General features: G+C 59.0%; 46 protein-coding genes and 1 tRNA gene (1 of these 47 only partly in view). 20 read left to right on the forward strand and 27 right to left on the reverse strand.

From position 1 onward, the window contains the following. From HW554_RS09545 to HW554_RS09605, 13 genes are all read right to left on the reverse strand, one after another. A protein-coding gene (locus HW554_RS09545) for an OmpH family outer membrane protein (RefSeq protein WP_176908356.1) crosses the window boundary here: on the reverse strand, positions 1-238 show its 5' portion. 437 nt of this gene lie to the left of the window's left edge; only the first 238 of its 675 coding nucleotides appear in the window; the start codon lies at positions 236-238; its stop codon lies off the left edge, out of view. Positions 239-280: 42 nt separating this feature from the next. Continuing rightward, positions 281-2,818: an outer membrane protein assembly factor BamA gene (gene bamA / locus HW554_RS09550; protein ID WP_176908357.1), complete on the reverse strand. Its 2,538-nt coding sequence runs from the start codon at positions 2,816-2,818 to the stop codon at positions 281-283. A 6-nt stretch (positions 2,819-2,824) separates the two neighbouring features. Continuing rightward, positions 2,825-3,571 (reverse strand): isoprenyl transferase, encoded by a 747-nt coding sequence (locus tag HW554_RS09555; RefSeq protein ID WP_176908358.1) that lies wholly within the window; start codon positions 3,569-3,571, stop codon positions 2,825-2,827. Positions 3,572-3,728: 157 nt separating this feature from the next. Continuing rightward, a complete protein-coding gene (porG, locus tag HW554_RS09560; protein WP_176908359.1) occupies positions 3,729-4,490 on the reverse strand; it encodes a type IX secretion system protein PorG in 762 nt (253 codons plus the stop codon). 53 nt (positions 4,491-4,543) lie between these two features. Then, the gene (locus HW554_RS09565) at positions 4,544-5,434 is read right to left on the reverse strand and encodes a DUF6089 family protein (protein WP_176908360.1); all 891 of its coding nucleotides are present in this window, start codon (positions 5,432-5,434) and stop codon (positions 4,544-4,546) included. A gap of 124 nt (positions 5,435-5,558) precedes the next feature. Continuing rightward, positions 5,559-6,452, reverse strand: coding sequence for an NAD kinase (locus HW554_RS09570; RefSeq protein WP_176908361.1), 894 nt, complete (start codon positions 6,450-6,452; stop codon positions 5,559-5,561). Positions 6,453-6,489: 37 nt separating this feature from the next. Next, positions 6,490-7,971 carry a BamA/TamA family outer membrane protein gene (locus HW554_RS09575; protein WP_176908362.1) on the reverse strand — a complete coding sequence of 494 codons (1,482 nt, stop codon included), beginning with the start codon at positions 7,969-7,971 and terminating at the stop codon, positions 6,490-6,492. A 14-nt stretch (positions 7,972-7,985) separates the two neighbouring features. Then, complete coding sequence (locus HW554_RS09580; RefSeq protein ID WP_176908363.1) at positions 7,986-8,672, reverse strand: CBS domain-containing protein; 687 nt, start codon at positions 8,670-8,672, stop codon at positions 7,986-7,988. Between the two features lie 176 nt (positions 8,673-8,848). Then, positions 8,849-9,622, reverse strand: coding sequence for an alpha/beta fold hydrolase (locus tag HW554_RS09585; RefSeq protein ID WP_176908364.1), 774 nt, complete (start codon positions 9,620-9,622; stop codon positions 8,849-8,851). Between the two features lie 5 nt (positions 9,623-9,627). Further along, positions 9,628-10,242, reverse strand: a complete 615-nt coding sequence (locus HW554_RS09590; protein ID WP_176908365.1) for an anthranilate synthase component II — start codon at positions 10,240-10,242, stop codon at positions 9,628-9,630. Positions 10,243-10,352: 110 nt separating this feature from the next. Next, entirely contained in the window at positions 10,353-10,874 is a 522-nt protein-coding gene (locus HW554_RS09595; protein ID WP_176908366.1) for a CvpA family protein, read from the reverse strand. Positions 10,875-11,021: 147 nt separating this feature from the next. Continuing rightward, the gene (locus tag HW554_RS09600; protein ID WP_176908367.1) at positions 11,022-11,486 is read right to left on the reverse strand and encodes a GatB/YqeY domain-containing protein; all 465 of its coding nucleotides are present in this window, start codon (positions 11,484-11,486) and stop codon (positions 11,022-11,024) included. A gap of 56 nt (positions 11,487-11,542) precedes the next feature. Next, positions 11,543-12,574, reverse strand: coding sequence for a hypothetical protein (locus tag HW554_RS09605; protein WP_176908368.1), 1,032 nt, complete (start codon positions 12,572-12,574; stop codon positions 11,543-11,545). An 81-nt stretch (positions 12,575-12,655) separates the two neighbouring features. Here HW554_RS09605 and HW554_RS09610 point away from each other — a divergent pair, with 81 nt between their 5' ends. The 8 genes from HW554_RS09610 (at position 12,656) to HW554_RS09645 (ending at position 20,628) form a co-directional block, all read left to right on the forward strand. Beyond that, positions 12,656-13,393, forward strand: a complete 738-nt coding sequence (locus HW554_RS09610) for a pyridoxine 5'-phosphate synthase (protein ID WP_176908369.1) — start codon at positions 12,656-12,658, stop codon at positions 13,391-13,393. 55 nt (positions 13,394-13,448) lie between these two features. Continuing rightward, positions 13,449-14,486, forward strand: a complete 1,038-nt coding sequence (mnmH, locus tag HW554_RS09615) for a tRNA 2-selenouridine(34) synthase MnmH (protein WP_176908370.1) — start codon at positions 13,449-13,451, stop codon at positions 14,484-14,486. 97 nt (positions 14,487-14,583) lie between these two features. Further along, positions 14,584-15,630: a selenide, water dikinase SelD gene (selD, locus tag HW554_RS09620; RefSeq protein WP_176908371.1), complete on the forward strand. Its 1,047-nt coding sequence runs from the start codon at positions 14,584-14,586 to the stop codon at positions 15,628-15,630. A gap of 132 nt (positions 15,631-15,762) precedes the next feature. Then, positions 15,763-16,140, forward strand: a complete 378-nt coding sequence (locus tag HW554_RS09625; RefSeq protein WP_176908372.1) for a hypothetical protein — start codon at positions 15,763-15,765, stop codon at positions 16,138-16,140. A gap of 56 nt (positions 16,141-16,196) precedes the next feature. Continuing rightward, positions 16,197-16,790 (forward strand): hypothetical protein, encoded by a 594-nt coding sequence (locus HW554_RS09630; RefSeq protein ID WP_176908373.1) that lies wholly within the window; start codon positions 16,197-16,199, stop codon positions 16,788-16,790. A 234-nt stretch (positions 16,791-17,024) separates the two neighbouring features. Then, positions 17,025-18,929, forward strand: coding sequence for a sensor histidine kinase (locus HW554_RS09635; RefSeq protein ID WP_176908374.1), 1,905 nt, complete (start codon positions 17,025-17,027; stop codon positions 18,927-18,929). Between the two features lie 61 nt (positions 18,930-18,990). Next, positions 18,991-19,770 carry an alpha/beta fold hydrolase gene (locus HW554_RS09640; RefSeq protein WP_176908375.1) on the forward strand — a complete coding sequence of 260 codons (780 nt, stop codon included), beginning with the start codon at positions 18,991-18,993 and terminating at the stop codon, positions 19,768-19,770. A gap of 150 nt (positions 19,771-19,920) precedes the next feature. Beyond that, the gene (locus HW554_RS09645) at positions 19,921-20,628 is read left to right on the forward strand and encodes an SAM-dependent methyltransferase (RefSeq protein ID WP_176908376.1); all 708 of its coding nucleotides are present in this window, start codon (positions 19,921-19,923) and stop codon (positions 20,626-20,628) included. A gap of 86 nt (positions 20,629-20,714) precedes the next feature. Here HW554_RS09645 and feoB read toward each other — a convergent pair whose 3' ends face one another. Continuing rightward, on the reverse strand, positions 20,715-22,901 hold the full coding sequence (feoB, locus tag HW554_RS09650) for a ferrous iron transport protein B (protein ID WP_176908377.1): 2,187 nt from the start codon (positions 22,899-22,901) through the stop codon (positions 20,715-20,717). Between the two features lie 11 nt (positions 22,902-22,912). Next, entirely contained in the window at positions 22,913-23,179 is a 267-nt protein-coding gene (locus HW554_RS09655) for a FeoA family protein (RefSeq protein ID WP_394354319.1), read from the reverse strand. A gap of 216 nt (positions 23,180-23,395) precedes the next feature. Between HW554_RS09655 and HW554_RS09660 the strand changes: the two genes are divergently transcribed. After that, positions 23,396-24,295, forward strand: coding sequence for a carboxypeptidase-like regulatory domain-containing protein (locus HW554_RS09660; protein WP_176908378.1), 900 nt, complete (start codon positions 23,396-23,398; stop codon positions 24,293-24,295). Between the two features lie 200 nt (positions 24,296-24,495). Here HW554_RS09660 and HW554_RS09665 read toward each other — a convergent pair whose 3' ends face one another. Both HW554_RS09665 and HW554_RS09670 read right to left on the reverse strand, forming a co-directional pair. Next, complete coding sequence (locus tag HW554_RS09665; protein WP_176908379.1) at positions 24,496-25,119, reverse strand: OmpA family protein; 624 nt, start codon at positions 25,117-25,119, stop codon at positions 24,496-24,498. A 180-nt stretch (positions 25,120-25,299) separates the two neighbouring features. Then, entirely contained in the window at positions 25,300-27,801 is a 2,502-nt protein-coding gene (locus tag HW554_RS09670; RefSeq protein ID WP_176908380.1) for a bifunctional UDP-N-acetylmuramoyl-tripeptide:D-alanyl-D-alanine ligase/alanine racemase, read from the reverse strand. Positions 27,802-28,091: 290 nt separating this feature from the next. Between HW554_RS09670 and HW554_RS09675 the strand changes: the two genes are divergently transcribed. The 3 genes from HW554_RS09675 to HW554_RS09685 all read left to right on the forward strand — a co-directional run bounded on the left by HW554_RS09675 (position 28,092) and on the right by HW554_RS09685 (position 32,520). Further along, positions 28,092-30,707, forward strand: coding sequence for a YfhO family protein (locus HW554_RS09675; protein ID WP_176908381.1), 2,616 nt, complete (start codon positions 28,092-28,094; stop codon positions 30,705-30,707). 148 nt (positions 30,708-30,855) lie between these two features. Next, positions 30,856-31,761 carry a 1-aminocyclopropane-1-carboxylate deaminase/D-cysteine desulfhydrase gene (locus tag HW554_RS09680; RefSeq protein ID WP_176908382.1) on the forward strand — a complete coding sequence of 302 codons (906 nt, stop codon included), beginning with the start codon at positions 30,856-30,858 and terminating at the stop codon, positions 31,759-31,761. Positions 31,762-31,890: 129 nt separating this feature from the next. Next, positions 31,891-32,520, forward strand: coding sequence for a DUF4230 domain-containing protein (locus HW554_RS09685; RefSeq protein WP_176908383.1), 630 nt, complete (start codon positions 31,891-31,893; stop codon positions 32,518-32,520). Positions 32,521-32,779: 259 nt separating this feature from the next. On the opposite strand, the gene HW554_RS09690 is transcribed toward HW554_RS09685, so the two are convergent. After that, positions 32,780-33,283, reverse strand: a complete 504-nt coding sequence (locus tag HW554_RS09690) for a regulatory protein RecX (RefSeq protein ID WP_176908384.1) — start codon at positions 33,281-33,283, stop codon at positions 32,780-32,782. 177 nt (positions 33,284-33,460) lie between these two features. Here HW554_RS09690 and HW554_RS09695 point away from each other — a divergent pair, with 177 nt between their 5' ends. Beyond that, a complete protein-coding gene (locus HW554_RS09695; RefSeq protein WP_176908385.1) occupies positions 33,461-36,109 on the forward strand; it encodes a DUF5686 and carboxypeptidase regulatory-like domain-containing protein in 2,649 nt (882 codons plus the stop codon). Between the two features lie 107 nt (positions 36,110-36,216). On the opposite strand, the gene HW554_RS09700 is transcribed toward HW554_RS09695, so the two are convergent. Both HW554_RS09700 and HW554_RS09705 read right to left on the reverse strand, forming a co-directional pair. Then, on the reverse strand, positions 36,217-36,504 hold the full coding sequence (locus tag HW554_RS09700) for a DUF4834 family protein (RefSeq protein ID WP_176908386.1): 288 nt from the start codon (positions 36,502-36,504) through the stop codon (positions 36,217-36,219). A 24-nt stretch (positions 36,505-36,528) separates the two neighbouring features. After that, positions 36,529-37,281 carry an FkbM family methyltransferase gene (locus tag HW554_RS09705; protein ID WP_176908387.1) on the reverse strand — a complete coding sequence of 251 codons (753 nt, stop codon included), beginning with the start codon at positions 37,279-37,281 and terminating at the stop codon, positions 36,529-36,531. Between the two features lie 133 nt (positions 37,282-37,414). Here HW554_RS09705 and HW554_RS09710 point away from each other — a divergent pair. The 4 genes from HW554_RS09710 (at position 37,415) to HW554_RS09725 (ending at position 41,053) form a co-directional block, all read left to right on the forward strand. After that, a tRNA-Thr gene (locus tag HW554_RS09710) sits at positions 37,415-37,487 on the forward strand. Between the two features lie 179 nt (positions 37,488-37,666). Then, positions 37,667-38,518, forward strand: coding sequence for a DUF5694 domain-containing protein (locus HW554_RS09715; RefSeq protein ID WP_176908388.1), 852 nt, complete (start codon positions 37,667-37,669; stop codon positions 38,516-38,518). Between the two features lie 308 nt (positions 38,519-38,826). Then, positions 38,827-40,212, forward strand: coding sequence for an AAA family ATPase (locus HW554_RS09720; RefSeq protein ID WP_176908389.1), 1,386 nt, complete (start codon positions 38,827-38,829; stop codon positions 40,210-40,212). Next, entirely contained in the window at positions 40,199-41,053 is an 855-nt protein-coding gene (locus tag HW554_RS09725) for a DUF4435 domain-containing protein (protein ID WP_176908390.1), read from the forward strand. Before HW554_RS09720 ends, HW554_RS09725 begins: the two co-directional genes overlap by 14 nt. 80 nt (positions 41,054-41,133) lie before the next feature. Here HW554_RS09725 and lpdA read toward each other — a convergent pair whose 3' ends face one another. Then, positions 41,134-42,540, reverse strand: coding sequence for a dihydrolipoyl dehydrogenase (lpdA, locus tag HW554_RS09730; protein WP_176908391.1), 1,407 nt, complete (start codon positions 42,538-42,540; stop codon positions 41,134-41,136). Between the two features lie 239 nt (positions 42,541-42,779). Continuing rightward, on the reverse strand, positions 42,780-44,462 hold the full coding sequence (locus HW554_RS09735) for a M1 family metallopeptidase (protein ID WP_246285179.1): 1,683 nt from the start codon (positions 44,460-44,462) through the stop codon (positions 42,780-42,782). Positions 44,463-44,824: 362 nt separating this feature from the next. Here HW554_RS09735 and HW554_RS09740 point away from each other — a divergent pair, with 362 nt between their 5' ends. After that, positions 44,825-45,760, forward strand: a complete 936-nt coding sequence (locus HW554_RS09740; RefSeq protein WP_176908392.1) for an EamA family transporter — start codon at positions 44,825-44,827, stop codon at positions 45,758-45,760. Positions 45,761-45,986: 226 nt separating this feature from the next. Continuing rightward, positions 45,987-46,376, forward strand: a complete 390-nt coding sequence (locus tag HW554_RS09745; RefSeq protein ID WP_176908393.1) for a group III truncated hemoglobin — start codon at positions 45,987-45,989, stop codon at positions 46,374-46,376. A gap of 145 nt (positions 46,377-46,521) precedes the next feature. Here HW554_RS09745 and HW554_RS09750 read toward each other — a convergent pair whose 3' ends face one another. The 5 genes from HW554_RS09750 to HW554_RS09770 all read right to left on the reverse strand — a co-directional run bounded on the left by HW554_RS09750 (position 46,522) and on the right by HW554_RS09770 (position 54,717). Beyond that, positions 46,522-47,250, reverse strand: a complete 729-nt coding sequence (locus HW554_RS09750; RefSeq protein ID WP_176908394.1) for a bacteriorhodopsin — start codon at positions 47,248-47,250, stop codon at positions 46,522-46,524. A gap of 156 nt (positions 47,251-47,406) precedes the next feature. Then, the gene (gene odhB / locus HW554_RS09755; protein ID WP_176908395.1) at positions 47,407-49,056 is read right to left on the reverse strand and encodes a 2-oxoglutarate dehydrogenase complex dihydrolipoyllysine-residue succinyltransferase; all 1,650 of its coding nucleotides are present in this window, start codon (positions 49,054-49,056) and stop codon (positions 47,407-47,409) included. Positions 49,057-49,159: 103 nt separating this feature from the next. Further along, entirely contained in the window at positions 49,160-52,009 is a 2,850-nt protein-coding gene (locus tag HW554_RS09760) for a 2-oxoglutarate dehydrogenase E1 component (protein ID WP_176908396.1), read from the reverse strand. A gap of 286 nt (positions 52,010-52,295) precedes the next feature. Then, on the reverse strand, positions 52,296-53,531 hold the full coding sequence (chrA, locus tag HW554_RS09765; RefSeq protein WP_246285180.1) for a chromate efflux transporter: 1,236 nt from the start codon (positions 53,529-53,531) through the stop codon (positions 52,296-52,298). Positions 53,532-53,739: 208 nt separating this feature from the next. Then, a complete protein-coding gene (locus HW554_RS09770; protein ID WP_176908397.1) occupies positions 53,740-54,717 on the reverse strand; it encodes an isopenicillin N synthase family dioxygenase in 978 nt (325 codons plus the stop codon). 412 nt (positions 54,718-55,129) lie between these two features. Between HW554_RS09770 and HW554_RS09775 the strand changes: the two genes are divergently transcribed. Continuing rightward, on the forward strand, positions 55,130-57,175 hold the full coding sequence (locus HW554_RS09775) for an OmpA family protein (protein ID WP_176908398.1): 2,046 nt from the start codon (positions 55,130-55,132) through the stop codon (positions 57,173-57,175). The last annotated feature ends 58 nt before the right edge of the window (positions 57,176-57,233 follow it).

Raw genomic sequence — 57,233 nt, forward strand, 5'->3', positions numbered from 1 at the left:
CTTCGGCCTGATAATTCCGAAGCAGCTTATCTAGTTCCGCTTTCTGATTTTCCAGGTCCTTCTGCCAGTTGGCGGCCTGGGTGTTCAGCTCCTGCTGCGCCTGCGCATATGCCGGCAGCTTACCCAGAACAAACTCAGAATCGACATAGCCAAACTTCTGAGCCTGCGCCTTGGGAGCACCCAACAATACCAACAACAGGGCCAAAGCGGCCGAAACGCGGAAAATTAAGTGGTTCATGCTGTTGAAAAAATGGTGGCCCCGGCCCGCTCACCATTGGCGCTACCGAATTTGCTGGCCGATGATGAAGTGGAAGATACCGGTCTTCTGCGCCGAACCGCCAGCTACGCGCGGCACTTGGTCGAAGCCCCAGCCGTAGTCAAAGCCTAGCAAACCGAATGCCGACATGAAAACGCGGGCACCCACGCCTGCCGAGCGATACAGCTTGTAAGGATTATAGTTGGTGTAGTTATCGAACGAGTTACCCGCTTCGGCGAAGCTAAGCACGTACACCGTAGCCGCCGGGTTGAGGCTGACTGGATAACGCATTTCCATTACGAACTTATTGTACACAACCCCGCCCGCCGAGTTCGAGCGAGCTGTCGGAATAGCATTTGACTCGTTGGGGTCGGCGTAGCCTCGCAAACCGATAAACTCGGTACCAGCAATAAAATTGGCCTGTCCGCCGAAGCCCAGACCGGCACCGCCCATCTTAAATCGCTCGAAAGGCCCAATTTGCCGGCCCGGATTATACGTCCCGATAAAGCCAAAGTGCGCCCGGGTATTGAGCACCAGCTTACCCACAATGGGCGTAAACCACGAGGCATCAAACATCCACTTATGGAATTCCACCCACTCGATTACGTCTGGGTGAGCCCCCGGAAATACCGAATACGGCGGCGTCAGGCTCAGGCTCAACGACAGCGAGGAGCCACGCCGCGTAAAGGTCGGGTTGTCGATACTGTTGCGCGAGAGCGTAGTGTTGAGCGTAATATTGGTTGCGTTACCCGAACCAGTTGGGAAGAAGCCTCCACCAATATCACCGTAGCGGTCGAGTTTATATTGCGTTATCGAAAGGCCGTTGGTAAGCGTAAAGTAGTCGTCGGGCCAGCGCAGGCGGCGCCCCAAGGCCAAACTGGCACCGTTGGTTTTGAGAGACCCCGCATTGGCGTCGAAGCTGCTGCCGTTGCGCAGAATCGTTTTAGTCAGGCTTACCGACAGCGAGTTGGGCTTACGCCCGCCCAGCCAGGGCTCGGTAAACGAGAACGAGTAGGCCTGATACTGGGGGCCGTTGGCCTGCACGTTCAGCGCCAGGCGCTGGCCGTCGCCCGATGGCACGGGCGTCCAGTTCTTCAGGGTAGCGGCTTTGCGTAGCGAGAAGTTGTTGAACACCAAGCCCACCGTACCGATAAAGCCTGCGTAACCGCCCCAACCGCCCGAAAGCGTAATCTGGTCGGAGGGTTTCTCTTCTACCGTGTAATTGATATCCACGGTGCCGTCGGCTTGGTTGGGCACCGGGTTAAGACCGATTTTCTCGGGGTCGAAGTAGCCCAGGGTAGCCAACTCACGCTGGCTGCGAATCAGGTTTTCGCGGCTGAACTTGTCGCCAGGCAAGGTATAAAGCGTCCGGCGCACCACGTGGTCGGAGGTTTTGGTATTGCCTGCAATCCTTACCTCCTTCACCCGCGCCTGCACGCCCTCCGACACGCGCATCTCGATGTCGATGGAGTCACCATCCACGCGCGTCTCCACCGGCTCAATGTTAAAGAACAGGTAGCCGTCGTTCATGTAAAGCGACGTTACATCCTGGCCGGTAGGGTTGTAGTTAAGACGCTTATCAAGCGTCTCCTTGCTGTACACGCTGCCCTCCTTGATGCCCAGCACCGAGGCCAGCGTCTTGTCGTCGTAGAGGTAGTTGCCGTTCCAGCTGATGTTGCGGAAGTAATATTTCGGCCCCTCATCTACTCTTACGGTCAGCTTCAATCCGTCATCCACCCGTGTCAGCGAGTCCGACACGATAGTCGCGTCGCGGTAGCCCTGCGCGTTGTAGAAGTCAAGCAGCAGCTGTTTATCGTCCGCAAACTCCTTCGCTTGGTACTTGCCCGAGTTGAAGAACTTGGGAAATTTCTTCTCTTTGGTTTTCTTGAACTTACCTTTCAGCTTGCCATCAGTGAAGGCCGTGTTACCCACGAAATCAATCTCCTCAATTTTGACTTTGGAGCCCTTGTCCACGTTAATGGCCAGCACCACGCTGTTCGACAGCGACGAGTCGGGCCGTTGCACAATGTTCACCTTGGCGTCGAGAAACCCCTTGTTGGTGTAGAACTTGCGCACCTGGGCACGGGTGTTGCTCAGCAGCGCATCGGTTACCACCTTGCCGCGGATGAGCTTGATCTTGTTTCTCAGCTCTTCCCCCTGCCCTTTGCTAATGCCCTCAAAAACGAATTTCGACAGCCGGGGGCGCTCCTTGAGGTTGAAATCCAGGAACACACGGCCGCTTTCCACGCGGGCAATGCTCACGCTCACGTCGCCCAGAATCCCTTGGTCCCAGAGCTTGCGGATAGCCCGGCCGATTTCCTCACCCGGAATCGTGATGGGGTCCCCCACTTTCAGGCCCGAGAGGCCAATAAGGGTGTTAGGATCGAGGTAGCGGGCGCCGCTGATGGTGATGCCGCCCAGCGTATAGCGCTGGGGCTCATCGGCCGTGCTGCTTGCAGCGGCTGGAGCGGCTACCTGGCCTAGGGCGGTAGTAAGCGGTGCCGTGCCCAGCGTAAAAGCCAGGGCGGCTACCGGAAGGATTTTGTGGTAGGGAGAACTCATCTTCGATTACGAAACGGTTAGCTGCTCACTGGTTTTACCGAACCGACGCTCCCGCTGTTGGTAGGCCCGCAGGGCATCATAAAGGTGCTGGCGCCGAAAATCGGGCCAGAGCAAATCGGTAATGAACAGTTCCGTGTAGGCCAGTTGCCACAACAGGAAATTACTTATGCGCTGCTCGCCACTGGTGCGGATGAGCAGTTCGGGGTCGGGAATGCCGGCCGTGGAAAGATAGCCAGCCACGGTAGCCTCGGTTACCTGCTCGGGCTGGAGCCGGCCGGCCGCTACCTCCGTAGCAATACGGCGGCTGGCCTGTGCCAAGTCCCAGCGGCCGCTATAGCTCAGGGCCAGTACCAGCGTCATGCGGCTACCATCTTTGGTCAACTCCATCGCCTCAGCCAGTTCTTTTTGACACGAGGCCGGCAGATTGTCAATCTGACCGATGGCTTGCAACCGGATGCTGTTTTTGAGCAGCGTGGGCGTCTCCTTGCGGATGGTATGCACCAGCAATTGCATCAGGGCCGTCACTTCGATGGCCGGACGCGCCCAGTTTTCAGTCGAGAAGGCGTAAAGCGTCAGGTAGCGCACGCCGGCTTCGGCCGCACCTTCCACCGTCTCCCGAACTGCCGTAATGGCACTCTGGTGGCCGAAGATGCGTAAGCCACCCTTCTGCTTGGCCCAACGGCCATTGCCATCCATAATTATGGCAACGTGGGCTGGAATATTTTGGGAATCAATTTCGGACCGGACGGCCATTGGCGCTTTTTGCGTAAAGAGGTCGCAAGTTACGTAAATGGTTGCATTACTTGTCCCACAATGCCGACTACCACCGCTCCCTTTTAACAACCAGCGGCCCCCGCCACGATGCGTAACGGAGGCCGGGCAGACTTATTGGCTTTGTAGCCTTTAAAGTCTACTTCTTCTTCCCCTTGTCGTCGCTTTTATCGGGGCAGTGGATTTTATAGAAGGTATACGAAACGCTCAGCCCGTTGTAGAGATACCAGTCCTGATCATTCGGATTACCTATCCTATCGGTCTGCCCACGGCTCTTACCATCAATGTGGTCCAGATTGTCGGTAAAGGTCTTGCGGGCACCCACTTCCAACCCTAAGTTCCAGTGCCTCGAAAGCGCATATTTGAATCCGACTGCTACCGGCACGGCCAGACTCAGCGTGCTCCCCTTCTTATCCAACGCTGGAAAAGCATTACTCTCTACCTCCGTATTGGCATAAAAGCCCGCTACGCCTATAAATACATAGGGCGTAAAATGCACCTTATCAAGCCGGTCATGGAAATCGAAAAAATTGTATTCGATGCCACCCGAAAGTTCCAACAAATTGCCCTTCAGATGGGCGTCGCGGTAGGCCGATAGTGGCGGCAAATTGCCGTTGAGCCCACGCACATTGCGGTCATCGGCCCGCAGCATGCCGCCCATCAGAGCAGCCCGGGCCGTTACAGCGCCCGAAAGGTCGCGACGGTAAAAGGCCGTTATAGCGGGGCGGTTATTGCGAAACTGGTAGTATGGGGCAAGTTCGCCTTTGTACACAAGCCCACCTGCACCTAGCCCGATTTCACTGGTTGTCTGGGCTCCGGGAACCTGTGCCTGAACGGTAGCACTAAAAAAAACGCTCCCCACCGACCCGAAGCCGACAAGGAGCGTTTTAAGAGAATTCACTTTTATCATTAGACTGACTGGCAGTTGAGTAATACGACAGCCAGTAAGAATGGCTACCGGAATTTAGGGTTACGAACCCGCGGTGCAAGTATATAGTTTACCGAAACACCCAGCGTGGTGTACCAGTCATTCTCATTGCTCTTGCCGCGCTGGTAGCCACTCTGTACACTTTTATCCCAAGTACCGTCGGGTTTACCTGACAGGCTCGTAATGTCCCAGCCAAAGTACTTCGCGTTATCCGAACCCAAAGACTCACGGCTAGCCACATAGTTGGTGCTTACATCATCCAAATAGTCAGTAAACGTCTTGCGGAAACCCAATTCTAAGCCAATATCGAAACTCTTATTGAGCTTATAACGGGCACCAGCACCGAAAGGAATAACGAACTGCGTCAGGCTATAGCCGCTCGACTGTCCTTCCGTCCTCAACGGCTGCAGGGCTACTATATTGCCAGTTGCGTTTTCTCCTTTTGGATTATGGCGGATAACACCTACACCGCCAAACAGATAAGGAACAAAATCAGGCCGCTTGATATAGTTATTGCGGTTCTCAACTAAGTCGAAGATACCTACGCCGGCTAGCTCAAAGATGTCATTCCGAAAGTTCATGTTCCGGTTGTAACGAAATTTTGCATCCTGATCATTCTGATCAGCAGCTTTGGAATCGTCTCCCGTAATACGGCCATAGGAGAGCGAGGCGCGGGCCGATATCCGGGGCGCGAAACGATGGGTGAACGTCAGTCCGAGGTTGGGGCGGGTGGCGCCGGCACGGAAGCTGGGAATGCTGGGCTTCGGCGTAATGTCGCCGAAGTAGTTCATGGCATTCAGCGACACACCAACCGTGTTGTACTGCTTGCGCTTGCTGAATTGCTGCGCATCAGCCTCCGATGCTAGCATCGTGAGAGCCAACAGCGGGGCGGCGGTAAGGGCGAAAAACTGCTTCATACTCTGGCGTTATTTAAAAATAGCGGTTCCGGGGAGGGAGCCGAAAGTGTAAAAATCACAGTTTCAGCCGACGACAAAAGTAAGGCTTCGTGTGAACTAAAAAAAGAAATGTCCAAAAAAAGGATCAAACTGGTACGTCGGCAGGATTTCTCCGGTCTAATCCCCAGTTCAATTTGCTGCGTAAGGTACTCAGGAAGTTGACCTGATTCATTTTAACTAGCTGAGCATTGAAGTTTTCCCGACGAACGGCGACCTGAATGCCGGCTTCGACAGTGCGGGACCGGGAATCGAGCGACAACAAAAAGTTGTTGCTCCTTCCCTCAATTTCGAAGGAAATCACGCTCCGGTCGGGCACAATCAGCGGCCGTACGTTCAGATTGTGAGGGCATACGGGAGCAATAACAAAATTGTTCGTTTGGGGCAACATTACCGGCCCGCCACAGCTAAGCGAATAGCCTGTCGAGCCAGTAGGCGTGGCCACAATCAGGCCATCGGCCCAGTAGGAGTTCAAATATTCACCATCGATATAGGTATGCACGACAATCATCGATGAGGAGTCGCGCTTGAGGATACTGAATTCGTTGAGACCAAAATTGATGTCACCGAATGTGTCGGGGTCAGTATCAACCCGGATAAGACTGCGTTCTTCCAGCACGAAGTGGCCCTTGTACAAGGCATCAATGGCTGGCAGGATGGTTTCGGGCGAAATGGTGGCCAGGAAACCCAGTCGGCCGGTGTTGATGCCCAGAATCGGAATTTGCAATGCCCCTACGTAAGTAACGGTATCGAGTAGCGTGCCATCACCGCCGATACTGAGCACGAAGCGGCAGCCAGCGAGCGAATCGGCGCGGCCGAAACGGCTAATGCCTTCGGGAATAGTGAGGTACTGGCTGAGGTACTCGTAGAAGCTGTGCTCAATACGGATTTCGGCTTGGCGGCGCAGCAAATCGTCGAGCAGTGCCTGCAATACGGGGGCCTGCTGCTCGGCGAACGGCTTGCCCAGAATAGCTATTTTCATATCGACAAGATAGCGTGAGCGGCTTTAACCAGCGTCATCAGATAGGAAACTGGGTCCGGAAGAAAACTCCGCCCTGCTGCTCGCGGGTGCGGGCGTACTCTAGCGTAAACACCCAGTCGTAGTACGTGACCAGGTGCAGGCCGACGCCGGCCGACGCCAGCAGGTAGTTGGGCAGTTGGTTGGTAGCTGGCGAGGCCTTTTGCCCAACATAGCCCACATCGGCAAAGGTATTTAAATAAAATACCAGCGGAATGTTGTTGAAACGGCTGCTGGGCACGCCATTGAGCTGAATTTTCCCCAAATCCAACAGACGGAGCGAAAGGCCTTGTTGCAGCAAGCCGAGCCGGCGGCCTTCCACGGCGTAGGCATCATAGCCCCGCACAAGTAAGTCGTAGCCTAGGGCGCGGTTGTCGGGGTAGGCCAGGGCGCGGGCCACCCGCAGCTGGCCGGTAGCTCCCACGGAATAGTAGAACGGCCCTCCCAAGGCTATGTAACGGGCATAACGGCCCCGTAGCGTGAGGCTGCCGGGTGTGCGACTGTCCAAGAATGAGCGGTAGCCGACCTGCAGCTGGGCATATTGGCCGCTGAGCGGATAGGCGAAGGTATTGCGGCGGTTGAGCGTGGTGGTCAGGCTGAACTCGAAGTACTCGCGCCGGGGGCCATTGAGAAAGTAGCGAGGGTTGTAGTAGAGAACCGAATCGGAAACCTGCTCGCGATGGTAGGAGGCGTCGAGGGCGGCCAGTAACTGCACGGTGCGCCGCCAGCGCAGGCCAACGGTGGCGTATTGCCGCTCAATAGGAAAGTCGTCCTCCTGGCGCAGGTTGCGGAGTCGGTCGTCGAGGGTAGCGTAGTCGAGGGCACGGGCACGGTAGTAGGAATAGCCCGCCCCGAAGCCTATCCGACGATGGCGGCCGTAGCCGGGTGCCTCATAAAACAACTCATACTTGCGGTTGAACCCCAGCTGCAGATTGGCCAACAGCTGCTCGTTGCGCCCCCGAAAGTTGCGGCGAACCAAGTGCAGGCCGTAATCGACTCGCTTCCAACGGTCGGGCCGCTCGCGCCACGACGCGAAGTTGCGGTCGGCAAGCGAAAATATGGGCACAGGAAAAAGGTACCAGCGCTCCTGAAAGCTGTAGAGTATTGTCAACTCCCCCTCGCGGCACACGGCTTTTACCAGCACCTGATGAAACAGCTGCAGGTTGAAGAGGCGGCGGCGGTTGAGTTCGAGGCGACGGGCCAGAGTAGCGGCGTTCAGCGTATCGCCCTCGGTGAAGTCGAGCTCGGCCCGCAGCACCACTTCTTTGGTTACCTGATTGCCTGCGAATAGCACCCGGCCCACCCGTAGCCGAGTATAGCCAGAGCACTGGGCCTGCACGAGACTATCGGGGCCTGCGCGGCGGAGCGTATCGGGGAGCGGAGCGGCAAACAGTGGGGCGGCCGGAGCGGGGCCCACCGGAACATACGGGGCAGCCGAGCCAGACAGCCCGCTCAGCCATAGCAACAGCAGCGTAATCAGCACCCGTATCAGCTGGCTCAGACGTTGAGGTAGCGTAGCAGGGCATCGTAGCGCTGCTGCTCGTCCTCGTCGGGCTCGCCGGCCCCGCTAAACTGGGCCGTGATGGAGTAGCTGAACCGCTCTAGTGTGGCGATAATGCGGGCCAGATTAGGCGTATTAATCTTGAGCGTGAGGCGGATGCGGTAAGGATCGTGCTCGTCTTGAGCCACGTGGGCACTGAGGATCTTGGCGTCGTTTTCCTCTACGTAGCGGCTGATTTGCGTGAGCGAGTAGTCGCGCTCCTCCATCGAAAGCACCAGAATACCCAGCTGCCCGCTGGAAGCCGGCACCTTACCGAAAGCGGCCAGCGTATCGCTCACGGTTACCACGCCCAGGTATTCGCGCTGGTCGTCGAGCACAGGTACGAGCTGGATGTTGTTCTGCACCGCCAGCTCGATGATGTTGTAAAAGTGTTGATCGTGCTGCACGTGCACATCGGCGTACTGCAGCTGCAGGCTACCGAGCAGGCGCTCCTCACCACCCTCGCTTTCCTGGTCGAGCAGGTCCGATTCGGTGACGAGGCCCCGGTAGAGGCGTTCGTCGAGCACCGGCAACTGGCCCACATGGAATTCCTCCAGCCAGCGGGCGGCCTTCTCCGTGGTGTCCGTTACCTTGAGCGGCGGCACCAGCGGGTTCAGTAGTTCTTCGGCGAGGATGGAGTTCATGAGCAGAGCAGTATAGCAGGGCAGGCGCCGGCCGTATAAGCCCGGTGCCCGGCCGAAGGTTTGCGCGGCCTCGCCGGGGCCTACGCTATGTACGCTAGATAAGATACTTCTTATCAAAAACAAAGAGCCACCTAACCGACCAGTGGTTGCATAAAGCCTGGCGGCCAGTTAAGAAGCTACGAAGCTTGGCGGCCAGTGGTTTGCAAAAAGCCCATCAGTAGCCGATTGAAATCGGCGGGGCGCTCCATCATGGGGGCGTGGCCGCAATGGTCGAGGAAGCGCAGCTCGGAGTTGGGCAATAGCCGGTAGAACTCGTGGCCAACTACGGGAGGCGTAATAGTGTCGTTTAAGCCCCAGACGAGCAATGTAGGCGCCTTTATACGGCTTAGCTCCTTGGATAAATTATGCCGCTGAGCCGAGCGGGCAATGCTGATGATGCGCAGGCACTTGGCATTGGAGTTGGTCACGCCGAACACTTCATCGACCAACTCGCGGGTGGCTACGGTGGGGTCGTAGAAGGTGTAGGCCACTTTTTCCTCCACGTAGGCATAATTACCGCGCTTCGGGAACGAGCCGCCCATACCGTCCTCGAACAGGCCACTGCTGCCGGTGAGCACTAGTCGGGCCACGCGGGCCGGGTTCTGCAGCGCGTACACCAGCGCAATATGGCCGCCCAGCGAGTTGCCCAGCACGGTGCAGGGCTCCTGCAAACCGATTTCGGCCAGAAACTCCTCTACGAAGCTCACTAGTCCCGGCACACCGGCCTTCAGCAGGGGCATATCGTAGATGGGCAGTAGCGGAATAACGACGCGGTAGCGGGTGCTGAACTCGGTAATAACCTCTTCCCAGTTGCTGAGCGCCCCAAACAGGCCATGCAGCAGCAACAGCACCTCGCCGGTGCCTTCATCTACGTACCGAAACTCGTTTTTCTCCTGAATCCGCAACGTCATCTTCGCTATCCAAATAAACCGGCCGGCGGGGCCGGGGCGGTAGTTGCAATGATACAACTCTGCACCCAATTGCCGAGCATTTCCAACCCGTGGGTGGTGAGCAGGGCCTCAGGATGGAACTGTACGCCGTGCAAAGGTAAGCTACGATGGCGCAGGGCCATGATTTCGGCGCTGGCATCGGTGGTAACGGCCAGTGCCTCCAGCACCGGCGGCAGCCCGCGCACGGCCAGCGAATGGTAGCGCGTAACGGCCATAAGGGCCGGCAGCCCGTCCCAGAGCACGTCGGGCACGGTCCAGATGATGTCCGAAACCTTGCCGTGCATGGGCCGCGCACCGCGCACGACTTCGCCCCCAAAAAACTGGCCCAGCGCCTGATGGCCCAGGCAGACGCCCAGCATCGGGATCCGCTGATGAAACGCCTCAATAACGGCCAGCAGGTTGCCCGCACCCGCCGGTGTGCCCGGCCCCGGCGACAACACCACGGCCTCGGGGACCAAGGCCACCAACTCGGCCAGCGGCACATCGTTGCGGCGTACCAGCACCTCGCACCCCAGCTGCCGCAGGTAATCGAGCAGGTTGTAAGTGAAGGAATCGAAGTTATCGAGCAGCAGCAGGCGCATGTTTTTGATTTAGAGCTTAGTGCTTCGTTGATAGAGCTTTGGCCGTTCCGGAAAGACAGCGTTCTGCTTGAACGGCTTAAGCATTACCACCTAATCACCAAGCTCAAAACCTAAAATACTTCCCGCAGACGGGTGAGCAGGGTGCTGGCGAAGGGCATGGCGAAACCGACAACCTGCAGGGCCGCGGGCGTTGCCTGGCGTACATAGGGCAACACCTGCGAATCGGCAGCTAATTGGGGCGAAATAAGCGGTACACCTGCCGATTCGACACCGTAGAGCAATAAACTCAGGCCCAGTACCCATTTCAGCATGCCGCCCACGGCCCCGCCCAGGTTGTCGAGGAACCCCAGCGGCGTGAGGTGCACGGCCGTTTTAAGCAGGCCGCTGAGCAGGTGCACGCCCCAGCCGATGGCGGCAAACACCAGCACGAAAGACACCAGCGGCAGCAGTCCGAAGGCCTCGCCCACATAGTGCCGCACCAGCGGAATGGCATCATTGAGCAGAGCCAGCCCGCCCACCAGCCCCAGCACCAGCGCCAGCAGTGTGGCCACCTCCAGCACCAGTCCGCGCCGGTAGCCCTGCACGGCCCCAATCCCCAGCGGAATCAGCAGGAAAATATCGAAGGTGGACATAGGTTTAGAGCGTGGGATTCGAGAGTCCTGCTAATGGCACGATGTAGGGGCGGGGCTTGCCCCCGCCCGCCGTTGAACGATGCAGACACAGACCGCTCAACAGCGGGCGGGGACAAGCCCCGCCCCCACATCGTGCCCAGAAATTCGCTAGAAATTCGTGTTGTTGAGCAGGTTGCTGACGGTTTGGGAGATGAGGCGGCCATCGGCCAGACCAGCCAGCTCGCGGGCGGCTACACCCATTACCTTGCCCAGGTCGGAGGGACCAGTGGCGCCCACGCGCTGGATGATGTGCACCAGTTTCTCTACCAATTCGGCTTCGGAGAGCTGCTGGGGCAGGTACTCTTCAATGATGGCCAGCTCGTTGAGCTCCACTTCTTCGAGGTCGGAGCGGAACTGCTCGTTATAGGTTTGCGCGGCTTCGCGGCGCTGCTTGGCCTGCTTGGTGAGCAGCTTCATTTCGGCATCGGAGGTGAGGGCCGCGCCTTGCTGACCCTCGGCCGTTTCGGCCAGCAATATCTGCGACTTAATGCTGCGCAGCGTGGTCAGGCGCAGCTTGTCTTTGGCCAGCATGGCTTTTTTGATGTCGGCGTCGATGGTTTCTTTCAGAGACATAGTTCAGGGGAAGTAGGAAGAGGTAAAATTACGGCTTAATACCGGATGCAGCGCAGTTAGTGCCCTGGCTCGACCAGTGACAGCAGGGCCGCGCGGAAGCTAACCGGGTCGTCGAGGTAAAGGGCCAGCTGGCTGACTTTTTGCGGCCGGCCGTAGGGGCCACTGGCATAATGAGGCTCGTGCAGGGTGAGTAACAGGTTAGGCGGGGTGAGCAGCAAGCGAGCCGCGTTGACAAGGCCCGGCGCGGCAGGCGGCACATCATTGATTGGAATGCAGGCGGTAATGAGCGTAGCGGGCAGGCGCAATTCCCATAGAAAACCCACCCGTAACACCAGCTCACCGCTGTCAGTCAGGCGCACCGGCCGTAAGCGCACGGCCCGCAGGTGAGCCAGCAGTAGCAGCAAACCGTAACCGTGCATTAGCCCTCCCCACAGCGCCGCCGTAGGGCTCCAGCGCAGCAGCAGCACGTGCGCCACCCCCATTTCCACCACCGACAACAGCCCCACCGTGGCGAAGGAGGCCGTAAATGCCGAATTGCGGTAAGCAGTAAAAACATGGTCGGTAGGCCGGATTTCGGCGCGGGCCCGCCAGCTCAGCAAAGCGTAATACACCAGGCTGATTTCGGTAACCACGAACGTAAGCGGCCTTTCAAAAACGCTCTGAAAGGCGGTTTGCAGGCTGGCTACCATGTCGGGGGTTTGGGCATGAGCCACGCGGAAGGCCCGGCGCAGGCGGTGCAGATTCAGTAGACCCAGCGCCAGTACCAGCCCCTCGGCAGCCACCAGGCCGTATCTGGTCCAGGCCAGGTAGGTTTGCTGGGCAGGCGGCAGCAGCCAGAACGCCAGCGCCACCGCGCCGGCAAAGGCAGTAGCCACCGTGCCGACTGGCAGGCGGTAGGGCCGCACCACGAGCAGATAGAACAGCACTGGCAGCAACACCACCAGATCGAAACTGACGGCAGCGGGCAATGCGGGCCTAAACGCAAAGTCTGACCGCTGGATGATGAGAAACTCAACCCCGACTACGGCCAGCAGCAGCAAGGCAAACCCGGCGGCAAAGCGGTAACGAACAAACGGCGCGGCAGTCATGGGCTTCAACTTTAAAAGGCCCCGGGCTGTTGGGGCTACGTATCTTTACGGCCCGTACTTTTCTTTCAGCCCGCCCCCGGTATGACGAAGCTTAGCGTAAACATAAATAAAATAGCCACCCTGCGGAATGCGCGCGGTCACAACCGTCCCGATTTGTTGCAGGCCGCCCGCGACATTGAGCGGTTCGGGGCCCAAGGCATTACAGTACACCCCCGCCCCGATGAGCGCCACATTCGCTACCAGGACGTGCGCGACCTGAAGGCCGTGGTAAAAACCGAGCTGAACGTAGAGGGCAACCCGACGCCCGATTTCCTGGACTTGGTGCGCGAAGTACGGCCTGAGCAGGTAACGCTGGTGCCCGACGCGCCCGATGCCATTACCTCCAACGCCGGCTGGAACACGATTGAGCACCAGGATTACCTGCGCGACATTGTGGCCGAGCTGAAAGGCCTGGGCTGCCGCGTCAGCATCTTTCTCGACCCCGTGGCTGAACTGGTGCGCGCCGCCGCTACCACCGGCACCGACCGCATCGAGCTTTACACCGAAGACTACGCCAGCCGCTACCACGCCGACCGCGAAGCTGCCCTCCTGCCCTACCGCGAAGCTGCCCAGCTGGCCCAGCAGCTCGGCCTGGGCCTCAATGCCGGCCACGACCTCGACCTCGATAACCTCGCCTATATGGCCCAGAACCTGCCCGGCCTAGCCGAAGTCAGCATCGGCCATGCCCTGGTCTGCGACGCGCTGTACCTGGGGCTGGAAAATACCGTGCAGCTGTACCTGCGCCAGTTGGCAGGCACAAAGGTTGGGCTGTCATCCTGAGCTCCGTTCAGGATGACAGCCCAACCCTTCACCCCTTAATTTTTAATTCAAATAAATGCCCCGTCTTACCCTGCCTGATTTTCTGCAAACCGATGCCAACGTGCCTGTTCTGGATGTGCGGGCACCGGTCGAGTACACGCAGGGGCATATTCCGGGGGCTGTCAGCTTTCCGCTGTTCACCGACAACGAGCGGGCCCGCATCGGCACCACCTATAAGCAGCAGAGCCAGGATAAGGCCGTGCTGCTGGGGCTCGATTTGTTCGGGCCTCGCATGAGCCAGATGGTGAAATTGGCCGGCAAACTGGCCCCCAACAAGCAGGTGCGGGTGCATTGCTGGCGTGGCGGCATGCGCTCGGGAGCCGTGCAGTGGCTGCTGGAGCTGGCTGGTTTTAAGGTGCAGCTGCTGGATAAAGGGTACAAAGATTACCGCCACTGGGCGTTGGCCGAGTTTGAGCAGCCCCGCGCTATGTGGGTGCTGGGCGGCCTCACGGGCTCGGGTAAAACCGATGTATTGCACGCGCTGGCGGTTCAGCAGCAGCCCATGCTCGACCTCGAAGGATTGGCATCTCACAAAGGATCGGCTTTTGGCAGCATCGGCCAGCCCGAGCAACCCACCCAAGAGCAGTTCGAGAACGACTTAGCCGCCCGGCTGGCCGCGCTGCCCGCCGAGGCCCCGTTTTGGGTGGAGGATGAAAGCCGCGGCATTGGGCGCGTGGCGGTGCCGGGCGGCCTGTTCGAGCAGCTGCGCACGGCTCCGCTGGTGGTGCTGGAAATTCCGCGCGAGGTGCGCGTAGCCAAGCTGGCCGACGAGTACGGCCGCCAGGATCCGGCTGCACTGGCCGCCTCGATACTGCGCATCCGCAAGCGCCTGGGCGGGCTGGCCACCAAGGAAGCCCTGTCGGCCATTGGCGAAAACGACATGCCCAAAATGGTGAGATTGGTGCTCGACTACTACGACAAAACTTACTCGCACGGCCTCGATGGCCGCCCCTTCGTAACCGTACCTTCCGACACCTGCGACCCGGTAATAAACGCCGGGTTGGTGCTGGAGGCAGCCCGGGCATCATTTCCCACAGAGGAGCGCAGAAACTAACCCAGAGGGAGGCTAACCCAGAAGTTTGCGGAGTTCGCCTCTGCGTACCTCTGTAAAACCGCCTGTGCCCCTCTGCTAGAACCCCAACTAAAATAGCATGACTGAAACTGATAAAATCCGCCTCACCCAATACAGCCACGGCGCGGGCTGCGGCTGCAAAATCGCGCCCAAAGTGCTCGACCAGATTCTGCACACCAGCCTGCCCCAGCCCACCCACGACAAGCTGCTGGTAGGCAACGCCTCGCGCGACGACGCGGCCGTGTACGACATCGGCGGTGGGCAGGCCGTTATCAGCACCACCGACTTCTTCATGCCCATCGTCGATGACGCCTACGATTTCGGACGTATTGCCTCGGCCAACGCCATTTCGGATGTGTACGCCATGGGCGGGCGGCCGATTATGGCCATTGCTGTGCTGGGTTGGCCTATTGATAAGCTGCCGCCCGAAGTAGCCCGCCGCGTGATTGAAGGCAGCCGCAGCATCTGCGCCGAGGCGGGTATCCCGCTGGCCGGTGGCCACAGCATCGACTCGCCGGAGCCCATTTTCGGGCTGGCCGTTACGGGGCTGCTCGACATCAAAAACCTCAAGCAAAACGACACCGCCACGGCCGGCTGCGAGCTGTACCTAACCAAGCCGCTGGGCGTGGGCATGCTGACGACGGCCCAGAAAAAAGGCATTCTGCGGCCCGAAGACGAGCAGCTAGCCCCCCAGAGCATGATGATGCTAAATAAAATCGGGGCCGAGCTGGGGCCGCTGGAAGCCGTGCGGGCCATGACCGACGTGACAGGCTTCGGGCTGCTGGGCCACCTAGCCGAGGTGTGCGAAGGCAGTAACCTGACCGCTGAAATCGAGTTCGATAAGGTACCGCTGATTCCGGAAGCCGCCGCCTACTACGCTCAGAAGTCGATTCCGGGCGGCACGGTGCGCAACTGGGACTCGTACGGCCACAAAGTGGGCGCAGTAACCGACGAGCAGCGCGCCTGGCTCTGCGACCCCCAGACTTCGGGTGGCCTGCTGGTGTGCGTAGACCCCGCCGGCCGCGAGGCCGTGCGGGCCGTGTTCGGACAGCATGGCCTAGCGCTGGAGCCGTTTGGCACGTTGCGCGCCCACCACGCCGACGAACCCTGGATTCTGGTGAGCTAATTTTAGCAATTGGCAGTGGGTTGTAGCTGCTGTCACGAGGCTGCTTCGGGAAACCACTCTGGCTGTGGCAAATGCGCTATTTAGCCAACCCGCCAAGGTGGAGTATAACAGTAACTTATTAGTTTCTCCCTGATGAACCCCATCCACTGGCTTTTTGCTCGCAGCTATCATTACATCCATATTCTTTTGCCCGATGCTAAAGTGGAGAAGCTACCTGAAGCGACTATGCTCTTCTTGGATTCGTTTCTATTTTTTCCATTTTTACAAGTAATGTCTTTGGTAACAGATGCTCTCAACATTGAAATAGGATCTATAAGTACTGTTGCCATCTGGGTTGCCGTGTGCTACCTCAATCGACGCCTGTTGCTTGCCGATGAAACGGTTGCCCGTATACTGAGCCGTTATCCAGTTAAACCAGCCAGTAAAGCTCAGGCGCAAACGTTCTTTGGCACCTTAGTACTTTTAGCCTTACTGCTGGTGCTTTTTCCCGTGAGCCGTATGCTGCGCTGAATGCCCACAAACCGGCTTATCAGCTACCCCAGTTCCCTTTACCATACTACTACCCAATGAAGCTGCTGTATTTCCTGCGGCCGCTGCTGGAGGCAGCCGCGCTGGTGGCTGCGCTGGTACTGGGGCTGCGGCTGTTCAGCGGCCTGTTCAGCCGCAAAAGCCACACCTACCAGCTCAACTATGCCCGGCAGCTGCGGCTGTTGTTCTGGCCGCTGCTGTGCCTGGGCGTGGGGCTGCCGTTTCTAGGAGCTTTTTTTTACGCCGACACGCTGGCTCCGCACGAGTGGGTTCTGCTGCTGGTTATGACGGTGGTGGTGCTGGGGTTTGCGGGGCCGGCGCTGCTGCTGCACGGGCAGTATAGCATCCGTAACCTGCACACCACGCTGGTGTTCGAGCCCAAGCAGAACCGGCTGGAAGTGTACGAGGGCACCACTCAAGTTCCGTTTGAGAAGCACGACCTGCTGCGCGTTGAGCGGGTTACCTGCCGCTCACGCCGCCCCTTCTGGAGTCCCTACGACTACCTGCGCCTGCACCTGCGCGACGGGCAGAGCATCACCCTGACTTCGGTGCTTACTGACCTGCAGCCGCTGACGGAGTTCTTGCGCAATACCCCGCTGGAACGCCGCCAAACCTGGATTTGCTGGCTATAGCGCCCGTTCGGGCACTTCAGGGAACCGGCCGATGCCGCTTACAGTTCGCGCCAGCTCTTACCGGCACTACCTGAGCAGGCACGAGGCCAACCAGGTGCCGCTAGTTGCGTTAGCGTGGGCAATGCCGCCAGCCGCCCACCGGCGCGTTGATTGACAGTTACAAAAGACTATATTTAGCGCCATCAGTGCCGCAATGGGGCTGCACCAGCCATACCTCCCTCTTATCAGTTGCCGATGCGCTGCTTTCTGCTCGTTGCCTTGCTGCTCAGTAGCCTGTGGGGGCGAGCTGCTACGGTGCCCGAGCTGCGGCAGCAACTGCAAACCCAGCCAGCTGATACGGGCCGTGTACGGCGGCTGAACGAGCTGTGCTATCTGCTGCACGACAACCACCCAACCAAGGCCCTGCGCTACGGCGAGCAGGCCATAACCCTGGCCCGCAAGCTATCCGACCGACCCGGCCTGATGCGCGGGCTGCTGGCGCTGGCCAGCTGCTACGCCAACCTGGCCGATGGCCCGCATGCCCTGGAGCTGCAGCAGGAAGCCCTGCTGCTGGCCCGGCAACTGCGCTCCAACGATGGGCTGGTGCGCAGCTTTACCGGCATAGGCAGCGTGTACCATGAGCGCAACGACACGGCCGCAGCCCTGCTCAACTACCGCCGGGGCCTTCAATATGCTTATGAGCCCGCTGTGAAGGTAAGCTCACAGTTGATACTGTTCGGTAATCTGGGCAACCTGTATTTTACGATGCGCTACCGCTCGCGGGGCATGCTGTTCACCCGCCGGGCGCTGGCACTGGCCCGTGACAACGGCGACCGGGCTGGCGAGTCGCTGTATCTGGCCAACTTGGGCACATATTATCTGCAGATGAAGCGCCTGAACACGGCCGAAGGTCTGCTGCGCAAAGCCGTGAGCCTGCTGGAACCACTGCCTGGCCAGCGCTTCGAGGCCGGCCACCTGGAATTGCTGGCCACGGTATTGCTGCTCAATAATGAGCTGGAGGAAGCGGAGGAGCTCACCCGCCAAGCCCTGAGCCTGGCCCGCAGCCTCGATTACCAGGAGCGGGTGCTCGATGCCTACAGCCTGCTGGCCGACATCAGCGCGGCCCGCCGCGAGTACGACCAGGCCTACGAGTGGCAGCTGCGGTTTCGCAGCCTCAACGACAGCCTTAACAGCCGTTCGCGCCTGCAAACGCTGATGGCCCTGCAAACCCGCTACGAAACGGCCGATAAAGAGCGAATCATTCAGCAGCTCACCGACCGCGAAAACGTGATGCAGCAGCGCAACCGGGCCCAGGTTGCGGCTATCCTGGCGCTGCTGCTGGGTTTGGGCGGGGTCGGGCTGCTTTACACCAAGTTGCGCCGCAGTCGCGCCGCAGTAGCCGCCAATAATAAGGCCCTGGAGCAGACCTCGGCCGAGTTGCGCCAGGTGGCGGCCTCCAAGGACCGTCTCTATGCCATTGTGGCTCACGACCTGCGCGGCCCCGTTACGTCGTTTGCCAGCGTTACCGAGCTGATTGACTTTTACCTGCGCCAGGGCGACGAGGCCGGCCTGCGCCGCCTGCCCGAGCTGGTGCGCCAATCGGCCCAGCAGCTCAACCACCTGCTCGACAACCTGCTCAACTGGGCCGTCAGCCAGACGGGCGAACTGGCCTTCCGGCCACGGGCACTGGCCGTGGCCGAGCTGTTCGAAGACACGCACCGCCTGTATGCCAACGCCCTGGAGGCCAAGCAACTCACGATGCACCTCGATGCCGGGCCGGAACTATTGCTCTGGGCCGATTCCCACATGACCCAGACCATCCTGCGCAACCTGGTAGGCAACGCCCTTAAGTTTACGCCTTCGGGCGGAAAGGTTTGGCTGGCCGCTCAGGAAACCAGCCCCGGACGGATAACGCTGCGGGTAGAGGATACGGGGTCGGGAATGGTGCCCGAGCAGGTAGTTGCCCTGCACCGCTCCGAAGCCCTGGCCCAACCCCTGCAGGGCCCGCGTTCGGGCACAGGCTTGGGGCTGCTGCTATGCCGGGCCTTCGCCAGCCGGCAGGCCGGCTCCCTGCGCATCGAAAGCATCCTTGGCCAGGGCACTACGGTATACGTTACGCTGCCCGCCGCCCTGCCCGAGGCCTCGGCCCAAGAGGGCTAAGTGGACTCTTAAGAAAGGAAAGTCGCCGCCCCCCCAACCCATTTCGCTATTTTTGCGGCCTATGCTGCAACTCCACTACCGCGAAACGGGGCAGGGCACCCCGCTGGTTATCCTGCACGGCCTGTTTGGCACCCTCGACAACTGGCAGACGCTGGCCCGGCGCTGGGCTGAGGCCGGCCACCGCGTTATTTCGGTTGATTTACGCAACCACGGCCGCTCTCCCCACTCGCCCGAGCACACCTACCCGGCCATGGCCGCCGATGTGCTCGGCCTGTTCGATCAGCTGGGCCTGGGCCCCGAAACCACACTGCTAGGCCATAGTATGGGCGGCAAGGCAGCCATGCGCTTCGCCCTCGATTACCCCGACCGCCTGGGCAAGCTCATTGTGGTTGATATTGCGCCCCGCGCCTCCGATATGCGCCACCAGGATGCCATTCTGGATGGACTGAATTCAGTCGATTTCACGCAATGCGACGGCCGCCAAGCCGCCGACGATGCGCTGGCCCGCCACATTTCCAGCTTCGGCGTGCGGCAGTTTCTGCTCAAAAACCTTTACCGCCAGGATGACAACTCGTTTGCCTGGCGTGTGAACTTGCCCGTACTCACAGAGCAGATGGCGGACATCGGCATCGAAATTACCGGCACGCAGCCCTTCCTCAAGCCCGCGCTGTTCATCAATGGCGGCATGTCAGATTATATCGATGCCGAAGATAAGCTCCACGGTATTCCGGCCCTGTTCCCCAACTCGCAGGTAGCCACCGTGCTCGACGCCGGCCACTGGGTGCATTCCGAAAAGCCCGACGAAGTGTTTGGGCTGGTGCAGGATTTTGTGGGAATGTAGCTGAACCCGCCTGTCATCCTGAGCGAAGCGAAGGATCTGGAGAGAACCTAACATTACTGATCGGCTTCTCACCAGATCCTTCGCTCCGCTCAGGATGACAAAAACCTTTGCCCACTTATTCACCGAGTCACTCATTCATCCATTCCCAAGATGCCCGGTACGCTCTACCTGATTCCTACTATTCTGGCCGACGATACTGAGATGCAGGTGCTGCCGCCGCAGGTGGCCACGCAGGTGGTGGCGCTGTCGTGCTTCCTAGTAGAAAACGCCCGCACGGCCCGCCGCTTTATCAAGCGCGTGGCTCCGGAGCACGTCATCGAGCAGCTGCGCATCAGCGTAATCGACAAGGATAGCACCGAGGCCCAAGTGCAAGCCGCCCTCCAACCGGTGCTACAGGGCCAGGATGCGGGCGTGATTTCGGAGGCTGGCTGCCCTGGCATTGCCGACCCGGGCGCCGAACTGGCCCGCCGTGCCCACCAGTTGGGCATCCGGGTAGTGCCGCTGGTGGGGCCTAGCAGCCTGTTATTGGCTCTGATGGCTTCGGGAATGAGCGGGCAGAGCTTCACCTTCCACGGTTACCTACCCATTGAGCGGGGCCCGCGACTGGCGGCCATCAAGAAGCTGGAGCAGCAGGCCCTGCAACTGCACCAAACCCAGTTGTTCATCGAAACGCCTTACCGCAACCTGCCGCTGCTCGACGATTTGCTTGCCGGACTGCACCCCGGCACCCGCCTGTGCGTGGCCGCCAGCCTCACGGCCCCCAACGAGTTCATCGTTACCGATACCGTGGCCGGTTGGCGCAAACGCCCCAAACCGGATATCCACAAGCAGCCGGCAGTATTTTTGGTAGGGATATAGGGGGGGGCTTGTACCGGCCCGCCGTTCGCACCGCTTCAACGGTAAGCGTTCAATGGCGGGCGGGGGCAAGCCCCTACGTCGTTCTTCTAGCTCATCAGGCTATACACCAGCCACGAGGATACATAGGCTAGGCCGGTCATGTAGATGAGCTGGAGCATGGGCCATTTCCAGCCCTTGGTTTCGCGGTAGGTGGCAGCCAGCGTGCTCATGCACTGCATAGCAAATACGTAGAACACGAGCAGCGAAAACGAGCGGGCCGGCGTGAAGAAAGGCTGGCCGTAAATATCCTTTTCGGCGGCCAGCTTTTGCTGTACCGTCAGTTCATCGGCATCCTGGCCCACGCTATAAATCGTGCTCATGGTGCCCACAAATACCTCGCGGGCCGCAAAGGAAGTTATCAGCGAAATACCGATTTTCCAGTCGAAGCCCAGCGGGCGAATGGCCGGCTCCAGCACGTGGCCGAAGATGCCGGCGTAGGAGTTTTCGAGCCGCTCGGAGGCTACGCGGGCCTCGGTTTCATCGGGCGTCAGGCGCTGGGTGGCGGCGATGGCGCGGGCCTGGGTTTCCACCTGCTCCAGGCGGCCGGGGGGGCCATAGGTAGCCAGCACCCACAGGATAATGGAAATAGCCAGAATTACCTTACCGGCCTGGAAAACAAAGGTTTTTACCTTCTCCAGAATGGTAATGCCCACGTTTTTCCAGCGCGGCCAGCGGTACACCGGAAACTCCATGATGAAGTAGCTCCGCTCGGTGGTGCGCATCAGCAGTTTCATGGCCCAGGCCGAGAAGATGGCCGCGAAAAAGCCCAGCAAATACAGCCCCATCAACGCGAAGCCGCGCAGGTTGAAAATACCCAGCACGGCCTCGTCGGGCACCACCAGCCCGATGAGCACGGTGTACACCGGAATCCGGGCCGAGCACGACATGAGCGGCGTAACGAAGATGGTAATCAGCCGGTCTTTGCGATTTTCGATGGTGCGGGCGCTCATAATGGCTGGCACGGCGCAGGCCACGCCCGAAATCAGGGGCACGATGCTCTTGCCGTTCAGCCCGAAGCGCCGCATGATACGGTCCATCATGAACGTGACGCGGGCCATGTAGCCGGTTTCCTCCAGCACTGCAATGAAGGCAAAGAGCAGGGCAATCTGCGGAATGAAGATCAGGACCCCACCCAAGCCCGCCAGCACGCCCTCGGTGAGCAGGTTGATAAGCGGGCCGCTGAAGTTGGTCTGGATAAGGGAGTTGATCCAGGCCACGCCCTGGTCAATCAGCTCCATGGGGTAGCTGGCCCAGGCAAACACGGCCTGGAACATCAGAAACAGGATGCCGAAGAAAATGCCGTAACCCCACACCCGATGCGTGAGCACCTTGTCGAGGCGGTTGCTGTAGGGCTCATTCTGCTCGGTGCGCGTCACGGTCACGCAGTTCAGCAGAATCTCGTTGACGCGGGCGTAGCGGGCAATGGTTTCCTGGGCCTGCCGGACGGTGGGCTTGAAGTCGTACTTCGTCGTCAGCTCCTCCAGGTAAGCCCGTTCGTCGGGACTCAGGAAAGCCAGGTGGCGGTACTGGTGGGCGTAGTGTAGCGCCAGGTAATCGTTGTGCAGGTTGAAGTAGTCGCGAATCTGCCGCACCATGGGCACCAGATCCTCTTCAGGCTTGTAGAAACCCATTGTGGGGGCCCCCAGCGTCTGGCTCATCAGGATTTTGAGGGCCGCAATGCCCACGCCTTTACGGGCATTCAGCGGCACCACGGGCACGCCAAGCTCCTGCTGGAGGGCCGCAATATCAATCTGGATGCCGTGCTGCTCGGCCGTGTCCATCATGTTGAGGGCCAGGATGGCAGGCAAGCCTAAGTCGGCCAGCTGGGTAAACAGCAGCAGGTTGCGACGCAGGTTGCTGGCGTCCACCGTTACCACCACAAAATCGGGATACTGCGGGCTGGTGTGGTCGTAGAACAGGCTGGTGATTACCTTCTCATCAAGGCTCTTGGGGTAGAGCGAGTAGGTGCCCGGCAAATCGATTATTTCGGCCCGCAGCTGGGGCGTGAGCTGGCTGATGCCGGTTTTGCGGTCGACGGTAACGCCGGGGAAGTTGCCGACTTTCTGGTTGAGGCCGGTGAGCTGATTGAACAGCGACGACTTGCCCGAGTTGGGGTTGCCTACCAGCGCAATGCGGGCCAGCAGCCCCCCGGTCCGTCCGGCGGCCACCTCCAGGCGCTCCACCGATCCGGCAACGCCGGCCGGGTCCGTAATCATATCCTCCCCGCTCGTCATTCGGGGCCCCGTTATTTCAGCAGAATAGTGGCCGCCTCACTTACCCTGAGCGACAGTGTGTAGTCGCACTGCTCGCCGACCACCAGCGTAATGGGGCAACCCAGCGGTGCCCGGCTGTTGAGACGAACCTGCGTGCCGGGAATGCAGCCCATTTCGAGCAGCTTGAGTGCCATCTCAGGATCCTGGAGGCAGCAAATCGTGGCCGATTCGCCCATTTTCAGGTCTTTCACGCTACGTTGCATGGGTGGGGCAGATACGAGGGTGGAAGGGTCGGGCACGGCAGGGAGCTATTTAGATTCTCTTCAAACAAAGATACTACCCTTTTATGTTTCGGCCAAAATTCGCCCTTGCTACCCAACCGGGTAACGACCTGTTAAGTGGCTGACCTATAATTATTCCGAAATGAAATTGCATTAGTATAAATATTCTTTGAAGTATTGCGCGTAGTGCCTATTTTCATTGTAGTTTTGGCATATATCTTAGTCTGGCTACCCATGATCACACGCTTACTTGCTCTTTTTTGCCTGCTTCTGGCATTTCCACTGCTAAGCTTTGCCCAGGAGGCAAAAATTACCGGCCGCATCGTTGATGAGGCTAGTAAGGAACCCATCCCGTTTGCTTCCATCGGCCTGAAGGAAGAGCAGACCGGTGCCCTGACCAACGAATACGGCTTTTTCCAGATGGCTATGCCCCAGAAAAACCCGCAGGATTCCCTGGTTATCGTAGCCCTGGGCTACCGCCGCAAATCGGTCCTCATCAAGCCCGGCCAGAAGGTGCAGGACATGATTATTGAGGTAACCAAGCTGGCCATCAAGCTGGAGAACGTAAACGTAGTCAGCAGCGCCAAAATCAAGAACCTGGGACTGGGTTCGCGCTCCAACACGCCTGGCGAGGGCATGATTCAGGGTATGCCCGGCAGCCAGTACGCCTTCTTCGTGAAGAACGAGAAGGGCAAAGACCTGGGCAACGTGCGTACCGTTTCGTTCTATATTGGTGAAAACGGCTTCCCCCGCGAGCCGTTCCGCGTGCGTCTCTACAAAGCCGACGGCAACTACAATTCACCCAACACCGACCTACTGACCGAAAACATTGTGGTGTCGGCTCCGAAGGGTGGCGAGTGGTACACCGTCGATCTGACCGAGTACAACATTGAGGCACCAAAGGAAGGCTTCTTCGTGGCAATGGAGTGGATCGTGAGCGGCGACAACTTCTACACTGTCAACTTCATGGATAACTATACGCCCTACGGCCAGATTCTGAAGCCCACCTTCGAATACAAGGAGGCCCTGACCTGGAACTACACCATAGGCCGCGGCTGGAGCCTCATCACGCTGGCCAACGACGGCAAGCGCTACAACGCTATGATCCGCGCCGAAGTCGACCAGATCAAATAAACCACAGAAGGTGCAGCTGTTGCAGATGATTGGATACTGCAGATGCAGGCGTCAGCAACAAAGCAAATATCCGTTAAACAAAAGAGCCCGGCTTGTTAGCCGGGCTCTTTTGTTTAACGGATATTTGGCAGAATCTGGTTGACGATTGGTAAACGTTGACGCCTGCATCTGCGGCAACCAATCATCTGCAACGGCTGCGGTTATTGTTTGAGCACGGCAATTTCTACCCGGCGGTTCTGCTGACGGCCGGCGGGCGTGGCATTGGTGGCCACGGGAGCTTTCTCGCCCATCGACTCGATGCTGACCATGTCGGCCTTCATCATGCCCTTGGTTACGAGCCATTCCTTCACGGCGGCGGCCCGCTCACGGGCTAAGTCCATATTGTAATCTTTGGAGCCGCGCGAGTCGGCAAAGCCCAGTACGCGCACCTGTTTTCCTTGGTAGCGGCGGTTGATGGAAGCGCCGATTTCGGAGAGGGCGCGCGTTGCCGTAGGCTTAATAACGGCCTTATCAGTATCGAAAAGCACTTCCTCATCGAGGCCGTAGAGGTTGAGACGGTCATTTTCGCGCACCGTAATTTCGGGCAGGTCGATTTCCTCCATTGTAGCGTCACGCATTTCGGCGTCGTTCACCGTAAAGACATCTTCGGTGGCGTTGGCGGCGGAAGTGGCCATGCCTTCAGCAGTGCGGCCATTATCAAATACCACGGCCGTATCGGCGGTGGCCTCGGAGGCTTCGTTTACCTCGGCCGGGTTCTTGAGGTCGGAGCAGGAAGAAGCGAGTAAGGCAATGGCGGCCAGAGCAGGTAGAAAGGACTTTTTCATCGAAATTAAATTATGCAAGTGAATGGAAAGGTTGTGCTATGCTTTACGTAGCAACGGCTCTTGCGTTGGGTGCTGCCATAGCTGCACTCAACTTCGCCCCGGCCCTGGGGCTCCGGGCCACTACCAATTTAGCTCTTTTAGTGCCACTCAAACGCCCTATTGCGCGGTACCCGCCGCCTTCTATTCCGCCACGAATACCCGCTTCACTCGCTCGCTCACATTAGTTAGCAACTCGTAGGCAATGGTGCCGATGCGGGCGGCCAGCGCGGGCAGCGGCAGGCCCTCGCCGAACACCACGGCCTCGTCGCCGGTCAGCACGTTGGGCAGATCGGTTACGTCCGCCATGCACATATCCATGCACACGCTGCCGACTATGGGCGCGCGCTGGCCCCGAATGAGCACCTCCCCCACCCCGTTGCCGAAGCGTCGGTCGTAGCCGTCGGCGTAGCCAATGGCCAGCGTGGCAATGCGCCGCTCGTAGCTGGTGGCTTCGCCGCGGCGGCCGTAGCCCACGGTGTAGCCGGCGGGCAGGGTTTTCACCTGCGAAACCGTGGTGCGCAGCCTGCTGACGGGCCGTAGCGCGTCGGGCTGCTGGCCGCTGGCCTCCACGCCGTACAGGCCAATACCCAGGCGCACCATGTCAAACTGGGCCTCGGGGAAACGCAGAATGCCGGCCGTATTGAGGGCGTGTTTGAGCACGGGGTAGCCGATAATATGCTCTAACACCGCAGTGAGGCGGCCGAAGGCGGCCAGTTGGCCCCGCGAAAAACCGTCGTGGCCGGCCTCGTCGGCACTGGCCAGGTGGGTAAGTATGCTGGCCACCGGCACCAGCACGGCGTTGGCATGCAACAGTGCGCCCAGCTCGGCCACGTCTTCCTCGCCGAAACCAAGGCGGCGCATGCCGGTATCGAGCTTGAGATGGATGGGCGGCAGGGGCGCTTGTTGGGCGGCATTGAGGTAGCTCTGCAGCAACTCGAAGGAGTAGATTTCGGGCTCCAGATGGTACTGGCGCAGGGTGGCGAACGAGTCGGGGGCCGGGTTCATCACCATAATGGGCAGGCTGATGCCCTGGCGGCGCAGCTCCACGCCCTCATCGGCGTAGGCCACGGCCAGGTAGTCGGCACGATGAAACTGGAGCAGATTGGCCACTTCCGTCGAGCCGCTGCCGTAGGCAAAGGCCTTCACCATCACCATCAGCTTCACGCCGGGGCGCAGGCGGCGGCGGTAGAAGTTGAGGTTGTGCACCAGCGCATCGAGGTTGACTTCGAGTACCGTGCCGTGGAGCTTCTGCTGGAGCGCGGCCACCACCCGCTCGAAGCCGTAGCGCCGGGCGCCCTTCACCAGCAGCAGCTCCTCCCGGAAATCATCGGCCCGAAAATCGGCCAGCAGCGCGTCGGTATCGGGGTAGAAGTGGGTTTGCAGGCCGGTAAAGGCGACTTGGTGCCGGCTGATGTCGGGTCCGACGCCGATAAGGCGCACCACGCCTGAGGTGGGCAGCAGGGCCGCCACGCGGGCGTACAGCTCGGCGCCTTCGAGACCCGATTCGAGCACGTCGGAGAGGATGAGCGTGCGCGGCAGGCGGCGGGGCTGGCGACTGAGCGCGTCGAGGGCGAGGCGCAGGCCAGCCAGGTCGTTGTTATAAGTGTCGTCGAGCACGTAGCAGCCGTTGAGGGCCTGCTTCATCTCCAGGCGCATGGCCACGGGCTGCAAGCGCTCCAGCCGGCGCTGGATTTCGTCGGGCGCCAGTTCGCGGTGCAGCAGCACCACGAGGCCGTGCAGGGCATTTTCCAGCGAGGGCTCGTCGGCGAAGGGCAGCGTGAAGGTGTGCGATTCGGCTCCGGCTTGCTTGAGGCGCAGCACGGTACGGTCGGCCAGCGTTTCCTTGACTGACACCAGCCAGCGCGCTTCGCCGGCCTCGTACACGGCCCGCTGGCGTGTCCAGGCGGCCAGCCTTTCGGGCGGCAGCTGGTGGCGGGCGGCGGCGTGTACCGGCGGGTGGTCGGCGCAGTAGAACAGGGTTTCGACCTGCTCAAATAAGCGCATCTTCTCGGTTACTTTTTCTTCCCAGGAAACAAAACCGGCGTCGTGGGCAGTGCCCAGGTTGGTGAAGATGCCCAGCGTGGGCTGGATGACGCGGGCCAGCCGGGCCATTTCGCCGGGCTCGGAAATACCGGCCTCGAAGATGCCCAGCGAGTGCCGCGCATTCAACTCCCACACGCTCAGCGGCACGCCCACCTGCGAGTTGTAGGAGCGCGGACTCTTGCACACCAGCTCATCGGGGCTCAGCAGCTGCGCCAACCACTCCTTGACAATAGTTTTGCCGTTGGAGCCCGTGATGCCGAACACGGGCAGCGCGAACTGCCGCCGATGGTGGGCCGCCAGCGCCTGCAAAGCCGCCAGCACGTCATCCACGGCCAGTAAACCGGCCTCCGGATACGCCGCCGCACCGCCCGGCAGCTCCACGCCGGCTTCCACCACAAACTGCCGCACACCGGCCCGGTACAACTCGGGCAGATAGCGGTGGCCGTCGTGCTGGGGGCCGCGCAACGCGAAAAACAGGCTGTCGGCGGGCGTTTCGACGCGGCGGCTGTCGAGCAGCAGCCGCTGCACCGGGGCCGGGGCGGTGGGTTGCCGGAACACGGTGCCGCCGAGCAGCGCGGACAGGTCGGAGAACTGGAGCATGGGGCAAAAGTAGCGGGTGAGCGGCGGGGATTTGATGGGGCCTTGGGATTGGGATGAGCCGGACAAACAGAACGTCATTCAGAGCGCAGCGAAGAATCTCGCGTGCTGATGTTGTGATGGAAACTCGACGTCAGCACGCGAGATTCTTCGCTGCGCTCTGAATGACGTTCTATTCTATCCGGCGTTCTTTCTGCCCGGAGTTCTTTTTGCCCGGCTCGCCTTCCGCTACTTCTACCCCCGCGAACATATAGTACCTTCGGGCTTCTGATTCCGACTTCTTTTCAAGCCGAATGACTACTCTTCTTCGCCCCACGCCCGTGCCGCTGTGGCGCCGGGTACTGCCGCACCTGCTGGCGCTGCTGTTTTTCCTGACGCTGGCCAGCGTGTATTTCGCCCCGATTCTGTTCGAGGACCAAACCCTGGCCCAGCACGATATCGTGCAGTTCAACGGGGGTGCCCGCGAGGCGGCCCAGTTCCGCGAGGCCACCGGCGAGGAGGCGCTCTGGACCAACTCCATGTTCTCGGGCATGCCCACCTACCTCATCAGCACCCGCTTTCCGGGCGATTTGAGCATTTACCTGCACAAGCTGTTCACGCTCGATTTGCCGGCCGTAGTGGCCAACCTGTTTCTGGCGCTGGTGTGCGGCTACGCGCTGGGGCTGGCGCTGGGCCTCTCGCCGCTGCTGAGCGTGGTAGGCGCGGTGGCGCTGGGCTTCACGAGCTACAACCTGATTATTCTGGCCGCCGGCCACAACACCAAGAGCCTGGCGCTGGCCTACGCGCCGCTGGTGCTGGCGGGCCTGCTGGTCACGTTCCGGCGCAACAAGTGGCTGGGCATGGCGCTGTTCACGCTGGGGCTGGCCATGAACATCCGCTCCAATCACCTCCAGATAACCTATTACCTGCTGCTACTGGTGCTGGTGTTTGGGGTAGTAGAGCTGGTTTTTGCATTCAAGGAGAAGCGCCTACCCGAGTTTTTCACGCGCACGGCCCTGCTAGCCGTGGGGGCGTTGCTGGCGGCAGGCGTGAGCTTCGGCCGCCTGTATACCACGCTCGAGTACGGTCAGTACAGCATCCGGGGCCGCTCGGAGCTGACCACGCCGCCACCCGCCGCGCCCGGCCAGCCCACTTCGCAGGACCCGATAGACGAGGGGTCGGGCCTCAACCGCGAGTACGCCTTCAGTTACAGCTACGGCATCGGCGAAACGGCTACCCTGCTGATTCCTAATTTCTACGGGGGTGCTTCGCAGATGAAGCTGAGCGAGAATTCGGCTACCGGCAAAGCCCTGGTGGCCGCCGGCGTACCGCCCGCCCAGCTGACCGATTATCTGGCCCAGATGCCGACCTACTGGGGCGACCAGCCCATTACGAGCGGGCCGGTGTACGTGGGCGCGGTGGTGTTTTTCCTGTTCGTACTGGGGCTGATGGTGGCCGACCGCCGCACCCGCATCTGGCTGCTGGTGGGCACGCTGCTGTCCATTGTACTGGCTTGGGGCAAGAACTTCGAGACATTTAACTACCTGATGTTCGACCTGTTCCCGGGCTACAACAAGTTCCGGGCCGTGAGCATGGCGCTGGTAATTGCCCAGCTGGCCATGCCGGTGCTGGCGGTGCTGGCCTTGGCGCGGGTGCTGCGGGGCCGCCCCGGCTTCGCGCCGGCCACTCCGGCGGCGCCCATCAGCAGCCACCCCAGCCTGGCTGCCCTAGCCGGCCGGCCGCAGGATGATACGGATACGGCCTACCTGAAAAAGCACGTGCTGCGGGCCCTGGCCATCACGGCCGGCCTGTGCGTACTGGCCTTGCTGGTGGGTCTGGTTTCCGATTTTGCCGCCCCCATTGATGCCCAGTTGCAGCAGGGCGGCTTCCCGCTCGAAGCCATCCGAGCCGACCGTTCCTCTATGCTCAACAGTGACGTGTTCCGCTCGCTGCTGTTTATGGCGCTGGCGGCCGGGGTGCTGTGGTTTTTCCTGCAGCGCAAGCTTTCCACCGGTATGGCTGCCGCGCTGGTGGGTTTGCTCACGCTGGTTGACTTGTGGGGCGTAGATAAGCGCTACCTCAACGACGACAATTTCCAGCGCGAAACCGTGGCCGAGCAGTTCGTGCCTTCGGCTACCGACCAGCAGATTCTGCAGGACAAGGACTTGAGCTACCGGGTGCTGAACATGGCTAACCCCTTCAACGACGCTCAGACGTCCTACTACCATAAGAGCATCGGGGGCTACCACGGCGCCAAGCTGCGCCGCTACCAGGACCTTATTGAGCGCCAGATTTCGCCCCAGCTCCAGCGCATCTATACCGAGAACCGGCCCGATGCGGCCCCGGTGCTCAACATGCTCAACACCCGCTACCTTATCACGCCGCCCGCCGAGAAGCAGCCCGCCCAAGCCATCCGCAATCCCGGCGCGCTGGGCAACGCCTGGTACGTGAGCCAGGTGCAAACCGTGCAGAGTCCCGACCAGGAAATCAAGGCCCTGACGACGCTCGACCCCGCTACCACGGCCGTTGTGGACGCCAGCAAGTTCCCTGGTCTGAAGGCCAGCTACGCCGCCGAGGGCTCTACCATCGCCCTGACCAAGTACTCGCCCAACGCCCTCACCTACCGCACCACCGCCGTGCAGAACGGGCTGGCGGTGTTCTCGGAAATCTACTACGCCGACGGCTGGCAGGCTTACTTAGATGGCAAGCCCGTGCAGCATCTGCGGGTTAATTACGTACTACGGGCCATGCCGGTACCGGCCGGTACGCACACCATCGAGTTCAAGTTTGAGCCCACCGCCTACGCGCTGGGCAACACCGTGTCGTTGGTATCGTCGGTGCTACTGATCTTGTTGCTGCTGGGAGCCGCCTATTACGCCATCCGGGTTCAGCCAGCCAGCGAGCAGTTGGGCGAGTTGTTGGCAGGATGAATGGTAAATGAGTGACTCGGTGTGAGTGAAACGGTTTGTCATCCTGAGCGGAGCGAAGGACCTGGTGAGAAGGTAACGTCATTAAATACCATCTCTGCAGGTCCTTCGCTGCGCTCAGGATGACAGGCATGGAGTTAGCTTTCCCAACATGAACTCACAGGCTCCCGAACTCATCATTTCCGAACTTGGCGAGCACCACGGCGTGCAGTTCCTGCTGGCCCGCGACGAGCTGACGCACCCGGAGCTGCCGGGCAACAAGTGGCGCAAGCTGAAGCACAACCTGCAGGAAGCCGACCGGCTGGGGCTGAACACGCTGCTGACCTTCGGCGGGGCCTATTCCAACCACCTGGCGGCCGTGGCGGCAGCGGGCCGCCTGCTGGGCCGCCGCACCGTGGGCTTCGTGCGCGGCGACGAGCTGGCCAGCCGGCCCCTCAACTCCACCCTAACCCGCGCCCGCGCCGACGGCATGGAGCTGCACTTCCTCGACCGCGAAACCTACCGCCGCAAGCACGAGCCGGAAGTGCTGACCGCTTTTCTGCGCGAAACGGGCCCGGCTTACGTGTTGCCCGAAGGCGGCACCAACGCCCTCGCCCTGCCCGGCTGTGCCGAGCTGGCCCGCCAGCTGCTGGCCCGCACCACTTTCGACGTGCTGGCCGTGGCCTGCGGCACCGGTGGCACGCTGGCCGGCCTGCTCACCGGCCTCGACGGCCAGCGCCAGGCCCTGGGCGTAGCCGCCCTCAAAGGCGCCGATTTCCTGCGCGCCGATATAGACCAGCTCACCCAACAGGCCACCGGCCGCACATACACCAACTGGGAGCTGCACACCGACTACCACGGCGGTGGTTACGCCCGTCTCTCGCCGGAGCTGCGGCAGTTTATCGGCGGGTTCCAACAGCGTCACGGCATCCTGCTCGACCCGATTTACACCAGCAAGTTGCTTTTCGGGATGTTTGATTTAGCGGCGAAGGGCCATTTCCAGCGCGGCAGCACGGTTATGGCCATCCACACCGGCGGCCTGCAGGCCTGGGGCGGGTTTGGGGGCGCGCCGGGCTAAGTGAGCTTCACGCTGCAGGCGCATGCCCTGCAGATGGAGGAAGCCGGCTAAACGCCTGAAGCTTGGGTTCAATTCGCCGTCAGACGTGTTTCGCACGTATCATACCTGAACTCAATTACTCCTTACCTGATGCCCCAACTACTGCGCCGCCTGTTGCCACTGCTGTTTCTGGTAGGACTAGGGTGGTTTCTCTGGACCAAAGTGCGCCCCGCGCTGGCCGACTTCGAGAACCCGCTCGACCCCGCGCCCCGCGTAACCGTCACCCATAATACGGTGCTGCAAAAGGTGGAGGCGCTGGGCCGCATGGAGCTGGTGCGCTACGAGTTCCGCGACGTGGTGGAGTATAAAAAGAGCACCTACCGCTTCCTGCCCGACGCCAAAGTGGCCCTCATTGTGGCCGGCAACGCCATCGGCTGCCTCGATTTGCGCAAGCTGCGCCCTCAGGATGTGGTGCTGGAAGGCGACTCGATAGTGCGCGTAGCCCTGCCGGCGCCCGAACTGTGCGTGTGGCAGATTGACCACAGCAAAAGTAAAGTCTACAGCATCGAAAACGGCTTTTTCCAGGATGCCGAGCTGGTGGATGCCGGCTACAAGTACGCCGAGCAGAACGTGCGCCGCGCCGCCCTCAACTCCGGTATTCTGGCCCAGACCGAGCAGAACGCCCAGCAAATCCTCAAGCCCATGCTCGAAACCATGACCGGCCGCCGGGTGATTTTGAGTCGACAGATGCAGAACCCGCAGCTACCGGCGAAGCAATAAGAACGGTGTAGGGGCGGGGCTTGTCCACGCCCGCCGTTGAACAGAATCGTTGGGATAGTGAAGCTGTTTAGGAAGTCAACTAGAACGTCATGCTGAGCTTGTCGAAGCATCTCTACTGCTTTGTAGTGGGGCGTTCAACGAGGCAGTAGAGATGCTTCGACAAGCTCAGCATGACGTTCATTTAAATAGCAGACACTTCCTAAACAGCTTCAGTACATACGGCGGGCGGGGACAAGCCCCGCCCCTACATCGTTCTGGCTTACTCGTCGTCGTCCTCAGGCTCTTTGCCCAAATCATCGAGAGCCATTTTAATCAGGTCCTGCTCGTAGCCTTTGCCCATCAGGTATACCTGTATTTTCTGGCGACGCTTGCCGGGGTGGCGCTCCTTTTCCTGGCGGTCCTTCTTTTCGAGCAGGTCCACTAGGTTCTGGTAGTACTGGTCGCCGTCGATTTCCTTCATGCCCGACTTGATGCAATAGTCGGAAATACCTTTTTGCTTGAGCTCCTGCATAATGCGGCGGCGCCCCCACTTCTTCTGGCTGTAGTGGCCGCGCACGTATGCTTGGGCGAAACGCTCTTCGTCGAGCAGCTTTTCGCGGCTCAGACGGATGATGATTTCGCCCGCTTCGTCTTCGTTGAGGCCGTAGCTGCGCAGCTTGGACTCCACCTCCTTCTGGTAGCGCTCCTGATAGGCGCAGAACTCGGCAATTTTGCGCAGGGCCTCGGTGGGGGTGTAAAACTTGGGAGCGGCGGGTTTGAACATAGCGGGCGGCTTCGAAAAGTTGGGAGCGAAACAAGATACAGACCTCAACAACAAGCCGCTCAAAATAGCTCACCGGCTGCTTCGGAAGCTACTTTCTTTTGCCGACGGACTACCCCTGGGCAACTGTAAATCAATTGTTTTGCTCTTACTTGCATGGTCTGTTATTCTACGCCTCGTATGCCCCTGCTGTATTTGCGCCCTGCCGTTGTGTTTCTGTTGCTACTGAGCACCTTGCTGGCCGGGCCGGCCTGGGGCGGGGTGGTGCGCGGCCGCCTCTCCGACCCCAAGGGCGAGGGGCTGGCCTTCGCCAACGTGGCTGTGCGCGGCACCACCACCAGTACCGCCGCCAACGAGCAGGGCAACTACCAGCTGCGCCTGGCGGCCGGCACCTACGAGTTGGTGTTTCAGTACGTGGGCTACCGGCCCAGCCTGCAAACGGTGCGCGTAGCCGGCGGCGACACGGCCACGGTGCTCAACGTGACGCTACAGCCCGAAAACTACCAGCTACGCGAAGTGGTGGTACGCGGCTCCGACAAAGACCCCGCCTACGCCATCATTCAGCAGGCCATGCAGTGGCGCCGCTACCACGAGCGCGAAGTGGCGGCCTTCAAAGCCCGCACCTACGTGAAAACGCTGGCCCGCTTCTCCGACGTACCGGGCAAGATTTTGGGTCTCGTGAAAGTGGGCCCCGACATCAAGCCGGGCATTTTTTACCTCTCCGAATCGGTGTCGGAGCTGAGTTTCCGGCAGCCCAACGTGGTGCAGGAGCGCATGATTTCTTCGCGGGTGAGCGGCGACGCCCGGGGCATGAGCTTCAACCGCGTCGGGGCCGGCGAGGGCCTCAATTTCTACCAGAACCTGCTAAAAGCCCGCTTTTCGGAGCGCGGCTTTGTGTCGCCGATTGCCAGCAACGCCTTTCTGTTTTACCGCTACGAACTGGAGGGCAGCAGTCAGCGGGATGGCCTGCTGATTCATAAAATCAAAGTAACGCCGCGCCGGAGCGCCGACCCGGTATTTGCCGGCCACATCTACGTGGTCGATGGCACCTGGCGGCTGCAGTCGGTGTCGCTGGATTTGAGCAAGAGCGCGCAGATTGATTACGTCGACCGCCTGCACATCGAGCAGCTGTTTGTGCCCGCGCCGGGGCCGTCGGATGTGTGGGTGATGCAGTCGCAGCGGATTACGGTGAACTTCACGGCCTTCGGTTTCAAGGGCAGCGGCTACACGACGGCCGTGCTCTCCAACTACCGCGTTACGCCCACCTTCCCCAACCGCCCTGCTCCTACCCTGGCCCCCACGCCCCCGGTGGCCGACGATGCGCCCGTAACCCGCGAAACCGTGGCCGACGTGAAGCGCCAGCGGCCCGACCTGAGCGGCCTGAGCCGGGCCGTGCGTCGCCAGACCAAACAGGCCGAGCAGGCCAGCGCCCGCGACACCAGCGGCGTGGGCCGGCTGCGCAAAGGCGAGGTGATGCTGGTGGAAAAGGCTGCCAATGAGCGCGACACCGCCTACTGGGCCACCATCCGCCCCACGCCGCTCACCGACGAGGAGCAGCTGGACTACCGCGTGAAGGACAGCACCGAGGTCATCCGCAAGTCGCGGCCCTACCAGGACTCGCTGGACCGCAAGCGCAACGAGTTGGGCGTGGGCGAGCTGCTGCTGACGGGCTACACCTACAGCCGCACCTTCGAGAAGCGCAGCTGGTACGTGGCCCCGGTGTTCAACATCCTCAACTACAATACCGTCGAGGGCGTGGTGCTCAACCCCGAGGCCACCTTCACGCAGCGCACCGAAGACCGGCGCACCTGGTCGGTTACGCCGAGTCTGCGCTACGGCTTCAGCAGCGAGCGGCTGAGCCCGAGCGTAACGGCCAGCTGGCAGCGCGACCCTGTGCGGTTGAGCCGGCTGCTGGTGCGGGTGGGCCGCACCGTTGAAAACTTCGACCGTAGCAGCCAGCTCACGCCCTTCATCAACAGCTACTACACGCTGCTCGAAAACCGCAACTACGCCAAGCTCTACCGCCGCGACGGCGCGGCGCTGGGCTACCAGTGGGAGCCGCTCAACGGCCTCACGCTGCTGGCCCGCGCCAGCTACGATGTGCGCCACGAGCTGCAGAACACCACTACCAAACTGCTCCGCGACGCGCCAGACCGCGCCTTTACGCCCAACGAGCCGGTGGCGGCCGAGCTACCCGGCGGCACTGGCTTCGGCAGCAGCCGCGCCCTAAGCACCGAGCTGACGGCCAGCTTCCAGCCCGGCCAGAAGTACATTACGCGGCCCACCGGCAAGTTCAACCTGGGCTCAAAGCTGCCCACTTTCTCCTTTACCTGGCGGCAGGGAATTGGCAGCGTGCTGAGCTCCGATGTGCGCTACACGCTGCTGGAGGCTGGGTTGCGGCAATCGGTGTCGTTTGGTTTGCTGGGCACGAGCAACTACCGGGTGGCGGCTGGCTTCTTCCCCGGCTCACCTCAACTATCCTTCATGGATTTCCGCCACTTCAGCGGCAACCGCACCTACCTGGCCGCCGACTTCAGCCAGTTTCAGCTGCTCGACTACTACCGTTTCAGCACCGCCGACCGGTTTGTGGAGGCGCACTACAACCACCATTTCAACGGCTTCCTGCTGAACAAAATACCGCTGCTACGCCACCTGAAGTGGCAGGAAGTGGCCTCGCTCAACTACCTCACCACGCCCGCCGCCGGCCACTACCTGGAGCTGGGTGCAGGCATCGAACACATCTTCAAAGTCATGCGGGTTGATTTTTACACCAGCCTGCAATCGGGCCGCCGCGCCGGCACCGGCATCCGGGTAGGCCTCGGAATTTAGAACGATGTAGGGGCGGGGCTTGTCCCCGCCCGCCGTCGAACGGAACCTGACGTGGTCGTTCAATGGCGGGCGGGGACAAGCCCCGCCCCTACACCGTTCTTTTTAACTTACTGTTTCACTTCCTCGAAATCGACGTACTCGCCGCCTTTGAACTCCTTGGTATCGGGTTCGGCCTGGGGTGGTACGAAGTCGACGTGGACTTCGCCGGGGGCCGTAGCGGGGCGAGTGGCCGACGGGCGGGGTGGCGGTTGGGTGAACGGGCTCTGCCCGAACTGCTGTCCGAATTTTTGCGCCTGCTTCTTCACCAGTGCCTTCACTGCCCAGCGCAATACCACGGGCAGAATGTAGCGGCTCACGAGCCAGATAACGAGCAGAATTATCAGGAATTTGGCCATGGCAACGAAACCGAAAGGGGCGGCTCAGGAAACAGGTTGAAAATAGAAATCGGCCGTAACGGCGCTGTTGAGCTGCTCTTCGGAGCAGGCTACGAGTTCAGAACGCGCCGAGAGCACAAATGGTTTGTAGCCCAGGCCGGCCAGCAGCGCTACCACCTGCCGGCGGTTTTCAAGGCCATTGAGCTCCGTCTGAATCAGGGGGCGGCAGCGGCGCAGGGTGGCCTGCATGTTGGCAAACACCACCGATTCGAAACCCTCCACATCGCACTTCACGAAATCGAGGCGGGGCAGGTCGGCCAGCAGCTCGTCGGGCACGCGCATGGGCACCTCGTAGGTGCGGGCGTAGATTTCGGTGGGGCTGCTGGCGGCAATTTTGGTCATGCCGTGGTGTAGCAGGCCGGCGCGCTCGGGCGTACCCATCTGCACAGTAGTGTTTTCGCTGCCCAAAGCATACGGCAGCAGCGTGAGGTTGTCGTGGCCGCTAAGCCGCACGTTATCGTGCCAGATGGCCTGGAACGCCGGTATCGGCTCCACGGCCAGCACCCGGCCCGTGGGCCCCACCAGCCGCGAAAGCGCCACCGAGTAGTAGCCCAGGTTGGCCCCGATATCGAGGCACACGAAGCCGGGCCGCACGAGTTTCTTCAGGAAAAACAGCTCGGGATACTTGTTGCGGCCCCAGCCCGCGCCCACCAGCCGCAGATACACGCGGCTCACGAGCCGGATGTAGCGCTCGAAGCCCAGGGTGCGCACCAGCAGTTTACGAATCGATTTTACCATGCTACCCGCAAAGATGCCGCAAAGCCCCGGAACCACCCAAAGCCGGGCCCCGAAAAAAAACGTTGGGCGCTTATGCGGTATGCGTCCGGCTGTCTATATTTGCAGCCCCGGCGGGTCCGCTGCCGGGCTAAGTGCCTCTTTAGCTCAGCTGGTAGAGCAGCTCATTCGTAATGAGCAGGTCGTTGGTTCGAGTCCAATAAGAGGCTCACAGGTTCAAACCCGAAAAACTAGTTTCCCCTCCGGGAAAGCTGTTTTTCGGGTTTTTGCTTTTAGATCCCACCGGCAGCAGTTACACAACGGCAGGCCTGCTGCCCCGAGCCGCACGGGGACTGGATAATCAGTTGTTTGGGGTAGATTTAGTCCCTTTAAACTTCCTTCCTACCCTATGCTTCACCGCGCTTTTCTATTCGTGCTGCTGGCCCTGACCAGCCTCGGCGCCCGTGCCCAAACCAAACCCGCCGAGCTGTTGCTTATCGGCACGTTCCACTACGATAACCCGGGGCTGGACCTGACGAAAGTGACCAGCGTGGACGTGTTAGCGCCGAAAGGCCAGGCCGACCTGGAAATGATGGCGACTAAGATTGCCGCGTTTGGCCCGAAAAAAGTATTCGTGGAGTGGCAGCAAAACGACCAGGCAACTCTTGACGAGCTGTATGCCCACTACCGCAAGGGCGAATACGAAAGCTACATCCGCAGCAAGTACACCGACCCCAGAAAGCTGAATCTGTTCCTCAAAAACGAGATGTTCCAACTGGGCTTCCGGACCGCCAAAAAGGCCAACCTGCCCCGGGTGTACGGCATCGACTACCAGGGCACCAGCTTCCCCTTCGACAGCGTGCAGCAGGCCATCCGGGCGGCGGGCCAGACGGCCATACAGCAACGCATCGATGCGGCCCTCAAAAAGTTTGGCGACGACTTCAACCGCAAAGCCAGCACCATGACGCTGCGGGAATTGATGCTCGACGCCAACACGCCCGCCGACCTGACGGCCAACAAAGGCCTGTACCTCGATATCTTCAACCGGGCCGGCGCAGTCGACAACTACGCCGGCCCCTATCTGGTGTCGGAGTGGTACCGCCGCAACCTCTACATGTACTCCGTGGTGCAGAAACTAACTGAGCCCGCCGACGACAAAGTGATGGTGCTGGTGGGTTCGGGCCACGCCGCCATCATCCGCGACTTCGTGCCCTACGACCCCCGCTTCCGCCTCCGCGAGCTACGCGAGGTGCTGAAGTAACACGGCTAACGACCAGCAAAGCCGGCAGCACCGCCCACAAGGCCAAGCTCCCATCCTAACCCGCCCTCACCGCCATTTTTGTGGCGAGCATGTTTTGTTATGGGTATAGCAACGCTGCTGAGCACATGACTCACTCAGCACATCAGTGCGGATGCACAGAAGCACCAAATAGCATATTCATTAATTTAAAGTAAAATAATTGGCAACCATAAGAGATAGAAGTACATTGCTACATAATCTTCTTCAGCAAAACGAAATAGGACTAAACACAGTTGATCAAAACAATTTGCAACTAAATTAAAATAATCATGAAAATCGTAAGCTTTAATGCTGAAAAAGTCAACGGGTACTTAGATTTCAATATTGATTTCAATGAAACGCTAACTTTCTTGATTGGAATCAACGGCTCAGGCAAAACAACTGCAATTAAATTAATACTTGGCTTATTAAGTCCAAGCTGGATAAACTTGACTCAAATCAAATACGATTTTGCCGAAATAACTTGCATTCTAGACAAAGAATTAATAACTATAAGATCAGAACATATTGATTCTGACAAAATAAAGCTTAGCATTAAATACGAGACAGATAAAATTAGATCTACAACGAGCACAGTAAAGGTACAGGACTTGTCCATAATTCAACCAAGCAATGTATCACGTTTTGAAGTAAGGCAAATTGTCACTAGGTATACCCGTTATGAAACACATTTTGTTGAATTAGATGTAGTAAAGAAAATAAGAGAAATTGCTACCCCAATATTTCTAGGATTAGACAGACGAATTCACCAAGGATCTGAAATAGATTTATTAAGCATGGACTCTTTCATGAGAGAGAGAGATTATACAAATGATATCAAAGGCAATCTGTATGAAAGTTTAATAGAAATAGAAAATTTAATAAAAAAATCTTTTTTAGAATATTCTCAAATACAATCAGAAATTGGAAGCTCTTTAAAAAATAAAATAATAAACTCTTCTTTTGAAATAATACAAAATAGTGAATCAACTGCAGTCAGCACAAAAACCGATACCAATATATTAGATAGAAAATATAAAATAATTGAAGCATCAAAAAGTTTTGAGATACCTGATTTAGAAAATAAAATAATTACATATTTTGATAAATTACATAAAATTCAAAAAGACTTAGCAGATGAGAGCAAGAAAAGTCAAAAAAGTGGAAAGAAATCCGAAGCTTTTATGAATAAACTAGGCCAATGGTTTATAAACATACCTCAATTACAACGAATAGATAGCATTATATCTATATACGAGGATGCACAGAATGAAATCGTGAGTCATTACCGCAAATTCATTGCATTTGAAGCGCTAGCTAATAAATATTTCGAAGAGAATAATAAAAAATTATCTATTAAGAAAAATGGCGAAATTGAGATACAACTTCCTGATGGAAGGCAAAACAGCATCTTTAAACTCTCTTCAGGCGAGAAACAAGTAATAGTGATGTTAGCCCAACTAATCTTTGGTGAGAAAAGAAAAATATTTATAATAGACGAGCCTGAGTTAAGTCTTCATTTAGGGTGGCAAGAAATATTTGTACAGACAATTCAAGAGGCGAGTCCTGATACACAATTTATATTGGCAACCCACTCCCCTAGTATTATAGGAAGTATTGAAAATGAAAAGTATTGCGTTGACCTAACAAAAGAAACAGGATATGCTCAGGTATAAAAGCTCAATAATTCCTACCATCTCTTTGTTTTTTAAATCACAGAATGACGTAGATATTTTTATAGAAGATTCTAACAATGAGGAATTCTATAAAACTCTATTTCATAGACTACTTAACAATAAGAGAATAAGAAAAATAATATCTTGCAAATGCAAGACTGAACTTATAAAGGCTTGCGAGAATGACCAAATTGACAGAAAAAGAAAGCGTATTTATGTTACTGATGGAGATTTAGATTTAATATTTGACAATAACAGAAAAGATTTAAAACATCTACACGTATTAAAAAGATATTGCATAGAGAATTATTTACTTGACGAGGAAGGCATTATAGAGACACTTTATGATAATATCATTTTAAAAAAAGAAGATATAAAAACACAACTTTTATTTGAAAATTGGCTTAAAAGCATCACAAATCCATTATTAGAACTATTTTTCCATTATTCCATAACACATGAACATAAAATGGGAATTAAAACCGTATCAACAACAGTAGGATCATTATGCAAACAATACCGAGGAATTACAGTTTTAGATAATCAAAAAATAGAAGATAAAATACGGGAAATTAGAGAGGAGATTATAAATACTATTGGAGACGATGCTTACAATGAGTCTATATATGCAAAAAGACAGAAATGGCCACCAAACATTATGTCATTAATCACAATCGTATCAGCAAAAGATTACATCCTACCATTATTAACATTTAGGTTTAAAAAAATAAAGGGAAAAGAAACATACAATTTAAAATGGGAGTCACTACGGATTAGATTGGCCAAGACGTGCAACCTTAATTCTTTAGATGATTTAAAAGCATTAATATTATCTGTATAACACAAGCTCAGTAACACAAAAGCGGCCGAAGCTCCCAGGAGCTTCGGCCGCTTTTGTGTTACTGCCGTAAGGCGTTGGCCTTACATGTGGATGGCGCGGTTCTCGGTGGCGGCGAGGCAGGCTTCCTTCATGGCTTCGGCGTAGGTGGGGTGGGCGTGGCTCATGCGGGCCACGTCCTCGGCCGAGGCGCGGAACTCCATGGCCGTTACGGCTTCGGCAATCAGGTCGGCGATGCGCGGGCCCACCATGTGCACGCCCAGGATTTCGTCGGTCGTTTTGTCGGCCAGCACCTTCACGAAACCGTCGAGGTCGCCGGAGGCGCGGGCGCGGCCCGAGGCGCGGAAGGGGAAGTTGCCGGTTTTGTAGGCCCGGCCTTCTTCCTTGAGTTGCTCTTCGGTGTAGCCCACCCCGGCCGCTTCGGGCCAGGTGTACACCACGCCCGGAATGAGCAGGTAGTTGATGTGAGGCTTCTGGCCCACGATGGTTTCGGCCACGAACACGCCCTCTTCCTCGGCCTTGTGGGCCAGCATGGCACCGCGCACCACGTCGCCGATGGCGTAGATGCCGGGCACGTTGGTTTGCAGGTGCGCATCGACCTTGATGCGGCCGCGCTCCTCCATTTCGATACCGGCGGCCTCCAGGTTCAGGCCCGCCGTGTAGGGCGAGCGGCCCACCGCCACCAGGCAGTAGTCGCCTTCCACCTGCACTTCCTCGCCCTTGGGCGTGGTGGCGGTTACCGTTACCACGTCGCCGGCGCGGGTGGCACCGGTTACTTTGTGGCCCAGCATAAACTTGATGCCGATTTTGCTCAGCACCCGCTTCATCTCCTTGCCGATGCTGCCGTCCATGGTCGGCACCAGCGAGTCGGTGTACTCGATAACGGTTACCTCCGAGCCCAGGCGGGCGTAGATGGACGCCATTTCGAGGCCGATAACGCCGCCGCCAATCACGATGAAGCTCTTGGGCACTTCGCGGATGTTGAGGGCCTCGGTGCTGGTGATGATGCGCTCCTTGTCCTGGCTGATGAAGGGCAGCACCGTGGGCTTCGAGCCGCTGGCAATGATGACGTTCTTGGTCTCTAGCTGCTGCTCCTCGCCGCCGTTGGTGGGCACGACTTTGATGTGCGTTTTATCGACGAACGAGCCCATACCGTGGATGACGTCGATTTTATTCTTCTTCATCAGGTACACGATGCCCTCGGTGTTGGCCTTCACCACGCCCGTTTTGCGGTCAATCATCTGGGGCATGTTCACCCGCAAATCGCTCACCTCTATCCCATGCTCCTGGAATACGCTGTGGGCGTTGTGGTAGTGCTCGGTGCTGTCGAGCAGGGCCTTGCTGGGGATGCAGCCCACGTTGAGGCAGGTGCCGCCCAGCGTGTCGTACTTCTCGATAAGGGCGGTTTTGAGGCCCAGCTGGGCGCAACGGATAGCGGCCACATAGCCGCCCGGCCCCGAACCGATGACGGTAACGTCGTATTGATTCATAATCAGGAAATGTCGGTGGAAATCAACTGGGAGCAAAGGTAGCGGTTGCGGCGGGGAATGAGGGAGTGGGGGAATGAGGGAGCAGGAGTAAAAGCACGTGTCATGCTGAGCGAAGCGGAGCGTAGTCGAAGCATCTCTACCGCTTCGTTGCAATCGACAGGATTAGCACTGTGGTAGAGATGCTTCGACTCCGGCTGCGCCTTCGCTCAGCATGACATGTGCTTTCTTCATTCACTCTCCTACTCTACCAGCACCCCGATATAGCAGTTCTCGGTGTCCACCTCCAGGTTCTCCCGGGTCAGCCCCGGCAGGTTTACCGCTTGAAAAGTCGTGGTCAGGGGCAGCGCGACGAAACCGGCATTGCCCTTTACCCGCAAGCGGGCGGGCAGCTCAAAATCGGGAGTGGCGGCAATCCAGCGGGCCATCGGCGGGCCGGTGGCCGGGAAACGAACCTCCAGCACCGGCAGACCGGTGTGGCGCAGGTACTGATCGAAAACGGGCGTCAGGTTCTGGCCGGTTTGCTGGTTGAAGTAATCAACTATCTGCTTGGTGGTCACGGTCTGGTGGTAGAAGGTGCGGCCCAGGCCCCGCAGCAGCTCGCGCCACTTCGCATCGTCGGGCACGTAGCTGGTGCGGATGAGGTGGAGCAGGTTGCTGCCCTTGTCGTACATATCCGACGAGCCCTCCTCATTCACGCCGTAGGGCCCGATGATGGGGCCGTCGTTGCGGATGTTGCGGCGCTGGCCGTGGATGTACTGGCGGGCGGCATCCTTGCCAAACTGGCTTTCCACAAACAGCGCCTCCGAGTAGGTCGTGAAGGCCTCGTGCACCCACATATCGGCAATGTCTTTGGTCGTGATGTTGTTGCCGAACCACTCGTGGCCGCTTTCGTGGATGATGATGAAGTCCCACTTCAGCCCCCAGCCGGTGCCCGAGCGGTCGAGGCCGCGGTAGCCGTTTTTGTATTCGTTGCCATAGGCCACGGCGCTCTGGTGCTCCATGCCCAAGTGGGGCGTTTCTACCAGCTTGTAGCCGTCCTCATAAAACGGGTAGGGACCGAACCAGTATTCCATACTCTTGAGCATGGGCTTCACGTTCTCGCCGAACTGCTTTTTGGCCTTGGCCAGATTCTCGGGCAGCACCCAATAGTCGAGCGTCAGCGGGCCTTTCTCACCGGCGTAGGTATCCTGAAAGTGCGCGTAGTTGGCCACGTTCAGGGCCACGTTGTAGTTGTTGATGGGGTTGCTCACGAACCAGTCGAAACGGGTGGCGCCTCCCTTAAGCTTAGTGGTGCGGCGCAGGCGGCCGTTGGATACGTTGGTCAGGCCCTTAGGCACGGTTACGCTGATGAGCATGGAGTCGGGTTCGTCGGCCTGCTGGTCTTTGCAGGGCCACCAGATGCTGGCGCCCACGCCCTGGCACGCGGTAGCTACCCAGGGCTGACCCGCGCCATGTTCGGCAAACACCAACCCGCCGTCCCAGGGTGCGTTCTTAGCTACCGTCGGCTGGCCGCCATAGTACACCGTGAAGCTGGCCTGCTGGCCCTGCCGGATGGGCGCGGGAAACGTGACGAACACCGCGTTGAACTCGCGGGTAAACGGCAGCTCCCGGCCCTGGTACTCCACCTTCTCCACGGCCAGGTTGGCAAACAAGTCGAACTGCAGCTGCGTGAAGTCGCGGGTGGCCGTAAGCCGGAACTCGTTGGAGCCCCGGATAGCCCGCCCGGCCACATCGAGCCGCACATCGAGGTGGTAGTAGCTGATGTCGTAACAGCTCCGCAGCGGCGAGTTGTAGTTGCCCCGCAACGAGTCGGCGCGGCTGAAACCGGCTGGCTCGGCACCTACCTGCAGCAGCTGGGCCCGAGCAGCCGGAGCAGCGGCGCTCAGCAGCAGAAGAGTAAATAGAAACAGCAGACGCAGCATGAGGCAGAGAGGTTTGTAGGAGCAGCCAGGACGGTGTAGAGACGCAACCCTTTGCGCCTCGTCGGTTAACGACGGTATAGCAAAGGTCAGCAACGACGAACCGCCAACTATTACGGCCCTTCTATGAATGGCAGAACGCAATGGTCAATGTCAGCAACGACGAGACGCAAAGGATTGCGTCTCTACACCGTTTTTTAGCCACCCAATCTTCTGGAATGAAGAATCAAACGGCTGGGGCTACAGACCCGGCCAAGCGCACGACGTTGCGCGGACACCGGGGCGCAAAATACGGTGCCGGCCCTGTTTAGCAGGCCGCCGCCAGCCAAAAGGGCCGTAGTTTTGCGCATATTTTCCTTCGTGCTATGCCGGCTTCCGCGCCCACCGCTTCCCGTTCGCTTATTCTGTTGGCGCTGCTGGCGTTGTATCTCATCTGGGGCTCCACTTACCTGGCTACCAAAATTGCGCTGGGCATCTGGCCGCCGTTCCTGCTCTCGGCCATGCGCTACCTGCTGGCAGGCACGCTGCTTTATGGCGCTCTGCGGCTCAGCGGCTCGCCCGCTCCTTCGCGGCAAGACTGGTGGCGGGCGGCCATCATGGGCATATGCCTGCCGGTGTTCGGCAATGGCGGTACCACCTTCGCGCAGCAGTACATTCCGTCGGGCATGACGGCCCTGCTGGTGGCCGCGGTACCCATGTACCTGGCACTCCTGGGCTGGGCGTCCGGCCTCACAGCCCGGCCCAACGCTAAGGTGCTGCTGGGCCTCGTGCTGGGCGTGGTCGGGCTGCTGCTGCTGCTCAAAACCGACAGCACCGCCCCGGTCCTGATTCCCGGCCACGCCCTGCTCGGCATCGGCGCGGTACTGGTAGGCTCGTTTATGTGGGCCGTGGGGTCGCTCTACTCCCGCCAGAAACCCATCGGGGGCTCACCCTTTGTGGGCGTGGGCATGCAGATGCTGTGCGGGGGCTTTTACCTGTCGATTATCGGGCTGCTACATGGCGAGGCCTCGTCTTTCCACGTTGATGAGGTGCCGCTCAAAATTTGGGGGGCCCTGGCGTATCTGGTTGTATTCGGCTCCATCATTGCCCTCTCGGCCTATGTGTGGCTGCTGAAAGTAGTCGAGCCGACGCTGGCCGGCACCTACGCCTTCGTCAATCCGGTGGTGGCGCTGCTGCTGGGCTGGCTGTTTGCAGGCGAAACCCTGAACACCGGCATGCTGGGCGGCGCGGCCCTGATTGTGGCCGCTGTGGCCTTGGTAGTGCTGGGCGGCAAGCAGCGCCAGCCCCGCAAGCTGGCCTGAAGCCGGACAGTAGCCCCCATCACCCGGACAAGCTGCCAGTCAGGCGCTTGCGTTTAACCACTTAGGATTATCGGGTGCTCAAAAGCCCTGCTGCAGCGTAGCACCAGCTGTCAATTACATTAAAAAAGGAAAGAAAGGAACGATGCCGGTTTTTGTAGCGAATGACACGCAACCTGCGTAAATTCGCTACGTACTAGCAACCCCACCCGTTCTCACTTTCCGGCCTATGAAAACGTCTGCTACCCGCCCCGACATTTGCACCGAAGGCGACATCAAAACGCTCGTCGATTCGCTTTGCTACAAGGCCACCCACGACACGCTGCTGGGAGCCAGTTTCGCCGCCGCCGCCCGTATCCACTGGCCCCACTACCTCACGTCGCAATACCGCTACTGGAGCTGCTCGCTGCTCGGGGCCGGTACGCCCGAGGGCGAGGCACTGCCCGAGCAGGTAGCACTGCCGCGCGGCGGGGCTCACATCGAGCACTGGCTGCAGCTGTTTTCGTCCACTGTCGAGGAGTATTTTGCCGGCTCCAAGGCCGAGCAGGCCAAGCAGCTGGCTGGCCAAATGGTTACGCGCCTTAAAGCCATACGCAGCCGCGAGCTACCCGTCGATTAGTCCCCTTTACCGCTTCTGGCCACCAGCCAGTGCTGCGGCAACAGCTGATGGCAGCTTACATTTTCAGCTAAAAAGGCGAGGGCCCCGGTACCAAAGTACCGGGGCCCTCGCCTTTTAACTTCTTGCGTCAACCGCGCCGGAGCGCTTAGACTGCTACCGGAGCCTTATGGTGTTTGGGAGGCCGGCGCGATGCCAGGTCGCGCAGGTAGCTCAGGTCCAGAATACTGAATCCTACCTTCGAGAGGAAAGGCACGACCACAAACAATAGCGTTTCGATGGTCTGGCCGAACAGGAACAGGCCCGATGGCCCCAGCGCCCAGATAGTGGGGTAGGCAATCCAGAGAACAGTCAGAAAGCTCAACAGCTTGTTGTAGATGCTTCCCAGCTCGACATCGGAGTTGGCCGCCAACTTGCGCAACGGCACCCACAGTAGGTAGAGCACCGCTACAAATGCCCCAACTCCGCACAAAAACCACGTCAGGCGGGCAGTGCTGCTCTCCGATAAATCAGCCAGCAGACCGCACAGAATCATCACCACGTCGGCAGCTACCAAGCCAAAAAGCAGCGTGATGCTCCGCTCGTGCTTGGGCGTGTAGAACATAGCCGTGAAGCCCAGCGCCAGCAGCAGCAGCGGGGTACTCACCACCCAGTCCAGGTACCGGGCGTAATACGTGGTCTGGCCGGCTACCTCAACCGAGCCCTGGCCCAGCGCCATACCCGTGTACGCCAGCGCCGACCAGATAGGAATCAGCATGGCAAGGCTGTACTCATACTGCGGCACATTTTTAGGGTCGCGGCTCCAGATCCAGAACAGCAGCGCGCCGCCCACCATTAAGGCCACGTAAAGCCAATAGAGTAAGGTTTGAGTTTCCATGCAAGGCGTTTAAGTAGGGTGAATGAATAGTAAAAGGCTTTACTGGCAGCAGCACCTTTAAGTTGATTTTAATCCGGTTATGGCGTCAGTCAGCAAAGCAAAAAGCCGGCTTCCACTGGGTGGAAACCGGCTTTTTGCTTTTATGCAACAAAGAATTTATACGCCCAGCAGCAAACGGGCCGGGTCTTCGAGCAGCTCTTTCACGCGCACCAGGAACGACACCGACTCGCGGCCGTCGATGATGCGGTGGTCGTAGCTCAGAGCCAGGTACATCATCGGGCGGATAACCACCTGGCCGTTCTCGGCAATGGGGCGCTGGATGATGTTGTGCATACCCAGAATGGCCGACTGCGGGGCGTTGATGATAGGCGTGCTCATCATCGAGCCGAACACACCGCCGTTGGTGAGGGTAAACGTGCCGCCGGTCATCTGTTCCAGCGTGAGCTTGTTGTCGCGGGCCAGCGTAGCCAGCCGCACCACTTCCTTCTCGATGCCCTCGAAGCTCAGCGCCTCGGCGTTGCGGATAACCGGCACCACCAGCCCTTTCGGGGCCGATACGGCAATGCTGATGTCGCAGAAGTCGTTGTACACGATGTCGGTACCATCAATCTGCGCGTTTACGCTCGGCCACTCCTGGAGGGCCACGCACACAGCCTTGGTGAAGAACGACATGAAGCCGAGACCCACACCGTTTTTCTCCTTGAACTTATCCTTGAACTTGGTGCGCAGGTCCATGATGGGCTGCATGTTCACCTCGTTGAAGGTGGTGAGCATGGCCGTTTCGTTTTTCACCGTTACCAGGCGGCGGGCCACCGTCTTGCGCAGGTTACTCATCCGCTCGCGGCGCACGTTGCGGTTGCCGGTGGGCTCGGTACCTGCGGCCGGCGCGCTGTTGCCGGCCGGAGCTGGTGCAGCTTTCGGGGCCGCAGCAGCCGGGGCAGCAGGCCTAGCCGAAGCGTTCTGGGCATCTTCCTTCGTGATGCGACCGTCGCGGCCAGTGCCCGACACGTCGGCAGCGTTGATACCTTTCTCACCCAGAATTTTACCGGCCGCCGGTGAAGGCGTACCCGTAGCGTAGGAGTTGCTGCCGGTGCCAGCTGCCGCGTTGGTCGCGGGAGCCGCCGTAGCTGCCGCCGCTTTCGGAGCGTCTGCCTTTGGAGCAGCGCTGGCGCCGCTACCGCCTTCAATGCGGGCAATAGTAGCCCCTATGCTGATGGTTTCGCCTTCCTGAGCCGCGTGGCGCAGCGTGCCGGCCGCCTCAGCAGGCAGCTCAAACGTGGCCTTATCCGACTCCAACTCGGCAATGATTTCGTCGCGCTCCACCGTGTCGCCGTCGGCTTTCAGCCACTTGGCCACGGTTACTTCGGTAATGGATTCGCCCACAGCCGGAATGGTCATCTCAACGGTTGCGCCGCCGCCTGCCTGCCCGGTAGTACCGGTAGCGGCCGCGCCGCCCTCGGGCTTGCCGCCGTAGCCGGCCTGGTCGCTGGCCTGGGGGTTTTCTTCGCCCTTCGTGATGGGGTCGGTGGCGTTGGCCGCAGCAGCCGGGGCCGCTTTGGGAGCCGCAGCGCCGTCGCCGTCGATTTCGGCAATGGTCACACCAATGTCAATAGTTTCGCCCTCCGCTACCTTAATACGGAGCACACCGGCGGTTTCGGCAGGCAGCTCAAACGTGGCCTTGTCCGACTCCAGCTCGGCAATGATTTCATCGCGCTCTACCGTGTCGCCATCAGCTTTCAGCCACTTGGCAATGGTTACTTCGGTGATGGATTCGCCAACGGCGGGGATTTTAATTTCCAGACCCATAGGTGGGGGATTTGAAGGGTTTCGGGAGAGAATAGTTGAGCAAAGCAGCAGCTTTTGAGCATAAGCTAACAGCCACTAGCCATCAGCTAAACGCTCAAAGTAGCTAGTCCTGCTTTTTGGCAATAGCGTTGGTTTCTTCGATTACGTCGTCGGCAACGGCATCGGCGGGCTTGTCGAAGGCGCGGCCTACAATGTCTTTCTGCTCCTTGACGTGCACCTTATTGTAGCCGGTGGCCGGCGAAGCCGAGGGCTTGCGCGAAATCACGTCTTCCAGCTCGCGACGCATAAAGCGCAGCAGGTAGTTCCAATAGCCCATGTTCTCGGGCTCCTCCTGTACCCAGTACACCTTGGCTTTGGGGTACTTGGCCAACTCGGCACTCAGCTGCTGTTGCGGGAAGGGGTGCAGCTGCTCCAGGCGCACTAGGGCCACGTCGCGGCGCCCCGACTGCTGCTGCTCATCGAGCAAATCGAAGTACACCTTACCCGAGCACAGCAGCACACGCTTCACCTTTTTGGCCTCGGCGTAGTCGTCGCCGAGCACCTCGCGGAAACGGCCGCTGGTGAAATCCTCCACCGGCGACACGCACAGCGGGTTGCGCAGCATCGACTTAGGCGACATAACGACGAGCGGCTTGCGGAACTCCCAGGTCAGCTGCCGGCGCAGGGCGTGGAAGAAGTTAGCCGGCGTGGTGAGATTGGCTACGACGATGTTGTTTTCGGCCGCCAGCTGCAGGAACCGCTCGGGGCGGGCGTTGGAGTGCTCGGGGCCCTGGCCCTCGTAGCCGTGGGGCAGCAGCATCACGAGGCCATTCATGCGCTGCCACTTGCTTTCCGAGCTCACAATGAACTGGTCAATCATAGTCTGGGCACCGTTGGCAAAGTCGCCGAACTGGGCCTCCCACACTACCAGGGCCGTGGGGTTGGCCATGGCATAGCCGAACTCAAAACCCAGCACCGCATATTCGCTTAGCAGCGAGTTGTAGATGCGCAGGGTTTCCTGGCCTTCGGCAATGTGGTTGAGCGAGTTGTAGGGAGCCGACGTTTCGGCGTCGTGTAGCACGGCGTGGCGGTGCGAGAACGTGCCACGCTGCACATCCTGGCCGCTTACGCGCACAATGCGCTTATCGAGCAGCAATGAGCCGTAAGCCAGCAGCTCGGCGGCCGCCCAGTTTAGCACGCGGGTTTCGAAGAACATCTTGCGGCGCTCCTCCATCAGCTTATCAATCTGCTTGAGCGGCCGGAAGCCCTCGGGCAGCTTGGTCAGGGCGGTGCCCACCTTGGCCAGGGCTTCCTCGCTGATACCGGTTTCGGGGCTTTGCGCGAAATCGGCAGAGGTGCTGCGGCGCAGGCTGCGCCACTCGTTTTCCAGGGGCTGATATTGGTAGGGCAGCGCCTGCTGCTTCACCAGATCCAGGCGGGCCTGCAGCGTGTCGCGGAACTCCTTGTCGAGCTCATCGGCCAACTCGGCGTCAATGTCGCCGCGGGCTACCAGCGCGGCGTTGTACACCTCGCGCGGGTTCTGGTGCTTGCTGATGAGGTTGTAGAGCGTGGGCTGGGTAAACTTGGGCTCGTCGGACTCGTTGTGGCCGTGGCGGCGGTAGCACACCATATCAATAAAGATATCGGCATGGAACTCCTGGCGGTACTCGGTGGCCAGCTGCACGGCAAACACCACGGCCTCGGGGTCGTCGCCGTTCACGTGTAGCACCGGCGCATCGATAATCTTGGCCAGGTCGGTGCTGTAAATCGAGGAGCGGCCATCCTCAAAATCGGTGGTAAAGCCCACTTGGTTGTTGATGACGAAATGCACCGTGCCGCCCGTGCGGTAGCCCTCCAGCTGCGACATCTGCGTCAGCTCGTAGCCGATGCCCTGGCCCGAAACGGCCGCGTCGCCGTGGATGAGAATGGGCAGCACCTTGTTGAGGTCGTTGCCATAAGCATGGTCAATTTTAGCCCGCACGAAGCCTTCCACCACCGGATTCACGGCTTCGAGGTGCGAGGGGTTGGGTGCCAGCTTGAGGTTCACCGAGCGGCCATCCACTTCCACCTGGCTGCTGAAGCCCATGTGGTACTTCACGTCGCCATCGCCCATGGTCAGGTCGGGCACGGCCGTACCCTGGAACTCCGAGAAAATCTGCTCGTAGGTTTTGCCCATGATGTTGGCCAGCACGTTCAGCCGGCCGCGGTGGGCCATGCCAATCATCACTTCCTCCACGCCCAGCTCGGCCCCCTTGCGGATGATGGCGTCGAGGGCCGGAATGGTGGTTTCACCGCCTTCAAGCGAGAAGCGCTTCTGCCCCAGAAACTTGGTATGCAGGAAGTTCTCGAACACTACAGCCTCGTTGAGCTTGCTCAGAATCCGCTTCTTGTACTCCTTGCTGGGCTTGAAGCTCAGCGACTCGCGCTCCACCTTGTCGCGGAACCAGTCGAGCACTTTCGGGTCGCGGATGTAGGTGTACTCGAAGCCGATGGTGCGGGTGTAAATCTTCTGCAGCGCATCTACAATCTGGCGGAGCGTGGCGTTATCATCCAGCCCGACAATCACGTTACCACTGCTGAACACCGTATCCAGGTCGGCGTCGCTCAGGCCGAAATCGGCCAGTTGCAGGTGGGCATGGCGGTTTTTACGCTCCCGTACCGGGTTGGTGTTAGCTACCAAATGGCCCCGGCTGCGGTAAGCATAAATCAGATTGCGCACCTGCGTCTGCTTATCCCCCGACTCGCGGTCGACGGAGCGGATGCGCGGAGCATTATTGGTGCTGGCCGGGGTAGCCAGTACGCCTTCGCCATCGGCTTGGGGCAGGTCGCCTTCGGGGAACTGCTGCGAGAAGTCGAAACCCTCAAAAAACTTCTGCCAGCCGAAATCAACCGATTCAGGGTCGTTCTTATACGATTGATAGAGCTGGTCGATGAACTCGCCATTGGCATTGGCGATATAGGAGTACTGGTCCATGCGGTGGGAAATGGTGGAATCAGGGAGTAAAGGTAGAGAGGTTTTCGAAAAGGCTAAAACCTATATGTGCATATACAAATACGACTGACTGTTAGACCTATAAAAAAACACCCCGATAAATCGAGGAGTCATTCAGTTAAAGCTATTGAATTAAATACGGTCGGCAGCCTTATATGTTGAATCGGGCCTAAGGCAATCCATACTTACCTGTATGCAGGTAGAGGATGTGTGCGCCTGTAGTCTGTACGACCACAAAATGCGGGCCAGCAGCAACTCAACACCCTATTTAAACAACCAGCCCAGCTGCCAGCGCCACCCCCACAATGATGTAGGCTGGCACTCTATCCCAGAGCAGCAGTAGAAAAGTGGCGCCGATAAGGCCCAGGTTAACCGTTGTATCGGGCAGCGGGTGGTAGAGCAGGAAGGTAGCGGCCCACACAAAGCCCGCCGACACAGCGTTGATGCCTTCGAGCGAGGCTTTCACCACCCGGAAACGCTTGAGCTGGTCCCAGAAGCGAATCAGGAAGAAGATGAGCAGCGTACCGGGCATGAAAATACCCGCCGCGCCCACCAGTGCGCCCAGCAATTGCCCACTCAGGCCGCTGCCTTCGCCGCGCATGGCCAGCGCCCCAATGTAGGCGGCAAACGAGAAGTTGGGTCCCGGAAGCGCCTGTACCAAGCCAAGGCCCGACAAAAACTCTTCGGAGGTGAGATACCCTTTGAACTCGACGAACTCGGTGTATAGCAACGGGGCCAGCACCTGCCCCCCCCCAAACACGAGGCTACCGTTGCGGTAGAAGTTCTCGAACAGGCGCACCGGCAGCAGTTGCGTGTACTGGCCCAGCACGGCGGCCCCAATCAACACCCCCAGCCAGAGCACGAAGTTGGCCCACTCAATCTGCATGGGCTGTTTTTCCTGCCGGGGCATTTTGCGGTAGCGGAAGGTGGTAATCAGGCCCCCGGCCAGTAGCAGGATGGGCATCAGCCAGGGCACCTGCACGGCGTACACCAGCAGGGCCGACAGCACCAGCAGCCCCACGGCGGTTTTGGTATGAATAACCTTCCGGGCAATGGTGTAAGCCGAATAGGCCACAAAGCCCACGGCCACCGGCTGCACGTACTGTACCAGCCGCATCACCAGCTCTTTATCGAGGTAACTCACCGACAGGCCCGCCACCGTCATGATACACACGGCTGGCAGCATCCAGACCAGCAGCGTGAGATAGGCCAGGTTGGGGCCACCGAGCCGGAAGCCGATGGCCGTAATGGTTTGCGTAGAAGAGGGCCCGGGCAGAATCTGGCACAGGGCCATGAGTTCCAGCAACTCGGGGGCCGTCAGGTAACGGCGCTTGTCTACCAGCAGGCGCAGCATCATGGCCACGTGGGCCTGGGGGCCGCCAAAAGCGGTGAGGCCCAGCGAGGCCACATCCTTGAGAAAGATGAGGTTGCGCCCGCGCTTCACCTGCCGGCGGCACTCCGGCGGCGAAGCCAGCTTCTTATCGTCGGGGGTGGGCGCGTTCAAAAGAAAAGGGCGCGGGGCATGAGTGAAGGCCGACCAAGATACGCCTTCTTGCAAATGTAGCGCAGCTTGAGAAAGCCAAGCGGTTCAAAAGGCGGCGCCAACGGTGGCAAAATGCGGCTGCCTGCACAAGCGGACGGGATGAGTGGCGTAAGGTCGTACGACCTTACGCCACTCATCCCGTCCGCTCTTTACAGCTGTGCTGCTACGCTTATTTCTTCTTCAGGCCCAACTCAATCAGGCGCTCATTCAGAAATTCGCCGGCCGTAATATCAGCCTCCTTCTTAGGATTTTCGGCTGTTACGCAGGTTTCCAGGGCCGCCAGGCTCATTTCGGAGCGCGGGTGCATGAAGAACGGCACGCTGTAGCGCGACGAGTTCATCTTCTCGCGGGGCGGGTTTACCACGCGGTGAATGGTGCTGGTGAGTACGCCGTTTGTCAGGCGCTGGAGCATGTCGCCCACGTTCACCACAATCTGGTCGGGCAGGGCCGTAATGGCAATCCACTTACCATCGCGACGCTTCACCTGCAGGCCATCGGCCGAGGCACCCATCAGCAGCGTAATCAGGTTAATGTCGCCGTGCTCGGCGGCGCGTACGGCATCGGCCGGCACCTCATCGGGGTTTTCGATGGGGTAGTAGTGGATGGGGCGCAGGATGGAGTTGCCGTTGCGCACCTTATCGTCGAAGTAGTTCTCGGGCAGCTCCAGGTACAGGGCAATGGCCCGTAGCACGTCTTTGCCGGCCGATTCGAGGGTACGGTAAGTCAGCAGCGAGGTATCGGCAAAGCTATCTACTTCCGAAGGCCAGATGTTGTCCGGGTACTCGGCCCCGATGGGGTCGTTGGCGTCGTCTACTTCCTGGCCTACGTGGTAAAATTCCTTCAGGTCGCCGGTGTTGCGGCCCTTGGCGTGCTCCTTGCCCTTGCTTACGTAGCCGCGCTGGCCGGCCAGCTCCGGCTTTTCGTATTGCTGCTTCACATCGTCGGGCAGCGAGAAGAAGGCTTTTACGTCGGAATAGAGCTTATCGGTCTGCTCGTTGCTGAGGCCGTGGTTTTTGAGGGCCACAAAGCCGATGCTCTGATACGCCTGGCCTAGCTGTTGAACAAACCGGGCCTTACGCTCGGGGTCGCCGGAGCGGAAATCGGCCAGGTCGAGGGATGGGATTTCGTTGAGCAGTTGCGCTTCCATACAAGTAAAGATGATTGAAAGAAGAGACCAGTATTGGGGCTGCAAGTTACTCAAAACCGGCTGCTATTACAGCGTAAGCAACGGAGTAGAGCGGCAGTCGGCCAGACCCTGTTTTTACGACTTCTGCTGGACCAAGGGCTGCAGCCGGGCGCTGTTTCTTAGAGCCGGGCAGTTAGCTGCAACCGATAGAAAATGAGGCATCAGTCAGCAGTGGAGCCAATAATTGAACTTGATTTTGCATTTTCACGGGGCTAAAGGCCCCCGCGCACGAGGAAGCAGTATCTTTGGGCCTGCTTACCGACACGGGCGAAACTTCCAACGCCTTTCTGGCGTCTTGTAAAAATCCTGAATTCTGTAAGCAGCCCGTACCTCTACTATAGGGGCCGGTTCCGACTTTGACTTGCGCTCGATTATGAACAGTAACACAATACTACTTCTGGGGGGCCTGTTGCTGAGCTGTAGCGGCCTGGCTCAGGCGCAGCACGCCGTATGGGCAGCGAAAGTAGTAGCGGTTTCGTCGCAGAAAGCAGACGGCAAGGAGCCATTCTCGCCCGAAAAGGTACTGGGCGAGCCCAACGCAACGCCCCTGGGCCAAGCCAGCAATGAGGCCTGGATTCCGAAAAAAACAGGCAGCAGCGAATCGATTGAAGTGCGCTTCAGCAAATCGGTTATTGCCCGGCAGGTTTCGGTGGTCGAGAACTTCAACCCTGGCTCCATTACCCGCATTGAACTGGTTGATACGCGCGGCGGCAAGCACGAGGTGTACAAAAACGACTCGCCCGGCCCCATTCCCGAGCAGTTCCGCACCCTGCAGGCAACCTTTGCGGCGGCCACCTACCGTACCATTGGCGTGGTGGTTACGATGAACACCAAGGCCGTGAACGGCGTCAATCAGATTGATGCCATTGGCGTGGCCGATGTGGTGGACACGATGGTGAAGAAGGAGTTCAAGAATGAGGAAAGTGGCGTGAGCTTCGACTCGGCCATGGTGAACCTGGGGCCCAACGTCAACTCCAAGTACGTTGATACCCACCCAGTTATCTCTCCTGACGGCCGCACGCTGTTTTTTGCCCGCCAGGAGAGTCCGCAGAACAGCGGAGGTTCCAACGACGTGCAGGACGTGTGGTTCAGCACGCTGGGCAACGCCGAAAAGAAAGCCTGGAACCCGGCCAAAAACATCGGCAGCCCCATCAACACCCCCCGCGACCCCAACGGCGTGGCCTCGGTATCGGCCAACGGCCAGCAGATGCTGGTTATTGGCGTGTATGAGCCTGACGGGACCATTGTGCCCAAGGGCCCCAGCATGAGCCGGCGCACGGCTACGGGCTGGAGCAAGCCCGTGAAAGTCGAAATTGAGGATTACTACAACGACGATGCTGAGAACGTAGACTTCTTTCTGGCTACTTCGGGCAAAGTAATGCTGATGGCTGTGGACCGCAAAGACGGGCAGGGTGAGCAGGATCTGTACGTGAGCTTCATCAATAAAGACAACAAAAGCTGGAGCCGCCCACGCAACCTGGGTGCCAACATCAACACCAAGAAAGCCGATTTTGCTCCTTTCCTGGCTTCCGATGGCAAGACGCTGTACTTCGCCTCGGAAGGCCGCGGCGGCTACGGCAAGAGTGACATTTTCTACTCCAAGCGCCTCGACGACTCCTGGACCAACTGGACCAAGCCCCGCAACCTGGGCGCGACCGTCAACTCGCCCGACTTTGATGCCTACTACACGGTGTCGGCGGCCGGCGAGGATGCATACCTGGTGTCGGCCCGCAACGGCATCGGCAACTCCAAGGATATTTTCCGCATCTCGCTCAAGCCTACTTTCCGGCCCGAAGTAGTGACGCTGGTGCGCGGCCGGGTACTCGATGCCAGCTCCAAGAAGCCGGTGGCAGCCACCATCCGCTACGAAAACCTGCTAACGGGCGAGGAAATCGGGGTGGCCGAAACCAGCCCCATCGACGGCTCCTACACCATTGTGCTGCCCTCGGGCACGCAGTACGGATACCGCGCCGATGCCAAGGACTACTTGGCCGAGTCGGACAACCTCGATGTAACCGACCGCCAGAAGTATTCGGAGGTAACCCAGGACCTGTACCTGGTGCCTTTTGCAGTGGGCCAGACCATCAAGCTCAACAACATCTTCTTCACCCAAAGCAAGTACTACCTGCGCGAGAATTCCTACCCCGAGCTGCTGCGTCTGGTAGCTATTCTGAAGGAATACCCGCAGATTGAAATCCGGTTGGAGGGCCATACCGACAACCAGGGCGAGCCGCAGCTGAACGTGAAGTTGAGCCTCGACCGCGTGAATGAGGTGAAGAAATACCTGGTGCAGAAAGGTATCAACGGAAGCCGCATCAGTACCGAAGGCTTCGGCGGCGGCAAGCCAGTTGCCAGCAACGACCAGGAGGAAACCCGCAAACTCAACCGCCGCGTCGAGTTCCGGATTACGAAGAAGTAGGATTTTGGTAGCTTCAAGCTACCAGCCACAAGCGGCAAGCTGACTTTCTCTTGACTTA

It is taken from the genome of Hymenobacter lapidiphilus, from assembly GCF_013377885.1.
GTDB lineage: Bacteria > Bacteroidota > Bacteroidia > Cytophagales > Hymenobacteraceae > Hymenobacter > Hymenobacter lapidiphilus.

What these genes read in the sequence shown, in the direction of transcription:
- HW554_RS09690 (WP_176908384.1), bottom strand. Translation starts at nt 33,283, where the DNA reads ATGTTCAAACCCGCCGCTCCCAAGTTTTACACCCCCACCGAGGCCCTG.
- mnmH (WP_176908370.1), top strand. Translation starts at nt 13,449, where the DNA reads ATGCCCCGTCTTACCCTGCCTGATTTTCTGCAAACCGATGCCAACGTG.
- HW554_RS09635 (WP_176908374.1), top strand. Translation starts at nt 17,025, where the DNA reads ATGCGCTGCTTTCTGCTCGTTGCCTTGCTGCTCAGTAGCCTGTGGGGG.
- HW554_RS09630 (WP_176908373.1), top strand. Translation starts at nt 16,197, where the DNA reads ATGAAGCTGCTGTATTTCCTGCGGCCGCTGCTGGAGGCAGCCGCGCTG.
- HW554_RS09565 (WP_176908360.1), bottom strand. Translation starts at nt 5,434, where the DNA reads ATGAAGCAGTTTTTCGCCCTTACCGCCGCCCCGCTGTTGGCTCTCACG.
- odhB (WP_176908395.1), bottom strand. Translation starts at nt 49,056, where the DNA reads ATGGGTCTGGAAATTAAAATCCCCGCCGTTGGCGAATCCATCACCGAA.
- HW554_RS09580 (WP_176908363.1), bottom strand. Translation starts at nt 8,672, where the DNA reads ATGAACTCCATCCTCGCCGAAGAACTACTGAACCCGCTGGTGCCGCCG.
- HW554_RS09640 (WP_176908375.1), top strand. Translation starts at nt 18,991, where the DNA reads ATGCTGCAACTCCACTACCGCGAAACGGGGCAGGGCACCCCGCTGGTT.
- HW554_RS09555 (WP_176908358.1), bottom strand. Translation starts at nt 3,571, where the DNA reads ATGGCCGTCCGGTCCGAAATTGATTCCCAAAATATTCCAGCCCACGTT.
- HW554_RS09745 (WP_176908393.1), top strand. Translation starts at nt 45,987, where the DNA reads ATGAAAACGTCTGCTACCCGCCCCGACATTTGCACCGAAGGCGACATC.
- HW554_RS09685 (WP_176908383.1), top strand. Translation starts at nt 31,891, where the DNA reads ATGCCCCAACTACTGCGCCGCCTGTTGCCACTGCTGTTTCTGGTAGGA.
- HW554_RS09680 (WP_176908382.1), top strand. Translation starts at nt 30,856, where the DNA reads ATGAACTCACAGGCTCCCGAACTCATCATTTCCGAACTTGGCGAGCAC.
- HW554_RS09715 (WP_176908388.1), top strand. Translation starts at nt 37,667, where the DNA reads ATGCTTCACCGCGCTTTTCTATTCGTGCTGCTGGCCCTGACCAGCCTC.
- HW554_RS09610 (WP_176908369.1), top strand. Translation starts at nt 12,656, where the DNA reads ATGACGAAGCTTAGCGTAAACATAAATAAAATAGCCACCCTGCGGAAT.
- HW554_RS09665 (WP_176908379.1), bottom strand. Translation starts at nt 25,119, where the DNA reads ATGAAAAAGTCCTTTCTACCTGCTCTGGCCGCCATTGCCTTACTCGCT.
- feoB (WP_176908377.1), bottom strand. Translation starts at nt 22,901, where the DNA reads ATGACGAGCGGGGAGGATATGATTACGGACCCGGCCGGCGTTGCCGGA.
- HW554_RS09605 (WP_176908368.1), bottom strand. Translation starts at nt 12,574, where the DNA reads ATGACTGCCGCGCCGTTTGTTCGTTACCGCTTTGCCGCCGGGTTTGCC.
- HW554_RS09645 (WP_176908376.1), top strand. Translation starts at nt 19,921, where the DNA reads ATGCCCGGTACGCTCTACCTGATTCCTACTATTCTGGCCGACGATACT.
- HW554_RS09700 (WP_176908386.1), bottom strand. Translation starts at nt 36,504, where the DNA reads ATGGCCAAATTCCTGATAATTCTGCTCGTTATCTGGCTCGTGAGCCGC.
- HW554_RS09595 (WP_176908366.1), bottom strand. Translation starts at nt 10,874, where the DNA reads ATGTCCACCTTCGATATTTTCCTGCTGATTCCGCTGGGGATTGGGGCC.
- HW554_RS09660 (WP_176908378.1), top strand. Translation starts at nt 23,396, where the DNA reads ATGATCACACGCTTACTTGCTCTTTTTTGCCTGCTTCTGGCATTTCCA.
- HW554_RS09740 (WP_176908392.1), top strand. Translation starts at nt 44,825, where the DNA reads ATGCCGGCTTCCGCGCCCACCGCTTCCCGTTCGCTTATTCTGTTGGCG.
- HW554_RS09770 (WP_176908397.1), bottom strand. Translation starts at nt 54,717, where the DNA reads ATGGAAGCGCAACTGCTCAACGAAATCCCATCCCTCGACCTGGCCGAT.
- HW554_RS09670 (WP_176908380.1), bottom strand. Translation starts at nt 27,801, where the DNA reads ATGCTCCAGTTCTCCGACCTGTCCGCGCTGCTCGGCGGCACCGTGTTC.
- HW554_RS09750 (WP_176908394.1), bottom strand. Translation starts at nt 47,250, where the DNA reads ATGGAAACTCAAACCTTACTCTATTGGCTTTACGTGGCCTTAATGGTG.
- HW554_RS09585 (WP_176908364.1), bottom strand. Translation starts at nt 9,622, where the DNA reads ATGACGTTGCGGATTCAGGAGAAAAACGAGTTTCGGTACGTAGATGAA.
- HW554_RS09775 (WP_176908398.1), top strand. Translation starts at nt 55,130, where the DNA reads ATGAACAGTAACACAATACTACTTCTGGGGGGCCTGTTGCTGAGCTGT.
- HW554_RS09705 (WP_176908387.1), bottom strand. Translation starts at nt 37,281, where the DNA reads ATGGTAAAATCGATTCGTAAACTGCTGGTGCGCACCCTGGGCTTCGAG.
- HW554_RS09695 (WP_176908385.1), top strand. Translation starts at nt 33,461, where the DNA reads ATGCCCCTGCTGTATTTGCGCCCTGCCGTTGTGTTTCTGTTGCTACTG.
- HW554_RS09725 (WP_176908390.1), top strand. Translation starts at nt 40,199, where the DNA reads ATGCTCAGGTATAAAAGCTCAATAATTCCTACCATCTCTTTGTTTTTT.
- HW554_RS09600 (WP_176908367.1), bottom strand. Translation starts at nt 11,486, where the DNA reads ATGTCTCTGAAAGAAACCATCGACGCCGACATCAAAAAAGCCATGCTG.
- HW554_RS09735 (WP_246285179.1), bottom strand. Translation starts at nt 44,462, where the DNA reads ATGCTGCGTCTGCTGTTTCTATTTACTCTTCTGCTGCTGAGCGCCGCT.
- HW554_RS09590 (WP_176908365.1), bottom strand. Translation starts at nt 10,242, where the DNA reads ATGCGCCTGCTGCTGCTCGATAACTTCGATTCCTTCACTTACAACCTG.
- selD (WP_176908371.1), top strand. Translation starts at nt 14,584, where the DNA reads ATGACTGAAACTGATAAAATCCGCCTCACCCAATACAGCCACGGCGCG.
- lpdA (WP_176908391.1), bottom strand. Translation starts at nt 42,540, where the DNA reads ATGAATCAATACGACGTTACCGTCATCGGTTCGGGGCCGGGCGGCTAT.
- HW554_RS09570 (WP_176908361.1), bottom strand. Translation starts at nt 6,452, where the DNA reads ATGAAAATAGCTATTCTGGGCAAGCCGTTCGCCGAGCAGCAGGCCCCC.
- HW554_RS09760 (WP_176908396.1), bottom strand. Translation starts at nt 52,009, where the DNA reads ATGGACCAGTACTCCTATATCGCCAATGCCAATGGCGAGTTCATCGAC.
- HW554_RS09720 (WP_176908389.1), top strand. Translation starts at nt 38,827, where the DNA reads ATGAAAATCGTAAGCTTTAATGCTGAAAAAGTCAACGGGTACTTAGAT.
- HW554_RS09625 (WP_176908372.1), top strand. Translation starts at nt 15,763, where the DNA reads ATGAACCCCATCCACTGGCTTTTTGCTCGCAGCTATCATTACATCCAT.
- HW554_RS09675 (WP_176908381.1), top strand. Translation starts at nt 28,092, where the DNA reads ATGACTACTCTTCTTCGCCCCACGCCCGTGCCGCTGTGGCGCCGGGTA.
- bamA (WP_176908357.1), bottom strand. Translation starts at nt 2,818, where the DNA reads ATGAGTTCTCCCTACCACAAAATCCTTCCGGTAGCCGCCCTGGCTTTT.